The sequence below is a fragment of the Paracoccus sp. S-4012 genome, assembly GCF_009674885.1.
Taxonomy (GTDB): domain Bacteria; phylum Pseudomonadota; class Alphaproteobacteria; order Rhodobacterales; family Rhodobacteraceae; genus Paracoccus.
The window spans coordinates 1-41,837 of record NZ_WKKA01000021.1 but is presented as its reverse complement, the minus strand read 5'-3'; the positions used below and the strand labels follow the sequence as shown (position 1 = coordinate 41,837).

Annotated in this window: 35 protein-coding genes and 2 pseudogenes; 16 read left to right on the top strand and 21 right to left on the bottom strand. The window is 68.3% G+C overall.

What is annotated here, in order from left to right:
- Positions 1 to 208 precede the first annotated feature (208 nt).
- The 13 genes and pseudogenes from GI374_RS17105 to GI374_RS17045 form a co-directional block, all read right to left on the bottom strand.
- Complete coding sequence (locus GI374_RS17105; RefSeq protein ID WP_154338251.1) at positions 209 to 2,239, bottom strand: DEAD/DEAH box helicase; 2,031 nt, start codon at positions 2,237 to 2,239, stop codon at positions 209 to 211.
- 258 nt (positions 2,240 to 2,497) lie between these two features.
- Complete coding sequence (locus tag GI374_RS17100; protein WP_229583468.1) at positions 2,498 to 3,271, bottom strand: ABC transporter ATP-binding protein; 774 nt, start codon at positions 3,269 to 3,271, stop codon at positions 2,498 to 2,500.
- The gene (locus tag GI374_RS17095) at positions 3,268 to 4,107 is read right to left on the bottom strand and encodes an ABC transporter ATP-binding protein (protein WP_154338249.1); all 840 of its coding nucleotides are present in this window, start codon (positions 4,105 to 4,107) and stop codon (positions 3,268 to 3,270) included. Before GI374_RS17095 ends, GI374_RS17100 begins: the two co-directional genes overlap by 4 nt.
- Positions 4,104 to 5,027 (bottom strand): ABC transporter permease, encoded by a 924-nt coding sequence (locus GI374_RS17090; protein WP_154338248.1) that lies wholly within the window; start codon positions 5,025 to 5,027, stop codon positions 4,104 to 4,106. Before GI374_RS17090 ends, GI374_RS17095 begins: the two co-directional genes overlap by 4 nt.
- Positions 5,024 to 6,028 carry an ABC transporter permease gene (locus GI374_RS17085; protein ID WP_370515438.1) on the bottom strand — a complete coding sequence of 335 codons (1,005 nt, stop codon included), beginning with the start codon at positions 6,026 to 6,028 and terminating at the stop codon, positions 5,024 to 5,026. The genes GI374_RS17090 and GI374_RS17085 overlap by 4 nt, the downstream gene beginning before the upstream one ends.
- 93 nt (positions 6,029 to 6,121) lie before the next feature.
- Complete coding sequence (locus tag GI374_RS17080) at positions 6,122 to 7,729, bottom strand: ABC transporter substrate-binding protein (protein ID WP_370515437.1); 1,608 nt, start codon at positions 7,727 to 7,729, stop codon at positions 6,122 to 6,124.
- Positions 7,730 to 7,799: 70 nt separating this feature from the next.
- Complete coding sequence (locus GI374_RS17075) at positions 7,800 to 8,570, bottom strand: SMP-30/gluconolactonase/LRE family protein (protein WP_370515436.1); 771 nt, start codon at positions 8,568 to 8,570, stop codon at positions 7,800 to 7,802.
- 44 nt (positions 8,571 to 8,614) lie between these two features.
- Positions 8,615 to 9,550 (bottom strand): annotated as a pseudogene (locus GI374_RS17070) (3-keto-5-aminohexanoate cleavage protein).
- A 679-nt stretch (positions 9,551 to 10,229) separates the two neighbouring features.
- Positions 10,230 to 11,498, bottom strand: coding sequence for a TRAP transporter large permease (locus GI374_RS17065; protein WP_154338246.1), 1,269 nt, complete (start codon positions 11,496 to 11,498; stop codon positions 10,230 to 10,232).
- Positions 11,495 to 12,016, bottom strand: a complete 522-nt coding sequence (locus tag GI374_RS17060) for a TRAP transporter small permease (RefSeq protein WP_154338245.1) — start codon at positions 12,014 to 12,016, stop codon at positions 11,495 to 11,497. The genes GI374_RS17065 and GI374_RS17060 overlap by 4 nt, the downstream gene beginning before the upstream one ends.
- Entirely contained in the window at positions 12,013 to 12,972 is a 960-nt protein-coding gene (locus tag GI374_RS17055; RefSeq protein WP_154338244.1) for a TRAP transporter substrate-binding protein, read from the bottom strand. Before GI374_RS17055 ends, GI374_RS17060 begins: the two co-directional genes overlap by 4 nt.
- Before the next feature lie 11 nt (positions 12,973 to 12,983).
- Complete coding sequence (locus tag GI374_RS17050) at positions 12,984 to 13,847, bottom strand: sugar phosphate isomerase/epimerase (protein WP_154338243.1); 864 nt, start codon at positions 13,845 to 13,847, stop codon at positions 12,984 to 12,986.
- A 1-nt stretch (position 13,848) separates the two neighbouring features.
- Positions 13,849 to 14,682 carry a phosphogluconate dehydrogenase C-terminal domain-containing protein gene (locus tag GI374_RS17045; RefSeq protein ID WP_154338242.1) on the bottom strand — a complete coding sequence of 278 codons (834 nt, stop codon included), beginning with the start codon at positions 14,680 to 14,682 and terminating at the stop codon, positions 13,849 to 13,851.
- Between the two features lie 123 nt (positions 14,683 to 14,805).
- On the opposite strand from GI374_RS17045, the gene GI374_RS17040 reads away from it, so the two are divergent.
- From GI374_RS17040 to GI374_RS17005, 8 genes are all read left to right on the top strand, one after another.
- Entirely contained in the window at positions 14,806 to 16,458 is a 1,653-nt protein-coding gene (locus tag GI374_RS17040; protein WP_154338241.1) for a hypothetical protein, read from the top strand.
- Positions 16,455 to 17,483: a Gfo/Idh/MocA family protein gene (locus GI374_RS17035; protein WP_154338240.1), complete on the top strand. Its 1,029-nt coding sequence runs from the start codon at positions 16,455 to 16,457 to the stop codon at positions 17,481 to 17,483. The genes GI374_RS17040 and GI374_RS17035 overlap by 4 nt, the downstream gene beginning before the upstream one ends.
- Complete coding sequence (locus GI374_RS17030; protein ID WP_154338239.1) at positions 17,480 to 18,727, top strand: ribulose-bisphosphate carboxylase large subunit family protein; 1,248 nt, start codon at positions 17,480 to 17,482, stop codon at positions 18,725 to 18,727. Before GI374_RS17035 ends, GI374_RS17030 begins: the two co-directional genes overlap by 4 nt.
- Positions 18,724 to 20,133: a four-carbon acid sugar kinase family protein gene (locus GI374_RS17025; protein ID WP_154338238.1), complete on the top strand. Its 1,410-nt coding sequence runs from the start codon at positions 18,724 to 18,726 to the stop codon at positions 20,131 to 20,133. The genes GI374_RS17030 and GI374_RS17025 overlap by 4 nt, the downstream gene beginning before the upstream one ends.
- Complete coding sequence (locus GI374_RS17020) at positions 20,121 to 21,116, top strand: sugar ABC transporter substrate-binding protein (protein WP_154338237.1); 996 nt, start codon at positions 20,121 to 20,123, stop codon at positions 21,114 to 21,116. The genes GI374_RS17025 and GI374_RS17020 overlap by 13 nt, the downstream gene beginning before the upstream one ends.
- A gap of 80 nt (positions 21,117 to 21,196) precedes the next feature.
- Complete coding sequence (locus GI374_RS17015; RefSeq protein WP_154338236.1) at positions 21,197 to 22,339, top strand: ABC transporter permease; 1,143 nt, start codon at positions 21,197 to 21,199, stop codon at positions 22,337 to 22,339.
- Positions 22,336 to 23,844 carry a sugar ABC transporter ATP-binding protein gene (locus GI374_RS17010; RefSeq protein WP_154338235.1) on the top strand — a complete coding sequence of 503 codons (1,509 nt, stop codon included), beginning with the start codon at positions 22,336 to 22,338 and terminating at the stop codon, positions 23,842 to 23,844. Before GI374_RS17015 ends, GI374_RS17010 begins: the two co-directional genes overlap by 4 nt.
- A gap of 5 nt (positions 23,845 to 23,849) precedes the next feature.
- Entirely contained in the window at positions 23,850 to 24,818 is a 969-nt protein-coding gene (locus tag GI374_RS17005) for an ABC transporter permease (protein ID WP_229583466.1), read from the top strand.
- Here GI374_RS17005 and GI374_RS17000 read toward each other — a convergent pair.
- Genes GI374_RS17000 through GI374_RS16990 form a run of 3 tightly spaced genes read right to left on the bottom strand, consistent with a single transcriptional unit; the run spans position 24,815 to position 29,167 of the window.
- Positions 24,815 to 25,750, bottom strand: a complete 936-nt coding sequence (locus GI374_RS17000) for an ABC transporter permease (protein WP_154338233.1) — start codon at positions 25,748 to 25,750, stop codon at positions 24,815 to 24,817. The genes GI374_RS17005 and GI374_RS17000 overlap by 4 nt on opposite strands.
- Complete coding sequence (locus tag GI374_RS16995) at positions 25,743 to 28,187, bottom strand: ATP-binding cassette domain-containing protein (RefSeq protein WP_370515435.1); 2,445 nt, start codon at positions 28,185 to 28,187, stop codon at positions 25,743 to 25,745. Before GI374_RS16995 ends, GI374_RS17000 begins: the two co-directional genes overlap by 8 nt.
- The gene (locus GI374_RS16990) at positions 28,184 to 29,167 is read right to left on the bottom strand and encodes an ABC transporter substrate-binding protein (RefSeq protein ID WP_229583464.1); all 984 of its coding nucleotides are present in this window, start codon (positions 29,165 to 29,167) and stop codon (positions 28,184 to 28,186) included. Before GI374_RS16990 ends, GI374_RS16995 begins: the two co-directional genes overlap by 4 nt.
- 147 nt (positions 29,168 to 29,314) lie before the next feature.
- Between GI374_RS16990 and GI374_RS16985 the strand changes: the two genes are divergently transcribed.
- On the top strand, positions 29,315 to 30,139 hold the full coding sequence (locus GI374_RS16985) for a phosphogluconate dehydrogenase C-terminal domain-containing protein (protein ID WP_154338230.1): 825 nt from the start codon (positions 29,315 to 29,317) through the stop codon (positions 30,137 to 30,139).
- Position 30,140: 1 nt separating this feature from the next.
- The gene (gene xylB, locus GI374_RS16980) at positions 30,141 to 31,586 is read left to right on the top strand and encodes a xylulokinase (RefSeq protein WP_154338229.1); all 1,446 of its coding nucleotides are present in this window, start codon (positions 30,141 to 30,143) and stop codon (positions 31,584 to 31,586) included.
- On the opposite strand, the gene nanR is transcribed toward xylB, so the two are convergent.
- The 3 genes from nanR to GI374_RS19910 all read right to left on the bottom strand — a co-directional run bounded on the left by nanR (position 31,562) and on the right by GI374_RS19910 (position 34,337).
- Entirely contained in the window at positions 31,562 to 32,446 is an 885-nt protein-coding gene (gene nanR / locus GI374_RS16975) for a transcriptional regulator NanR (RefSeq protein ID WP_229583462.1), read from the bottom strand. The genes xylB and nanR overlap by 25 nt on opposite strands.
- Before the next feature lie 768 nt (positions 32,447 to 33,214).
- Positions 33,215 to 33,972, bottom strand: a protein-coding gene (locus GI374_RS16970) for an IS5 family transposase (RefSeq protein WP_154338228.1) whose coding sequence is annotated in 2 segments (ribosomal slippage) — positions 33,215 to 33,636 and positions 33,636 to 33,972 — 759 coding nt in all. Because the reading frame shifts where the segments join, the coding sequence is not laid out codon by codon here.
- 107 nt (positions 33,973 to 34,079) lie between these two features.
- Positions 34,080 to 34,337 carry a hypothetical protein gene (locus GI374_RS19910; RefSeq protein WP_154338227.1) on the bottom strand — a complete coding sequence of 86 codons (258 nt, stop codon included), beginning with the start codon at positions 34,335 to 34,337 and terminating at the stop codon, positions 34,080 to 34,082.
- 229 nt (positions 34,338 to 34,566) lie between these two features.
- Between GI374_RS19910 and GI374_RS16960 the strand changes: the two are divergent.
- The 3 genes and pseudogenes from GI374_RS16960 to GI374_RS16955 form a co-directional block, all read left to right on the top strand.
- A pseudogene (locus GI374_RS16960) lies at positions 34,567 to 35,360 on the top strand (IS66 family transposase); the annotation flags it as partial.
- Positions 35,343 to 35,501, top strand: a complete 159-nt coding sequence (locus GI374_RS19905) for a transposase domain-containing protein (protein ID WP_370515439.1) — start codon at positions 35,343 to 35,345, stop codon at positions 35,499 to 35,501. The pseudogene GI374_RS16960 and the gene GI374_RS19905, both read left to right, overlap by 18 nt.
- A 937-nt stretch (positions 35,502 to 36,438) precedes the next feature.
- The gene (locus GI374_RS16955; RefSeq protein WP_154338226.1) at positions 36,439 to 37,740 is read left to right on the top strand and encodes a sodium:proton antiporter; all 1,302 of its coding nucleotides are present in this window, start codon (positions 36,439 to 36,441) and stop codon (positions 37,738 to 37,740) included.
- 169 nt (positions 37,741 to 37,909) lie between these two features.
- Here the strand turns inward: GI374_RS16955 and GI374_RS19440 are convergent, their stop codons facing one another.
- Positions 37,910 to 38,179 carry a hypothetical protein gene (locus GI374_RS19440; RefSeq protein ID WP_154338225.1) on the bottom strand — a complete coding sequence of 90 codons (270 nt, stop codon included), beginning with the start codon at positions 38,177 to 38,179 and terminating at the stop codon, positions 37,910 to 37,912.
- Positions 38,180 to 38,604: 425 nt separating this feature from the next.
- On the opposite strand from GI374_RS19440, the gene GI374_RS16945 reads away from it, so the two are divergent.
- The 3 genes from GI374_RS16945 to GI374_RS16935 are packed head-to-tail and all read left to right on the top strand — an operon-like array spanning position 38,605 to position 40,549.
- Positions 38,605 to 38,976, top strand: coding sequence for a hypothetical protein (locus GI374_RS16945; protein WP_154338224.1), 372 nt, complete (start codon positions 38,605 to 38,607; stop codon positions 38,974 to 38,976).
- On the top strand, positions 38,976 to 39,884 hold the full coding sequence (locus GI374_RS16940) for a DUF6734 family protein (protein WP_154338223.1): 909 nt from the start codon (positions 38,976 to 38,978) through the stop codon (positions 39,882 to 39,884). Before GI374_RS16945 ends, GI374_RS16940 begins: the two co-directional genes overlap by 1 nt.
- Positions 39,885 to 39,898: 14 nt before the next feature.
- Positions 39,899 to 40,549, top strand: a complete 651-nt coding sequence (locus tag GI374_RS16935; protein ID WP_154338222.1) for a hypothetical protein — start codon at positions 39,899 to 39,901, stop codon at positions 40,547 to 40,549.
- Between the two features lie 497 nt (positions 40,550 to 41,046).
- Here the strand turns inward: GI374_RS16935 and GI374_RS16930 are convergent.
- The coding region (locus tag GI374_RS16930; RefSeq protein ID WP_154338221.1) for an ATP-binding cassette domain-containing protein at positions 41,047 to 41,837 on the bottom strand (791 nt) is incomplete at its 5' end.

Here is a 41,837-nt window from a genome sequence, read left to right as displayed (position 1 = left end):
TGATGGTCGAGGCCTTCGCCCAGATCGACAAGGAGGAGATCGACCCCATCCTCAGCATCACGGCCAAGGCCGCCTGATCATGATCTCAGGCCATCTCACGATTTACACCACGTTGACGGACGTGACCCCGCGATGGCCTCCGGGGCCGTCGGAGCGTTTGAGGCGGGCAGGCCCAACGAGAACATTTCCTTCTCAAAGGTTTGGCGGGTTACCTACGCCTCCCGGGGCTGCCTGCGCTGCCTGGAGCCTTCGACTTGAACCTTGCGCGATCAGCCTTCGGAACGGCGCTGCCCGGTGCCTTTCCAGCAGTGTTCCCAGCTTGGAGCGCACGTGGCTTTCGAGGGAGGGGCTCGGCATCTTGTACTCGGGGGGGTGCGCCGGATGATCTCCTTGCAGCCTTCGCTTCTTTGCCGCCAGCCTCAGTTGTGAGCGCGAGGGCCCGCCTTTCAGGCGAGTGCTGCGCGACAGATTTCGCCGGCTTCTCCCCGGCGAGATGCACATCGGACCCACCGCGCCTGGAAGGCGCTCTTGTATCCAGCGGATTCCAACGGGACTGCGGCGATGCACCAGGATATGCCTCGGGTCGAGGGGGTTTTGCCGCACCCCGGATCGCGCGCGGACGCTCGGCCGGAGATGTGCCGCGTTCGGGGCGGTCAACGGACGGCTCGTCCGGCAGGCGTCGCATGGTCAGACCCGGTTCGAGTTCGATCTGCCCGCCGAAGCGCGGGGCCTGCGCCGCCGCGATCTGCACGAAGGTTTCGTCCTGGCGCACCCGGATCAAGCCGATGGCGTCGCGGGTGATGCCGCCCCCCTCGCAGATCTTCGGCAGCAGCCAGCGCGCCTCGGCCCGTCCGGTATGGCCGACCGACAGCGCGAACCAGACCGCGTCGCCGAATTCGCCGCGCGGGCGCGGCGCTGGCGGCGCACCCGGGGCCGGCGTCTCCGCAAGCTCCTCGGGCACTGGCCGCCCCTCGCGCCAGAGGCGCACGAAGGCCGAGGCGACGACTTCCGCGCCGAAGCGTTCCAGCAGCAGCGCGGCGGTGTCCACCTCGTCGCCCGGCTCGGCGGTGAGGACCGGATGCTCCAGCACCCGCGCATCATCGCGCGCGCGCACATCGTCGGCCGAGGGCGCCTTGCCCCATTCTGCCTCGACCTTCGCGCCTTGCAGCAGCCGCTGCGCCTTCTTGTAGTCGGCCGAGGTGACGACCAGCGCCGACACTCCCTTTGCCCCCGCCCGCCCTGTGCGGCCCGAGCGATGCAGGAGCGTTTCGGCGTTCGTCGGCAGATCGGCGTGGATCACCAGTTCCAACCCGGGCAGGTCGATGCCCCGCGCGGCAACATCCGTGGCAATGCAGACGCGTGCCCGGCCGTCGCGCAGCGCCTGCAGCGCATGGGTGCGCTCCTGCTGGCTCAGTTCGCCCGACAGTGCCACGGCCTTGAAGCCGCGATTGCCCATCCGGGCGAGCAGGTGGTTCACGTTGGCCCGCGTCTTGCAGAAGACGATGGCCGTCGGCGCCTCGTGAAAGCGCAGCAGGTTGAAGATCGCGTTCTCGCGGTCGCGCGCCGCCACGCTGAACGCGCGATAGGCGATGTCGCCGTGCTGGCGCGCCTCGCCCTGCGCGACGATTCGGAGCGCGTCCTTCTGGAACTCGGTCGCCAGCTTCGAGATGGCGGGCGGCACGGTGGCCGAGAACATCAGCGTGCGGCGGTCCGCGGGTGCAGACTGCAGGATGAACTCCAGATCCTCGCGGAAGCCAAGGTCGAGCATCTCGTCGGCCTCGTCCAGCACGCAGGCGCGCAAGGCCGACAGATCGAGGCTGCCGCGTTCCAGGTGGTCGCGCAACCGACCGGGGGTACCCACGACGATCTGTGCGCCCCGCGCCAGCGCCCGGCGTTCGGTGCGATAGTCCATGCCGCCCACGCAGGTCGCGATCTGCGCGCCCGCATCGGCATAAAGCCAGCCAAGCTCGCGCGCGACCTGCAGCGCCAACTCGCGGGTCGGCGCAATCGCCAGCGCTAGGGGCAGCCCGGTATCCAACAGCCGGTCGCCATCGAGGATGTCCCCGGCCGTCGCCAGCCCGAAGGCCACCGTCTTGCCCGAGCCGGTCTGGGCCGACACCAGGATGTCTCGCCCCGCCGCCTCGGGGGCCAGCACTGCCTGCTGAACAGAGGTGAGGCTGTCATAGCCCTTGGCAGCCAGGGCCGCGGCCAGCGGCGCGGCGAATTCGAGATCGGTCATTTATACTTACCAGGAGAGGATGCCGCGCATCCGATGAGCGGCACCATGCCTTCGCGGTGGGACCCCATGCCCCGCCACGCCGGAATCTTCGGGCCGAAGGACGCGCGCTTACCTGCGAGGCGGGCACGAGTCAATGGAAGCCTCAGACTTCGGACTGGGGAGGCTTCACGGTCGGCGCGCTGTCTCGAACAGCGGGCAAGCAAAATCGATCCGGAATCGCCCATCCGGGACGTGGCAACCGAACACCAGTGCGTCGCCCTACACCGCCGCCGGCCGGACGAAGCCCGCGCTCGCCTTCATCAGCGTGCGGGTATAATCGCTCGACACGTCGCCCGACGCGAGCGCGCCCTTGCCCAGCTCCTCGACTGCGCGGCCGCCCTGCATGACGAGCAGCCGGTCGCACATGTGATCGATCACCGCCAGATCGTGGCTGACGAACAGATAGGTCAGAGCCCGCTCGCGCCTGAGTCGCGACAGAAGGTTCAGAATCTCGGCCTGAATCGAGGCGTCGAGCGCGCTGGTCGGCTCGTCCAGCAAAACGACGGTCGGTTCCAAGATCAGTGCGCGGGCAATCGCGACTCGCTGACGTTGGCCGCCCGACAACTGATGCGGCAGGCGGAAGCGGAAGGCGGGGTCCAGCCCGACATCGGACAATGCCTGCGTGACGCGGTGGTCCGTCCGGGGGAAACGGTGGATCGCGAGCGGCTCGGACAGGATGCGATCGATCGTGTGGCGGGGGTGCAGCGAGCCATAGGGATCCTGAAAGACCATCTGCACCTGCCGGGTGAAAGCCTTGCTGCGGCGCCTTTCCAGCGGCTGCCCGTCCAGCAGGACGCGCCCGCCGGCGATCGGGGCAAGTCCGCAGATCGCGCGCAGCACAGTGGACTTGCCCGATCCGGATTCACCGACCAGCCCACAGGACGCGCCGGGCTCGACCCGGCACGACACCGAATCGACGGCGAGGACCCGCCGCGCTCCCTCGCCGAAGACGACCGACAGGTTTTCCACCTCGATGCGGGGCGGCGCGCTCAAGCGTGGCTCCATGCGTCCTGGCGCTGCAGGGTGGGCAGGTCGCCCTGCCCGCCACCGATCCGGGGCAGGCAGTTGAGCAGGCCCTGCGTGTAGGGGTGCTGCGCCTCGGCCAGCTGCTGCGCTTCGATCTCCTCGACGATGCGGCCGCGATACATCACCAGCACACGATCGCAGAAGGTGGATACCAGCCGCAGGTCGTGGCTGATGAAGATCAGCCCCATGCCGCGCCGGCGCACCAGGTCGTCGAGGATGCGCAGCACTTCGAGCTGCACGGTCACGTCCAGCGCGCTGGTCGGCTCGTCCGCGATCAGCAGTTCGGGTTCCGTCACCGTCATCATGGCGATCATCACCCGCTGGCCCATGCCGCCAGACAGTTCGTGCGGATAGGCGGCGAGCACGCGTTCGGGGTCGCGGATCTGCACCTCGGTCAGCATGTCGAGCGAGCGGCGGCGGATTTCATCACGGGGGGGGCGGCCGTGGACGCGCAGCGCCTCGGCGATCTGGCGGCCCACGGTCATCACCGGGTTCAGCGAATAGCGGGGGTCCTGCATCACCATCGAGATGCGGCGGCCGCGGACCCTGCGCATCTGCCGTTCGGGCAGATTGCGCAGATCGGTGCCGTCGAAGGTCAGGCGGCTCGCCTCGACCCGGCCGGGCGGGCGAATGAGGCTCAGGATGGCACGGCCGGTCATCGACTTGCCCGACCCGGATTCGCCCACGATGCCGACCCGCTCGCGCCCGACATCGAAGGAAATGGCGCGCACCGCATGGAACGGGCCGCGGCGGGTGTCGAAGGTCACGGAAAGGTCGCGGACGGACAGCAGCGGCTCGGTCATTTGGTGGCCGCCCTCGGGTCCAGCACGTCGCGCAATGCGTCGCCCAGCAGGTTGAAGCCGAGGCTGACGGTCAGAATCGCGATGCCGGGGATGGTGGCGACCCACCAGTGCGACAGCAGGTATTGCCGCCCGGTCGAGATCATCGCCCCCCATTCGGCCTGCGGCGGCTGCGCGCCGAGGCCGAGAAATCCCAGGCCTGCCGCCGTCAGGATGATGCCCGCCATGTCCAGCGTGACCCGCACGATCACGGAGGACAGGCACATCGGCATGACATGCCCGGTGATGATCCGGAACGTCCCCGCCCCCTGAAGGCGTGCGGCGGCGATGTAGTCGGACCCGCGCACCGTCAGCGTCTCGGCCCGGGCGACGCGCGCATAGGCGGGCCAGGCCGTCAGCGCGATGGCGAGGACCGCGTTGAAGATGCCGGGGCCGAGCGCCGCCACAAAGGCCATCGCCAGGATCAGCCGGGGGAAGGCCAAGAAGATGTCGGTGATCCGCATGAGGATCCGGTCGGTCCAGCCGCCGAGCGTGCCCGCCACGGTGCCGACAATCAGCCCGAACACCGGCGCCGTCACGGCCACCAGCGCGACGATGTAAAGCGTGACGCGCGCGCCATAAACGATGCGCGAGAAGACGTCGCGGCCCAGTTCGTCGGTGCCGAGCAGGTGCCCCTCCCATCCCGGCGGGTTCAGGCGACCGGGAAGATTCTGGGCATTCGGCGGATGCGTCGCAATCCAGGGCGCAAACACCGCCATCAGCACCAGCAGCACGATGATCCCCAGGCCGATCATTGCCAGCCAGTTCGACGACAGCGTCTGCCAGGCGTTCCAGAACGCAATGCTGCGAGCCTGGAAGCGCGAGCGGGGCGTGTCGGTGGCGAACCACTCGCGGATCGTTGGCGGGGTCTGGACGCCGCTCATCGCGCCCTCGGATCGACAAGAGTGTACAGGATGTCGGACAGCAGGTTCATGACGATGAACATGGCCCCGATCACCAGCGTGCCGCCAAGGACGGCGTTGAAGTCGGCCGCGAACAGCGCCTGGGTGATGTAAAGGCCGAGGCCCGGCCATGCGAACACGGTTTCGGTCAGCACCGATCCCTCCAGCAGCCCGGCATAGGAGAGAGCGATCACCGTGATCAGCGGCACCATCGCGTTTCCCAGCGCATGGACCCAGACCACCCGCCATTCCGGAACGCCCTTCACGCGGGCGGCGATCACGTATTCCTGCCCTAACTGTTCCAGCATGAAGGACCGCGTCATCCGCGAGATATAGGCCATCGAGAAATAGCCCAGCACCCCGGCCGGCAGCACCACATGGGCAAGCGCGTTGCGGAACACGTCCCACGCATCCGACAGGGCGCTGTCGATGATGACCGATCCGGTCACGCGCGTGACCTCAAGCTCGTAGATGAACTGCTCGGTCACGTCGAGCCTCCCGGGCCCTGCGGTCCAGCCCAGCTGGCCATAGAAGATCAGCAGTGCCACCAGCCCAAGCCAGAACACCGGCATCGAATAGCCCAGAAGCCCCACCACCCGGATGACGTGGTCGGGCCATCGTCCCTGGTTGACCGCGCCGATGACGCCCGCCGGGATCCCCAGCATCACGCCGATGATCGTGGCGATCGTCGCCAGTTCAAGCGTTGCGGGAAAGGTGCGGCGGATATCCTCGACGACAGGACGTGAGGTCAGGTTCGAGTGGCCGAGATCGCCCGTCACCACGTCGCCCACATAGTCGACGAACTGCACCGCCAGCGGCCGGTCGAGCCCCATCGCCTCGCGCGCGGCCTCGTACTGGGCCTGCGTTGCCCGGTCGCCCACGACGGCCAGCACCGGGTCCAGCGGCACGACCCGGGCGATGAGGAACGTCACCAGCAGCAGGCCGAACAGCGTGACGACGAGCGAGAAGGCGAAGCCTCCCACTCGTTTCACAACGTGGGGGAGGCCGGACGAACCGAAGCGCGCGCGACCGGAGCCGCGCGGGTCTTCGATGTCGGCGGGGGTCATCGCCCGCGTTTACTGCGGCGTCTTCGTCACCGGCCAGTAGAAGGCCGAGGCGACGGCGCCGCCAGCCGTGAAGCCCTCGACGTTCGGCTGCATCGCCGTCTGCTCGATCCGCTGGAAAAGGATGATGAAGGGCGAGGATTGCTGGCTGATGCGCTGCATTTCCTCATACATGCCGCGACGGGTCGCCTCGTCCTGTTCGACCACGGCGGCCTCGACCATCGGCGTCGTCTCGGTCGCCGGATAGGCGTTGCGCCAAGCGAGATTGCCGGTCAGCTGCGCCTCGTCCGAGTTGTCGGGGTTCAGGGCGAAGACCGAGGCGTTGGTGTGCGGGTCGGGATAGTCCGGGCCCCAGGTTTGCAGCGTCAGTTCGTGGTTGCGGGCGCGATAGATCGACAGCGCCTCGGCCCCCGTGACGGAACGGATCGACATGGTGATGCCCACCTGCGCCAGCGTGCCCTGCATCGCCTGGCTGATGTCGATGCGTTCCTGTTCGTTGCGGATCAGCATCTCGATCTCGAACCCATCAGGATAACCCGCCTCCGTCAGCAGTGTCCGTGCCCGGTCAAGGTCCAGCGAGAACGGTTCGTCCTCGATGGCGCCCAGGAATCCGGCGGGCAGGAACGATTGGTGCACGACGTTCGTGCCGTTCACGATCGTGTCGGCCATGCCCTGATAGTCGATCGCGTATTTCAGCGCCTCGACCACCTGCGGATTGGCGAGGATCTCGTTCTTCTGGTTGGCCGAGACGTAGTAAAGCTGGCCGCGCAGGTTGTCCTCGATCTTGACGCCCTCGTTGTCGCGGATGGCCGCGACGTCGGTCGGGGTCATGTTCCGCGCCATGTCCACGTCGCCGGCTTCCAGCAGCAGGCGCTGGGTCGCCGGCTCCAGCACGTGCCGGATGAAGACCCGCTGCATGACGAGGTCACCCGCGCGATGCCAGTTGGGGTTTGCCTCGAGGATCACCGACTCGTTCGGGGACCACGAGCGCAGCGCATAGGGGCCGGAGCCGGCCGAGTTGCGGCTGAGCCAGGCGTTGCCGAAATCCTCGCCCTCGGCGTTGGCGGCAACCGTTTCCATGTCCACGATCGAGCCTGCCTCGGCGGTCAGCGCGTTATAGAGGAAGGTCGCCGCGAAGGGGCGGTCGGTCTCAATCACCAGCGTGCGGTCGTCGGTGGCGCGAACCTTCTGATCGACGTTTTCCGGTGTCAGGCCGAACTGGCCGATCACGAAGGAAGGGGTCTGGTTCAGTTTCACCACCCGCTGCAGCGAGAAGGCGGCGTCCTGCGCCCGCACGGGGTTGCCGGATGCGAACTGCCTGCCCTCGGTCATGGTGAAGGTGAAGGTCATCCCATCTTCGGACACGGACCATTCCGACGCGAGGCCGGGGATCGGCGTCAGCGTCTCGGGGTCGAGTTCGACCAGCGTCTCGTAGATGTTGTTGATCTGATCCTGCCCCGAGAACTCGAAGCTCTGCGCCGGGTCGAGCGAGATCATGTCGTCGATCGACGTGGCGATCACCAGCGTGTCGGGCGGCGTTTCGGCCAGTGCAAGGGGGGTCGCCAGAACGCTGCCCAGCAGCACCGTGCTGGCCAGAAGGTGGGTGCGGACATGGAACACGGGTCAAACCTCTCGTGCGGACGGGCGAAAATCGGGGTTGCGCGGATAGCAATTGTGCCTTCACGCTATGTCAGGTTTCTGTTTGTGGCAAACGGCTTGTGCGTTCCCCGCGTGAGCGGCGGGCTTGCCGATGGCGCATTGGGACGAGTGATGGATGTCCCGAGCGCGGGGGGTGTTTCTTGCAGGATTCAGCAGGCGAAACGCAGCGAGCGGCAGTTATCCCACAGATCTCGCGCGCCTCGACCTTCGCGTTTTCGCCGATCCGCAGGCGGGTGATCCGCCGGCCGCTGGTCTCCACAACGTAGAGCCAGCGCTCCTCGGCGTCGAAGCGGATTTCGTTCGTGAAGGCGAAGCTGTCGGCGACGATCCGGGCGCCGCGCTCATCCAGGACGGCAACGTAGCCGTCGGCGACGTTCTGGCTGATCGCGGACATCCAGTTGCGGATCCGTGTCGAGACGGTGATCCAGATGCGGCCGCGGCGATCGCGCAGGACGAAGTTCACCTTGCCGACCGGCTGCCCGTTGATCCGGTCAAGCAGGACCTCGGTGCGGGAGCCGTCGTGGGACATCCGCTCGAGCCGGTCTGTGCCGAAATTCGAGATCAGGAAGCTACCGTCACGGTCGAAGGCGAGGCCATTCGGCAATGTTGTCGTGGGCGTGAAGCGATCGGTTTCGTCCTCGGCCGCCGCGAAGCTGTCGTCCTGCACCTGCGCGATCAGGCTCTGGCTGCCATCGGCGCCGATGCGCATCACGCCGCCGCGCGCGTCGGCCGACCAGAGTGTGCCGTCGCGCTCGGCCAGGATGCACTCGGGGCGTTGCAGGGCGCGTCCGACGTGGCGCACGCTGGCGGGATCGACCTAGAAGCCGTCAATCGCGTTGCGCGCCATCAGAACCCCATTTGATCGCCGCCCTTCAGGGCCAGGATCTCGCGCGCGTCGGCGGGGGTGGCGATTTCCAGCCCGAGCTCCTCTAGGATGCGGCGGATCTTGCTCTCCTGCTCGGCGTTGGAGCGCGCGAGCTTGCCGGCGCCGATATAGAGGCTGTCCTCCAGCCCGACTCGGACGTTGCCGCCCATCATCGCGGCTTGGGTAATCAGCGGCATCTGGTGGCGGCCCGCACCGAGGACCGACCAGCGATAGGCATCGCCGAACAGCTTGTCGGCGGTTTGCTTCATGAACATCAGGTTCTCGGGCGCCGCGCCAATACCGCCCAGGATGCCGAAGATCATCTGGATGAAGAACGGCGGCTTCAGCAGGCCGCGATCCACGAAGTGGGCGACGTTGTAGAGGTGGCCGACGTCATAGCACTCATGCTCGAACCGCGTGCCATGCGCCTCGCCCAGGTTCCTGAGGATGTATTCGATATCCCGGAACGTGTTGCGGAAGATGAAGTCGTCGGTGCCTTCGAGATAAGGCTTTTCAGTCGTGCTTCCAATGGCGGTCCTTCCACGCCATCGGGAAGATGCCGAAGTTCATCGAGCCCATGTTCAGCGAGGCCATCTCAGGCTTCGCCGCAATCGCACCTTCGAGCCGCTGCTCCATCGTCATGGTCAGTCCACTGCGGTGGTGATGTTCACCACGGCGTCGGTTGATTGCTTGATCCGAGGCAGTAACTGCCCGAACACCTCCGCAGATGGCGAGGGCCGGCCGTCGTTCGGATCGCGGGCATGCAGGTGCAGGATCGCGGCGCCGGCTCCGGCGGCCTCGATCGCGGATAGCGCGATCTCGTCGGGCGTGATCGGCAGCGCGTCTGACATGGAGGGCGTGTGGATGCCGCCCGTCACGACGCAGGTGATGATGACCTTGTTGGGTTTGGTCGCCATGAAGTGGCGTCCCTTAATCCTCGATGATGGCGACGGCGCGGGTGAAGCCGGCCGAGCCGGCCTCGATCTTGAACGGGAAGCACGACCTGCCGGATGCCGCGGAGCTTCGTCTCCGAGGGTCAGTCCATCCGGTGTTCGATGAGCCGGCCTGGGTGCCGAGGCGGCATAGTGAGCGCGATCAGTGATGCAAAGAGTCGGCAAAGTATGCCGACCTGGACCATGAAAGGCGGAGTACAGGCAGCGCGCGCCAATCCGAAAAACCAAATCGTCTGAGATAGTGAGTGGCGGAGAGGGTGGGAAACGCCGATCATTGGAATACCGGCCACATTTCAATCAGTTAGGACTGCTTCATCGTAAGTTTTGTAGCGCAGGTTGCAGCGCGAACTGTAACAGAGACGCCACCTCGCGACGATACCACCCTGCGCGCATCTTGACCAGCTGCAGCGCCCACGAAAAGGGCAAGGGCGGGCCCTACTCTGACCGGTTGCTGAATTAGTCGGCGTGCTGGGGGTAGTAGAACTTCGGACATTCCGGGATCGTCTGGGAGCGTCACATCGACTCGACGGGGCTCTGCGAACGGCGGATCATCTCTTCGCAGTCGTCTTCGCGGCTACCCGATGCTGCGCTTCACGCGGGATGCCCGCTCGAAGACCCTGCCGTCCGCTATCACGCCAATCTCTCACATATCCCGCGTCAACCATAGGGCGATGTCGGGCCACAGGATCACCGCCACCACCAGCAGCGTCAGCGCGGCCACGTAGGGCAACACCGCCCGCGCCGCGGCGATGAGGTTCACCCGTGCGATACCGCAGGTAACAAAGAGGCTCGCCCCCACCGGTGGCGTGATGAGGCCGACAGCGAGGCCCATCACCGTAACGATCCCGAAATGCACCGGGTCGATCCCGACCTGCCGCGTCATCGGCCAGAACACCGGCACCAGGATGATGATGGCGGCACCAAGGTCGAGGATCATCCCCGCCACTAGGTAGACCGCGAGGATCAGCAGCAGCAGCACCGTGGGATTGCCGGTCAGTTCGAGGATCAGCCGGGCGGCCTCCTGCGGCACCTGTTCGCGCGTGATGATCAACCCATAAAGGGTCGCGGCCGAGATCAGCAGCAAAACGACGCCGTTTGTGACGGCGGTGTCGAGCATGATCCGCGGCAGGTCGCGCCAGCGGATGCTGCGGTAGACGACCATGCCGACCAGCAGCGCGTAGGCGACCGCGAGAACCGACGCCTCGGTCGGCGTAGCGATGCCGAAGCGGATCGAACCGATGATGACCACGGGCATGAAGAGGCCCCAGAGGCTGGCGACGAAGGCCCGCCAGACCGCCCCCGGCGTGGGCCGTGGCCCGCGCGGATAGCCGGCGCGCATCGCCATCCACCAGGTCACTAAGATCATCACCGCCGCCATCAGCAGCCCCGGAATCAGCCCGGCGATGAAGAGCCGCCCGACCGAGGTGCCGGTCACCACCCCGTAGATGATGAGCGGCACCGAGGGCGGGATCAGCACCGAGATGAGCGAGCCCGCCGCCACCACCGCGGCGGAATAGGCGCCGCCATAGCCCTTGGCCTGCATCTCGGGGATCATCACGCCCCCGATCGAGGAGGCCTCGGCTACGGCCGACCCAGTCATGCCGCCCATGATGGTGCCGGCGCCGATGCTGGCGTGGGCAAGCCCGCCCCGCATCCATCCCAGCAGCGCATAGGCGAGATTCATGATGTCGCGGGCGATGCCGCTGCGTGACATCAGCTGCCCAGCCAGCAGGAAGAACGGGATCGCCAGCAGGATGAAGCTGTCCATCGCCGCCGTCATCCGCTGCCCCACGAGGGTGGGCGGGATGCCGCCCCATGTCAGCGCCGCGAGGGAGGCGATCATCAGCGCAAAGCTGACCGGGACGTTGATAATCAGAAGGACGACGAAGCTTCCCAGCAGGATCGCTGTCAATGGGCGTCCTCCGGGTCCTGTGACGGCGGTGTCCGGCCGGTGATCCAGCCCAGCAGCACGTCGAGGGCGATCATCAGCGCCATTGCGCTGTAGCCCGCGTAGATCCAGCCCATGGGCACTCTGAGGATCGCCGATGGCTGATGGGCGGCAATGCCGATGAGTCGCGCATTGGTCCATAGGGTGTAGAGGCAGAGCGCCAGCACCAAAGCCTCGACCATGCGCGCCGAGAAGGTCTTCAGCCGCGCCGAAGGAACATGGTCCACGGCGCCGAGCGCGATATGGGCGCGATACCGCCAGGCGAGCCAGGCCGAAAGATAGGACACCCAGATGAAGGCGAAACGCGAGAATTCCTCGGTCCAACTCAATGGGTTGTCGAAGACGTAACGGGCGACGACCTGAATGAGGCTCGCGATGGTCATCGCCGCGAGCCCCGCGATCAGCACGGCCATGACGCCGCGCTCGAGCCATGCCCAGGCGCGGGCCAGGCCCTCGCGGCCGGTCCACGCCTGCGCGCTCACTCGCCGATCGCCTTGATCTGCTCGATCATGTCCTGATCAAGTTCGGACTGCGAGGCGGCGATGTCGCGCACGGCCTCACGGAACGGTGCGGTATCGACCTCGATCACCTCCATGCCGTTCTCCTTCAGCTTCTCCAGGTTTTCGGCTTCCAGTCGCGTGGCCTCGCTGCGCTGGAAAGCGGTCGCCTCGGTCAAGGCGTCGGTTACGATCGTCTGCTGCTCGGGGGTCAGGCTATCCCATTTCGACTGGCTCATCAGCACGACATGGGGGCCGAAGACATGCCCGGTCAGCATCAGGTAGTCCTGCACCTCCCAGAGCGAGTTGACGTAGGTGATGGTGATCGGGTTCTCCTGCGCGTCGATCACGCCCTGGCCAAGGCTGGTGAAGACCTCGCCCCAGGCCATCGGGATCGGCGCCGCGCCGAGCTTCTCGAAGGCGGCGATATGGACCGGGTTCTGCATGGTCCTGAGCTTCAGGCCGTCCAGATCCTCGACGGCGCGGATCGGCTCGTTCGCGGTCAGGTGCCGCCAGCCGTTCTCCCACCAGCCGAGACCCTTGATCCCGGTGCCGTCGAACTCGGCCAGCAGCGCGGTGCCGATCTCGCCGTCGAGGACGGTCTCGACATGTTTCGAATCGCGGAACAGGAACGGCAGGTCCACGACGCCGATCCCGGGTGCGAAGGACAGCAGTGGTCCGGTCGAAATCACGGCCATGTCCACGGTGCCGAGCTGCAGCCCCTCGGCCAGCTCACGCTCCTCGCCGAGCTGGCGGTCGGGATAGGCCTCGACCGTGACCTCGCCGTTCGTTGCCTCGGCGACGCTGTCGGCGAAACGCATCAGGGCGAGATGGGTGGGATGCTCGGACGTGGTGCCGTGACCGGCCTTGATGACGACCTCGGCCGCGACGGGCTGGGCGCCGACGGCGATCAGCGCGACGAGTGACAGGGTTCTGAACATGGGATCCTCCTCTAACTCGGTTCAGCGAGCGATGCGGCGCATGCCGCAGCCCAGTGGGCGCGCGAGGCGGCCAGCCCCGCACGGATCGTTTCAAGCGGCGCCGGGTCGGGCGCGCGGACCGGGTCGCCGCGGCCGGGTCGGCGCAGCCGCAGCGGCAGTTCGAGGCCGCAGGGCGGGGCAGGGCGCGCGGCGAGGGCGCGGGCGACGGCGGTCCAGTCGATCAGCCCCTCGCCCAGAGGGCAGAAGCGCCAGGCGCCGGCGCCGTCATCGGCGATGTCCTTGAGGTGCAGGTGCACCACATGCCGCAGGGCATGGGGCAGGTCGTCGTCCGGCCGGGTGCCGCCGCCGGAATAGGTGAAAACGTTGCCGGCGTCATAATTCAGCCCGACGCCGGGATGGTTGATACGCGCCATCAGCGCCGCCCCCACTCGCCCGTTGCCGATCAGGTCGCCCGTGCCATGGCCGGGATTCTCGAGCGCGAGCGTCACCCCCGCCGCTTCGAGTTCGGGCAGCGCGCCCTCAATCACGCGGAGAATCGCACACTCGTCGGCGGCGGGCCCCGCATTGGTGATAAGGATCGCCGCGCCCAGCCCGGCGGTGAAACCGATGCGGCGAGCGAGCATCGCGGGCGCATCGGGATGCGACAGGTCGAAATGCGCCGACACCGCCGGGGCCGTCAGCCCATGCGCCGCAAGGCGCCGGCGCAGCGCGGCCGCGTCCTCGACCCCGAGGTCGCGCTCGTCGAAATCCACATAGCCGCGGATGAAGGCCGGCTCCACCCCCGTCATCCCCAGCGCCGCCAGCACCTCGAGCGCGACGTCCAGCGGGTGGCCGTCAAAGGCAACCGTTGATACCGAGAGCGCGGGGCCGTCCACCTCAGCCGCGCACGATCAGCTCGGACGCTTCCCTGACCTTCGCCGGCGTCAGCGCCTCCCGCCAGTCGTCGCGGACGACCACCGACTTGGCAAAGCGCATCAGCCGCAGCGCCGCATCCGAGGGGACCTTGGGCGAAAAGCCGAACCACATGGCGATCTCGACATTCAGGTGCCCGATCAGGAAGTCGAGCGCCGCCTGCCGGTCGATGCCGTATTTCTCGGCGCATTCGTCCACCGCCTCGACCATCGTGTCGACGAAGGGCATGGCGACCATCTCCGACAGCCCCGGCTCGAGGATGGCCAGCTGCTCCAGCGTGACGCGATGGGTGCAGATGATCGGCCCCCACATCGCCTCGCAGATGGCGGCGCCGCGGGCATAGTCCTCCTCCGGCCCCTGCATCAGCGCGCAGACGATCGCCTGCGGGGCTACCCCGCCGTGATAGTCGTGCCGCTCCTCCGGCGTCTTGACATCGCTGAAGAGCGGCGGATGGCAGGGGTGGCCGACGAAATAGGTGATGTCGGCGCGCTCGGGCAGGACGCCGGCATAGGGGGCGGCCGCGTCGAGGATCAGGATCATGGTGCCGGGCGCGACCTGCGGCACGATCTCCGACGCGACCTTGCCGATGATCTGGTCAGGCAGCGCGAGGACGATGACCTCGGCCTCGTGCAGCGCCTGCGCCTGCTCCCGGACCTCAATATCGGCTTCTGCCAGCCGCGTCCGCCCGGCCGCGCCGATCTCGACCGCACGCACGTCGTAACCCGCGTCCCGCAGCTTGCGCGTGATACGAAGCCCCATCTTCCCCCCGGCACCGAGCACTGCGATCCGCACCGCCATCTGAAGCCTCCGCTGTTGACTGATCATACCAGTATTCCGGTTGGGTGAGTTCTGTGTCAACAAAACAAAATCGTTGCCCAACCCTGCACTGGTATAGTCAGCTTGCGACCGGGAGGAGGCACGATGGAAGTCACGCTGGAGCAGGGGCAGGTCGCGGCGCGGATCGATGACGGGGCAGTCACGCGGCTGGCAGCGCATGGCGTCGAGGTCCTGCGCGGCCTCGCCTGCATCCTGCGTGACGCGGACTGGGGCACCTATGCGGCCGAGGATGTGCAGGACGAGGTGGGGGCGACAGGCTTCATCCGGCGCTGCCGGTATGCGGGCGGCGCGGTGGAAGGGGAGGTCCGTTTCACCGTCACGGCCGGCGGCCTCGACGCCGAAGCGCGGCTGATCTGCCACGCCCCGCTCGACGTCAACCGCGCAGGTTTCGTGGTGCTGCACCCGCTCTCGGGGGTCGAGGGGGCGCCGCTGACTGTGCGCCATCCGGACGGCAGCACCGAGGAGACCCGCTTCCCCCAGGAAATCGCCCCGGCCCAGCCGGTCCGCGACATCGCCGGCCTTGCGCACGAGGTTCACGGCGTTCCAGTCGAGATCAGCTTCAAGGGTGAGGTCTTTGAGATGGAAGACCAGCGGAACTGGACCGATGCGTCGTTCAAGACCTACTGCCGCCCGCTGTCGCTGCCGCGGCCGTTCATGCTGCGTCCGGGCGAGGTGATCCGGCAGCGAGTGCGCGTCGCCGTTGGCGCGCGCCGTGCCGCCGGGCAGACCGGGGCAGGCGCCGCCGCGGTGCCGGCTCGCTTCCCCGCCATCGCGCTCGCCGCCGAGCCGGCCTGGGGTCCGGCGCCGGACGCAGGGACGCTCGCGGGCAGCGGCGCGCGGATGTTGCAGGCGCGGGTTGGAGTGGGCGAGTGGGACGACTGGCTCGCTGCCGCGGCGTGGGCCGCTGATGCGGCGGGCCTCGGCCTCGCCGTCGAACTGGTGGGCGATCCGGGCGACGCGCCGCGGCTCGCGGCGGTGCTGGCGACGTCAGGGGTCCGCCCTCGGCGCGTCTCCGGCATCGCCCCCGCCTGGCTCGCGAGCCGCCAGCCCGAGGAGCCTTGCCCGCCCGGCCCCGGCCCCGCCGACTTCGCCCGCGCCCTGCGCGCTGCCTTCCCCGACGCCACGGCCGCCACCGGCCTCTACACCTGCTTCACCGAACTCAACCGCTCGCGCCCCGACCCCTCGCATGGCGACGTCGTCAGCCACGGCACCGCCGCCATCGTCCACGACGCGAGCGATGCCGCGGTTTTGCAGACGGCCGAGGCGCTGCCCGCCGTCTTCGCGTCGTCGCGCCGGATCGCCGGGGACCGGCCGCTCGCGCTGAACCTCTGCGCCATCGGCATGCGGAGCAATCCCTACGGCGCGGCGCTGCGGCCGAACCCGCAAGGGCAGCGTTTGACCATGACCGACCGCGACCCGCGGCAGGGCACCGACTTCGCCGCCGCCTTTGCCGTCGCCGCCTATGCCGCGGCCGCGCAGGCCGGGGCCGAGGAGATCGCCCTCGCCGCGCCCTCCGGCCCCTTCGCGGCGCAAGGTCCGCTTGCCGATGCCATCCGCGCGCTCGCCGCTGTCGCGGCCGGAACCCCCCGCGCGCTGCCCGTGACTGCCCCCGACATCACCGGCATCGCCAGCGACCGCGGCGCGGTCCTCGCGAACACCGGCGAGGCTCCCACCACCGTCGCCGGCCGCAGCCTGCCGCCCGGCCAGTGGCTCGTCCTCGACGAGGCCTTCGCATGACCCACCGCGGTTGCCTCATCGGCTGCGGCTTCTTCGCGCGGAACCACATGCACGCCTGGACCGACTTGCCCGGCGCGCGGATCACCGCCGTCTGCGACACCGACCGCGCCCGCGCCGAGGCCTTCGCCCGCGACTTCGGCGTCGCTAGCATCTACACCGACGCCGCCGAGATGCTCGCTGCCGAGCGCCCCGACTTCTGCGACATCGCGACCACGCCGCCCTCGCATCGCGCCCTTGTGGAACTAGCGGCGCCCCACGCGCGCCTGCTGATTTGCCAGAAGCCTATCGCCGACACGCTCGAGGACGCCCGCGCCATGGTCGCGGCCTGCGAGGCGGCGGGCGCGGCCCTCGTCATTCACGAGAACTTCCGCTGGCAGGCGCCGCTCGTCCGAATGAAGGCGGTGATCGAGCAGGGCGGCATCGGCACCCCGCGCCACGGCCGCTTCGAGTTCCGGCACAAATGGGACGTCTATGCCGGCCAGCCCTACCTCGCCGAATTTCCGCGCCTCGCCATCATGGACGTGGGCGTTCATGTCTTCGACCTCGCGCGGCATTTCATGGGCGAGGCGGCGGCGATCACCTGCGAGACGCAGCGCCGCAACCCGCGTGTCGCGGGCGAGGATGCCTTCACCGTGCTGACCCGCCACGCCACCGGCGACGTGTCGGTCTGCGACGTGTCCTTCCATTCGCGCTACGACCCCGAGCCCTTCCCGCAGGTCTGGGCGCGGGTCGAGGGCGACGAGGGCACGATCGAACTGCTGCCCGGCCATCGCCTGGTCATCCACGGCGAGGCGGGGCGGGTGGAGGAGGACGGGGAGCCACCCGTGCCTGCGTGGGGCGAGCGACCCTGGCATGTCGTTCAGGACAGCGTTCGCAGGTTTCAGGCGCATGTCATCGACGTGCTCGACGGCCGAACCATGCCGCAGCCCTCGGGTGCGGACAACGTCAGGACCCTCGCGCTCTGCCTCGCGGCCTATGAGTCGGCCGAGACGGGGCGGCGGGTCACACTGGAGGCGCAGACATGACGCAGCGAATCGAGGCCGACTACCTGATCGAGACCCCGCGCGACCCCGCGCGCGCCGCTGAAGACATCGCGGGCGAGCAGTCCTCGGGCACCTTCGTCGCCGTGCCGGGCGAGGACGCGCCCGGCGTCATCGCCGCCCGCGCGCGGGTCGAGCGGCTGGAGCTGCTGGACCAATCCGACACGCCCGCGCTGCCCGGTGCGCGCGGGCCGGGGCCGTTCCGGCGGGCGGCGGTGACGATCAGCTGGCCGCTCGACACCATCGGGCCGTCGCTGCCGAACCTCGTGGCGACCGTCGCGGGCAACCTGTTCGAACTCGCCGCGCTCTCGGGCATCCGGCTTCTCGATCTGCGCCTGCCCCCGGCCTTCGGCCACCGCTACCCCGGACCGCGCTTTGGAGTCGCCGGCACCCGCCGGCTGTCGGGCGTCGCCACGGGGCCGCTGATCGGCACCATCATCAAGCCGAGCGTGGGCCTCAGCCCCGAGGAGACCGCGGCGCTGACACGGCGGCTCTGCGAGGCGGGGATCGACTTCATCAAGGACGACGAGCTGCAATCGGACGGCCCGGCCTGCCCGTTCGAGGCCCGCGCCCGCGCTGTGCTGGTCGAGATCGACCGCCACCGCCAGCGGACCGGGCGCAACGTCCTATTCGCGCTCAACATCACCGGCGAGATCGACGAGATGCGCCGGCGTCACGACTTCGTCGTGGAGCTTGGCGGCAACTGCGCGATGGCGAGCGTCAACTCGGTCGGGCTGGCGGGGATGGTTGAACTCGGCCGCCATTCGCTGCTGCCGATCCACGCGCATCGCAACGGCTGGGGTGCGATGACCCGCGCGCCGATGCTGGGGTGGTCCTTCCCGGCCTGGTCGAAGCTCTGGCGGCTCGCCGGGGCCGATCACCTGCATGTCAACGGCATCCGCAACAAGTTCACGGAAGACGACGAGAGCGTCGTCGCTTCGGCCCGCTCGCTGCTGACGCCGCTCTGGACCGAGCGGCCCTGCGTGACGATGCCGGTGTTCTCTTCCGGGCAGACGGTATTCGAGGCTCATGACACCTATGCCGCGATCGGCACGGATGACCTGATCCATGCGGCGGGCGGCGGCATCCTCGCGCATCCGCAGGGGCCGAAGGCCGGGGTGGAGGCGATGCGCGCGGCATGGACGGCGGCGGCCGCGGGCGAGCCGCTAGACGAGGCGGCGGCGGCATTCCCGCCTCTGGCGGCAGCAGTGGAGGCTTACGCGCGATGAGCCTGCCCAACGGCCCGCTGGTCGCCTGGTATGGCGACGACTTCACCGGCGCGGCGGCCGTCGCCGAGGTGCTGGAGTTTGCGGGCCTGCCATCGATGGTCTTCCTGAGCGCGCCCGATCCCGCCGTGCTGGCGCGCTTCGGCGTGGGCTTGCGCGGCATCGGCATCGCCGGGGACGCGCGGGCGCGCTCGCCCGAGTGGATGGACCGCGAACTTCCGGAGGTGTTCCGCTGGCTGGCGGAGACGGGCGCGCCGGTGCGGCACTACAAAGTCTGCTCGACGCTCGATTCCTCGCCCCAGACCGGTTCGATCGGCCGGGCTATGGAGCTGGGACTGGCGGCACTTGGCGACCGCGCTGGCGCACTCCCGGTGCTGATCGGGGCGCCGGGCATGGGCCGCTGGGTTGCCTTCGGCCAGCTTTTCGCGCGGGCGGGCGACGGTATCCACCGGCTCGACCGGCACCCGGTGATGGCGCGCCATCCGGTGACGCCGATGGACGAGGCAGACATTGCGCGGCACTTGGCGCGGCAGACGGAGCTGCCGACGGCGAACCTCATGCTGTCTAATCTGGTGAGTGAAAGCGCGGTGCGAGCATCCTGGCGGTCAGCGGAAGCGGGTGCCCGCGCCCTTGTCCTCGACTCCGTGGACGAGGCGCAGATGGCGCTGCTCGGCCGCATCCTCTGGGACGATGCCCCCCGCATCCCGTTCGTCGTCGGTAGTCAAGGAGTCGAAATGGCCCTTGTCGCCCATTGGCGCGAGGCCGGGCTGTTGCCGCCACCGCTCGCGCCGCGCGGCCTCGGCCGGGCCGAGCGGTTCGCGGTGGTCTCCGGCTCGGTCTCGCCCACGACGGCCGAGCAGATCGCGGCGGCGGAGGCAGCGGGGTTCGTGACCATTCCGCTCGACACCCCGGCCATCGCCGCAGGGAACGGGGACTTGAGCAACGCCGTCGAACAAGCCCTCACCGCTCTTGCCTCCGGCCGCTCGCCGATTGTCCACAGCGCTCTCGGTCCAACCGACCCACGGGTTGCCACGGTAAGCACGCCCGACGCGGGCGACCGCATCGGCGCCGCCCTCGCGCATGTCCTCGGCGCCCTCATCGACCGCGGCGGCGTCACCCGTGCCATCATCGCGGGCGGCGACACCTCGGGCCGCGTGGCGCAGGCCCTCGGCGTCGCGGCGCTGCGGCCGCTCGCCCATGTAGCGCCCGGCGCCTCGGTCATGCGCGCCTTCTCCTCGGCGCCGGTCCGCGACGGGCTGGAGCTCGTCCTCAAGGGCGGCCAGATGGGTCCGCCCGACCTTTTCGCGCGCGTGCGGGACGGCCACGCGCCGGAAGCCGACAAGACGCGGGATCACCGCGCGACCACCAGCCGACCAACCTCAACGGGAGTAACGCTATGCAGACCCTGACCCTCGCTGCGGCGCTCGCCGCCGGCACCGTGCTGAGCGCGGGCGCCGCCTCGGCCGCCAATATCTGCTTCGCCTTCCAGGACCTCGAGACCGAGTTCTGGGTCGCTGGCCACCAGGCCATTACCACCGCCCTGCAGGAGGGCGGCCACACGGTGATCGAGCGCAACGCCAACGAGGACGCGAACCGCCAACTCGAGCAGGTCCGCGACTGCATTGCGCAGGGCGTGGACGGCATCATCATTATCCCGCAGGACGGCGAGAGCGCGGCCACGATCGTGAACGAGGCGCAGAATGCCGATGTGCCGATTGCCGTCTTCAACCGCCCGCCCTCGGACCTCTCGAAGGGCATCATCGTCGTCGCCGACAACGCCACCATCGCCGAGCAGGCGGTGGACTTCGCGCTGACGAAGGCGATCGAGCGGGCGGGTGGCGAGCCGGTGCAGCCGCTGATCCTCGTGGGCGACCTCGGCGATCCGAACGCGGTCGGCCGCCGCGCCGGCTTCAACGCCGCGGTCGAGAAGCACGGCGACGCGGTCGCCACGCCGATCGAGGTAGCCTCGAACTGGGATGCGGCCACGGCGCTCTCGAACCTCGAGGCGGCGGTGACGGCGAATCCGAACATCGACATGCTCTTCACCTCGTCGGACTTCCTCTTCCCGACGATCCGCTCAGTCCTCGAGCCGAGGGGCATGTGGAAGGCGGCGGGCGAGGAGGGGCATGTGGTGATGGCCGGCCTCGACGGTGACGCGACCGCCTGCAGCCTGATCAAGGAGGGGTATGTGGACGCGACCGGCGTGCAGGACCTCTATTTCGAGGCCGACGCCGCGCTCGAGGCGCTGCTTGCCGCGATGGAGGCGGGCGAGGCGCAGCCGAACCAGGTGATCGAAGATCCGGGCTTCGCGCTCACCACCGACAACATCGGCGAGCGCGAGATGGACATGTGGGGCTGCGTGCTGCTGGCCGAGGGCTTCCTGAACAAGTGACCGATCGGGGCGGCCGCCGCGCGCCGCCGCCCCATCCCCTTCCGGCCGATGAGGTGCGCTCTTTTCATGACGTTTCCGGCATGACCGCCATCGACGCCCCCGCGCCGGTCCCGGCCCGGCAGCGCCGCGGCTTCCTCGCCCGGCTGCTCGGGTCCGAGTATTTCGTCCTGTGGCTGACCGTGGGCTACTTCCTCGTCCTGCTGCCGTTCCTTCCGACGCTCGGGACGCCGGCGAACCTCGTTAACTTGCTGTCGAACATGTGGCCGCTGCTGGTCGTCGCCATCGGCCAGACCTTCGTCATGGCGGTCGCGGGCATCGACCTGTCGCAGGGCGCGGTCATGGCGCTAACCTCGACGCTTGCGGCGGCGTTGCTGGCCACCGGCGCGGACCCGGCGGTGCTGGCCAAGGCGCCAATCTGGGGCGTCCTGCTGTCCGAACGCGGCGGGCTGCTGGACGGGCGCGGCGGTGTGGGCCTCGCGCTCGGGCTGGGCCTAGCCGTGCTGGCGGCGGTCGCGGTCGGCCTCATGAACGGCATCGCCGTCGCGCGCTTCCGCATGCCACCCTTTATGGTCACGCTAGTCGCCATGATGATCGCCGGGGCCTTCGCCATCTGGCTCACCCAGTCCGAGAACATCCGCAACCTGCCCGAGCAGTTCATTGCGCTCGGCAAGGGCGACATCGTCTCGGTCTATTTCGGCGCCCGGACCGAGTCGCAGCTGCCGCGCCGCGAGGTCTATCCGCTCGTCACCTACCCGGCGATCGTTGCGATCATCGTTGCCGTCCTCGCCCACTGGCTGCTAGAGCGCACCGTCTTTGGCCGCCAGGTGATCGCGGTCGGGGCCAACCGGCGCGCGGCCGAGATCTCGGGTGTCCCGGTGGTCCGGGTGCTGATCCTTGCCTTCGCGCTCTCGGCCCTTTTTGCGGCGATCGGCGGGCTCCTCTATGCCGCCCGGTTGGAGGCGGGGCGGCCGACGCTTGGCAGCGGAACGTTTCTGCTCGACGTGATCGGGGCCACAGTGATCGGCGGCACTTCGCTTTTCGGCGGCAAGGCGCGGGTGATCTGGACCGTGTTCGGGGTCGCCTTCTTCGTGCTGCTGTCGAACTCGCTCAACCTGATGAACCTGTCGTCCTTCCATGTGGACATGGTGAAGGGCGCGGTGATCCTCGGCGCGGCGCTCCTTGACGTGGCCCGCACGCGCCTGACGCGACAGGCGCTGCCATGAGCGCGCTGCTGACACTGGAGGGCCTCGGCAAGGACTGGTTCGGCGTGCCGGCGGTCGAGGGACTGACGCTTTCGATCGCGCCCGGCGAGGTGCTGGGCCTGATCGGCGAGAACGGGGCGGGCAAGTCGACGCTGATGAACATGATCGGCGGCGTCGTGCCGCCGACCCGCGGGCGGATGCTGTGGGAGGGGCAGCCCTATGCCCCGGCAAGCGCCGCCGATGCCACCGCCGAGGGCGTCGCCTTCATCCACCAGGAGCTGAACCTCTTCGGCAACCTCTCGATCGCCGAGAACATCCTGATCGACGGCTTCCCGCGCCGCATGGGCCTGATCGACCGCCGCGCGATGGCCCGCGCGACCGAGGCGCTGATGGCGCGGCTCGATCTCGACCTCTCGCCCGACCGCCCGGTCGGCACTCTCGTCGCGGGCGAGAAGCAGCTGGTCGAGATCGCCAAGGCGCTCCACCGCCGCGCGCGCCTCATCATCTTCGACGAGCCGACCACCTCGCTCACCACCCGCGAGATCGAGCGGCTGTTTTCGCTGATCGACCGCCTGCGGGCCGAGGGGACGGCGATGATCTACATCTCGCACATCCTCGGCGACGTGGTGCGGGTGGCGGACCGCGTGGCGGTGCTGCGCGACGGCAGCCTCGTCGGTGAGGGGCCGGTGGACGACTTCCCGGTGCCGCGGATGATCCACAGCATGATCGGCCGCGAGCTGGCCGACGTCTTCCCGCCCCGCCGCATCGCGCCACCCGACGCACCGCCGGTGCTGGAAGTCGAGGGCCTCTCCGCCCCCGGCGTGATCGAGGACGTGAGCCTCACCGTCCGCGAGGGCGAGGTCGTGGGCCTCTTCGGCCTCATGGGCGCGGGCCGCAGCGAGTTGGCCCGCATCCTCTTCGGCCTCGACCCGGCCGAGCGAGGGCGGGTGCGCCTCGGCGGCCAGGCGCTCCACGGCGGCCCGCGCGAGCGGATCGCGGCGGGGATGGGCTTCGTGACCGAGAACCGGCGCGAGGAGGGTCTGATGATGGACGCCTCGGTCCGCGACAACCTTGCCCTCGCGGCCTTGGGCCAGTTCGCCGCCGGGCCGCTCGGCCTGGTCGACCGCGAGAAGGTTGGGGCGGCGGCGCAGGCGATGCAGCAGGACCTGCGGATCAAGGCCGCCGACCTCGCTCGCCAGCCGGTGCGGTCGCTCTCGGGCGGGAACCAGCAGAAGGTCGTCTTGGGCAAGTGGCTTCTCAGCCGCCCGCACCTGCTGATCCTCGACGAGCCGACCCGCGGCGTCGACGTGGGCGCGCGGGCCGAGATCTATGCCATCGTCAACCGTCTGGCCGAGGAGGGCTGCGGCGTGCTGATGATCTCCTCGGAACTCGACGAGCTGAAGGGCATGTGCGACCGCATCGCCGTGATGCGCGGCGGCGAGATCACCGGAGAGCGATCGCGCGCCGGTGGCTACCGCGACGCCGACCTCGTGGCGCTGGCTTTCGGCGAGCAGGCCGCGGCATGACGTGGATGACGCCCCTCGACTTCGCGGTCCGCTACACGGCGGTCCTGATCCTCGCGCTCATCGTGGTGATCTTCGGCATCGTGGCGCCTGCTTTCCTGGCCCCCGGCAGCCTCATGTCCACGCTGAAGGCGGCCTCCTTCATCGGCATCGCCGCGGTTGGCATGGTGTTCGTGCTGCTGACCGCAGGGATCGATCTCTCGGTCGGGTCGGCCATGTATCTCGCGCCTGTGATCGCCGGCATCGCCATGCAGCGCCTCGGGATCGACGTCGCCCCGGCGCTTCTTCTCTGCCTGCTCGTCGGGGCGGCGATCGGGCTGGTCAACGCCATCCTGATCGTGCGCCTCAGGATCGTGCCCTTCATCGCGACGCTCGCCATGCTGTTCCTGGTCCGGGGCTTGGGCATCTGGTCCACCGGCTCGCGACAGATCGACTTCCCAGCGTCGATGCGCGCCTTCGGCCAGTCGGCGCTGTTCGGTATCCCAATGCCGGTGATCGCCTTCGCCATCGTCGCAGCGGCCGCTCACATCGTGCTCGCCCACACCGCCTTCGGCCGCCACATCTACGCCTTCGGCAACGACGCCGAGGCCGCGCGCAAGGCCGGGCTGCCGGTCAGACGGATGCAGGCGGCCGTCTATGTCATCTGCTCGACCTGCGCGGCCCTCGCCGGATTCGTGCTGATCTCGCAGATCGGCCGCATCGACGCGGGCTTCGGCGAGGGGCGCGAGTTCGACGTCATCACCGCCGCGGTGCTCGGCGGCGCCAGCCTCTTCGGCGGCATCGGCAGCGCCGTGAGCGCGGTCCTCGGCGCGGTCACGGTGCAGGCGGTGAAGGCGGGGCTCGTCTATGCCGGGGTGAACCTCTATTTGCAGCCGATCGTGCAGGGGGCGATCATCTTCCTTGCCGTGTTCCTCGACGGGCTGCGGGCGATCCGGATGGAGAAGCAGGCGCGGCGCTCGATCCGGCCGCTGGCTTAGGCCCGCGCACGGCTGCCGGCGAGCGACAGGATCAGGATGATGATGACGCCCTGAAGGATGTCCTGCACGCCCTTCGGCAGTCCCGCGATCTGCATGGTGGTGACGATCATGATGAGCAGCAGCGCGCCGAGGAGCGTGCCTGCCGCCGAGGCGCTGCCGCCCGCGATCAGCGTGCCGCCGAGGACCACGGCGCCGACCGATTGCAGCAGGTAAGGCGTCCCCATCTCCAGGAACGCGCCGCCCGCATAGCCCGCGATCAGCCCACCGGCAAAGGCGGAGAGCATCGAGCAGAGGACGAAGGCAAGCGCGATCGTGGCGCCGACCGGAACGCCTGCGAGGCGCGCGGCGCCTTCGCTCTGGCCCGTGGCTAGGAGCTTGCGGCCCCAGGCGAGGCGGGCGAGCACGAGGCCCAGGATGGCGGCTGCAATGGCCGCGATCAGGAAGGACGAGGGGACGCCGAACACCCGCGCCGTGGCAAGCATCTGGAACAGGCCGCCGGTCCGCATGGCGGTGATGCGTCCGTTCAGTAGCAGCGCCCCGGTGGCGAGGATGTAGCCGGAGGCGAGCGTGGCGATCATGGCAGGGATGCGGAGCGAAAGGACCAGCACGGCGTTCACCGCCCCGACGACCGCGCCCGCCGCAAGGATAGCCAGCAGCGCCGCGCCCGAGCCCGCGCCAGACTGCAGGACAAGCACCGACAGATAGGCCGAGAGCGCGATCACGCCGGGGATCGACAGGTCGATGTTGCCGCCGCCGCTCGTGATGACCAGCATCTGGCCGAGGGCGGGCAGCGCGAGGAACCCGGCCGTGGCCGCCACGCCCGAGAGGCTGGCAAGACTCAGCCGCTCGGTCAGCAGCGCGAGGGCAAGCCAGAGCAGGAGGATGCCGAGTGCGGGCCAGATCCAGCGGTTGTGGGCGGTGAAGTCACGCATGGCGGCCACCTCCGAAACTCAGCGATTGCAGCGCGAGGATGGCGATCAGCAGCGCGCCCTGGACCGCCGCGTTGTAGTCGGTGCTGACGCCGAGCGTGGCGAGGAAGGCGCCGATCAGCGACAGCGTGACCGCCCCCGCGACCACGCCCCAGGGCGCGATCACGCCGCCGAGGAGGCGGCAGCCGCCGATCACCACCGCGGCGATGGAGAGAAGCGTCAGCGCTCGGCCGGCGTTGATGTCGCTCGCGCCGCTCATGGCGGTAAGCATCAGCCCCGCGAGGCTGGCGAAGCCTCCGACCAGCAGGTAGCGCAGCACGGTGTAGCGGATCGTTGACCAGCCCGCGCGCTCGAGCGCGAGGGGCGAGGCGCCGAAGCCGCGCAGGACGGTCCCGGCGGGCGAGGCGTTGATCATGGCGGCGGCAATGCCGGCGAGCAGGATGACGATGACCGGCGCCGGGATTCCGAAAGCCGAGGGCAGCAGAACCGGCGCGAGCCAGTCCGGCGCGCTGCCGCCCGGCCTCGGCTGCAGCGTCTGGCCCATGCCGAGCCAGATGAAGGAGGCTCCCAGCGTGACCACGATCGACGGGATCGCGCGGGCGCGGATCAGCAGGCCCATGAGCGCGTAGAGGGCCAGGATGCCGAGAAGCGCGCCGACGCCGAGCCAGGGGGTGGCGACCAGTAGCGTGGCGGAGACCACGTTAACGAGCCCGGCGGCCGGGCCGATGCCGAGATCGATCTCGCTGCCGCCGACCGCGAACATTTGCCCGAGCGCGACGAGGACCAGCGGCACGGCGGGGCCGAGCAGCAGCTGCGCCCCGAGCGCGCTCGCCACCATCGGGTTGCGCCAGGTCATCGCGGCGACGATCAGCGCGAGGCAGAGGAAGGGCAGGGCGGTAAGCAGCCGCCGCATCCCCGCGCCGCTGCCGCGGGGCGCGAGGATCTCGGTCCCGGCGGTTCCAGAGAAGGAGGCGGCGATCAGCGCCTCGTCGGTGATCGCGCCGCGTTCCAGCTGGCGCACGGCACGGCCGTGCGAGAAGACCAGCACCCGGTCGCATTCCGCGAACTCGCCGTCTTCGGTCGAGTGCCAGAGGATCAGCTTGCCGCGGCCCGCAAGCTCGCGGGCAAGGCGGTAGAATTCGCGCTTCGCGGCGATGTCGACGCCGCGCGTGGGATCGTCGAGCAGCAGCGCGTCGAAGTCGTCCACGATCGCGCGCGCCATCAGCGCCTTCTGCTGGTTGCCGCCGGAGAGGTCGAGGATGCCATGATCCAGCCGCGCCGGGTCGAGGGCGAGGCCGCGGGCGGCTTCGGTCGCCGCGCGTCGATCCGGTCCCGGCCGAGTCGCGGCCCAGCCGGGGCGCCGGGCGGTGCGGCCGACGGTGATGTTTTCGAGCACCGTCCAGAGCGGGAAGTTGCCCTCCACCGGCCGGTCGCCAGAAACGAAGCGCAGCCGCGGCCCCCCCCGGGGCGCGGTAAAGAGCCGCCGCAGCGCGGCCTTCTGACCGGAGCCTTCAAGGCCCGCGAAGCCCACGATCTCGCCGCGGCGCAATTCGGGGTCGACGTTCGAGCCGGGGGCAATCGTGGCCCGGTCGAGGGTCAGGACCGGTGCACCCGCCGCAGGCCGCGCCTCCGCAGCCTCGGCTGCGGCTTCCGCGCTCAGCCCGCCCATCATCTCGACCAGATGCCCGACCGTCAGCCCGCGGTTCGGCCGGTCCTCCGTGATCCTCCCGTTCCGCATGACGAGGACGCGGTCGGCCACGTCGATCACCTCGGCCAGCTTGTGGCTGATGAACACGACTGCCACCCCGCGCCCGGCGATCGCACGGATATGCGCCCGCAACTGCGCGCTGCGCTCGGCGCCTAGCGACGAGGTCGGCTCGTCGAGGATGGCAAGGCGTAGGCCGGGGTCGGAGAGCACGCGGGCGATCTCGACCATTTGCCGCCCGCTGATCGGCAGCGCGCCAGCGCGGGTATCCGGGACGATTTCGGTGCCGGGGAAGATGGCCCCGAGCGCCTCGGCCGCCAGCTCCCGGTAAGGCCGCGTCCAGCCCGGACGAAACCGTCCCGCGTTGGGTCGCTCGATATAGAAGTTCTCGGCGATGCTCAGGTTGGGGCAGAGCGAAAGCTCCTGCCAGGCGATCCGGGTGCCCGCGGCATTGGCGGCGCGGGGGCCGAAGGCGTCCCAGTCCACCGGGCGGCCGTCGATCAGCATCTGCCCCGTGTCGGGGCGCGTCACGCCCGCAAGAATCCGCATCAGCGTGCTCTTGCCCGCACCATTCGCGCCGACGAGGCCGATGATCTCGCCGGCGCGGATCGTCAGCGACACGTCGCTCGCCGCGCGCGTGGTGCCGTAGGTCTTGCTGACCCCTTCGAGCGCGAGGAGCGGTGCGGCCGTGGTGGCGCCGCGTCCCGCGGCCGGGTCCGCGGCGCCGTCTGTCACTGGGCCGCGCCCACCAGGTTCTCCTGCACCCAGGCCTCGTCATAGGACGGGCTGATAATGAATCCCGGCTGCAGCCCTTCGGCCATCTCGGCCAGGTTCGCCTCGTCCACGACTGCCACCGGCATCGTCATCTCCATCGGCGGCTCGGCGCCCTTCACGAGCGCATAGGCGAGCCAGAAAGCCGCGCCGCCGATGCCCGGCGTGGTGTTCATCGAGGTCGTCCTGTAGCCGTCCTCGGCCCGGTCGGCCCACCACAGCACGAAATCGCTGCTGCCACCGCCTTCGATTACGGGGGGGCTTGCGGTATAGTCGCCGCCCGCCTGCTCGAAGGCTTGGGCGATGCCGTAGTCGTCGCTGCCGCCTTGCGCGAGGACCGCGTCCACATGGGGCAAGCTGGGCAGAATGTTGGCGATCGCCGATTGCGCCACCGAGGCCGTCGCTTCGCCGAAGACCTCTCCCACCACAGTGACGTCCGGGTGCTGATCGAGCACCGCCTTCTGCGCCGCATACATCAGGTTGTCGGGCCCGGAGCCGGAGACGCCGCGCACGACCAGAACGTTGCCCTCGTCGCCGATCAGTTCCAGCGTCTTCTCGGCCTGTTCGGTCTTGTAGTCGGTAAAGTCGAAGCTGAGCTTCCAGGCACAGTCAGCGGTGGCAAGCGAGTCGAACACCACGACCTTGATGCCCTGGGCGCAGGCCTGCTCCATCACGCCGTTGAGCGCCGTTTCCGACGCCGCGTTGATTGCGATGGCGTCGACGCCGCGCAGGATCAGTTCGCCCAGTTGGCTTTGCTGCTGGTTCACGCTGCCGTCTCCGTTCAGCACGACATAGTCGGCGATCTTGCCGTCGGCCTTGGCCTGTTCGGCAGCTTCGGTGAAAGCGTCCACCATCTGCCGCCGCCACGTGTTTCCGTAGAAGGAGTTTGAGAGCGCGATCACCGGATTTTCGGGATCGGCGAAGGCGGGCGCGGCGGTCAGCATCGCCGCCCACGCTGCGGCGAGCGCAGCGGCGGCCGTCAAACGGCGGCCGAAAACGGTTGTCATTCCTACATCCTCCCCAGATATGCGCCCTCGACAGTATCTCATCATACCAGCTACGCAAGGAGCATGAACGGAGGAGGGACTGCCATGAAGATCGCTCTGATCGGCGCCGGGGGAAAGATGGGGGTGCGGCTCGGGCGCAACCTCGTGGGCAGCGGCCATGACATCCGCTTCGTCGAGATCAGCGAGGCAAGGCGAGCCCGCGTCCGCGACGAGATCGGGGCCGAGGTGACGGCGGAGGACGAGGCGCTCGCCGGCGCCGAGGTGGTGATCCTCGCGGTGCCCGACACGCATATCGGCAAGGTCGCAGAAGGGATCGTGCCGCGCCTCGACCCGGGCACCATCGTGATGATCCTCGACGCCGCGGCGCCCTATGCCGGGCACCTGCCGCAGCGGGCCGATATCACCTATTTCATCACCCATCCCTGCCACCCGCCGATCTTCAACGACGAGACCAGCGAGGCGGGGCGCGACGATCGCTTCGGCGGGATCGCCGCGCGGCAGTCGATCGTGAACGCGCTGATGCAGGGCCCGGAGGCGGACTATGCCCGCGGCGAGGAGGTCGCGCGGCTGATATGGGCGCCGATCCTGCGCTCGCACCGGCTGACCATGCAACAGATTGCGCTACTGGAGCCGGCCCTGGCCGAGACGCTGGCCGCCTCGCTGCTGGCGGCGATGAAGCAGGGGCTGGACGAGGTCGTCGCCCGCGGCGTGCCGCAGGAGGCCGCGCGCGACTTCCTGCTGGGGCATCTCAATATCCTCGGCGCCGTGACCTTCGGGCATGTCCAGGGCGTGTTCTCGGATGCCTGCAACAAGGCGATCGAGAACGGCCTGCCGCGGCTGATGCGCGACGACTGGAAGGGCATCTTCGACGAGGCGGAACTGGCGGAAAGCATCCGGCGGATCACCTGAGATGTATTTGGGGCTCGACCTCGGCACCTCGGGCGTCAAGGCGCTGCTGATGGAGGGGGATGCGGTCGTGGCGACGGCGACCGCGCCGCTGTCGGTCTCGCGGCCGCGGCCCGGTTGGTCCGAGCAGGCACCGGAGGACTGGCGGGCCGCGGCTGTCGCGGCGGTGGCGGGGCTGGGGCGCGACCTTTCGGGGGTGCGCGGCATCGGGCTATCGGGGCAGATGCACGGCGCGGTCTGCCTCGATGCGGGCCAGCGGGTGCTCCGTCCCGCGATCCTTTGGGACGATGGCCGCGCCGAGGCCGAGGCCCGCGCCCTCGACGCCGACCCGCGCTTCCGCGCGATCACCGGCAACATCGTGTTTACGGGTTTCACCGCGCCGAAGCTGGTGTGGATGGCGCGTTACGAGCCGGAGTTACGCGCCCGCGTGGCGCGGGTGCTGCTGCCCAAGGACTGGTTGCGGCTCTGGCTGATCGGCGAAGCGGTCAGCGAGCCTTCCGATGCCGCCGGCACCGCTTGGCTCGACCTCGCGACGCGCGACTGGTCGGATGAGTTGCTGGCGACGACCGGTCTCGACCGCGCGACGATGCCGCGACTGGTGGAGGGGACGGAGGTGTCCGGCACCTTGCGCGCGCAGGCGGCTGTCGAGCTCGGCCTGCCGCCCAGTATTCCGGTTGCCGGCGGCGCCGGCGACAATGCTGCAACCGCGGTGGGCGTCGGCCTGACGCAGCCAGGCCGCTCGCTGCTGTCACTCGGGACGTCGGGCGTGATCTTTTCCGTCACCTCGATGCCCATGCCCGCACCGGAAACCGCGGTTCACAGCTTCGCCCATGCTATCCCCGACCGCTGGCATCACATGGGCGTGACCCTTGCCGCCGGGGCCTCGCTGGCCTGGCTCGCCGATCTGACCGGGGCGCCACCCGAGGCGCTGCTGGCGGAACTGGGCGAGGGCACGGAGCCGGGCGAGGTCGCTTTCTACCCCTATCTCTCCGGCGAGCGGACGCCGTGGAATGCGCCTGCGCTGCGCGGGCGCCTTGACCGCCTCTCGGCCGCCCACAGCCGGGCCGACCTGAGCCGTGCAGTCCTGGAAGGCGTGGGTTTCTCGCTAGCCGACGCGGTCGCGGCGATGGAGCGGGCGGGCAGCCGTGTCGAGGCGCCGCTGGCCCTTGGCGGCGGGGCAAAATCGGATGTCTGGCTGGGGATCCTGGCGAACATCCTCGGCCGTCCGGTGGAGCGACCACGTGAGGCCGCCCATGCCGCGGCATCGGGTGCGGCGCGGCTGGGCCGGCTGGCAGCCGAGAGGGGGGACCCGGCCAGCCTGCCACAGCCCGAAGTCGAGCGGCGCTTCGAGCCGGACCCGGCGAAGGCCGAAGCGTGGCGCACGGCAAGGGCGCGCTGGCGCAGCAGCAGCCCGGCCTACGCGCCTCAGGACGAGGCGGGCGCGCGATAAAGCGAGTTCGCCCGTTGCAGGTGGTCCGTCATCGCGTGCGCCGCGCGGCCGCTATCGCCAGAGGCGATCGCCTCGATGATGGCCTCGTGCTCGGCCACGGTCAGGCGTTCGAGGCCCGGGGCATGCACCATGTCGCGGTGAAACATCGCCATCCAGTCAAAGACCGCACCACAGAGCGAGGTCAGCAGCCCGTTGCCCGAAATGGCCGCGATTGCGCGGTGGAAGGCGCTGTCAAGTTCCCGGAAGGCGTCCGCGTTGGCTTGCGCCGCCCGCTGCTGATCGACGATGGCGCGAAGCCCGGTCAGTTGCGCGTCTGATCGGAGCTCGGCCGCGATTCGGACGAGGGCCACCTCCATCAGCACCCGCGCCTCCTTCAACTCGGTCAGCACCTTCGGGTCATGCGTCATCACATGGCGCATGGTCTCGATCATCTGTCCGTGCAGGTGGTCGAGCCGCGGCGCTGCGACCCGGGGCCTCTCGCCGTGCCGAACCTCGATGAGGCCCATCGCCTGCAGCGCCTGCAGCGCCTCGCGGATTGCCGGCCGGCCGACGCCATACTGCTCCATCAACTCGCGTTCGGACGGAAACGGGTCGCCCGGGCGGAAACGGCCGGAGTTCACCGCCTCAAGCAACCGCTCACGGATTTCGTCCGAGAGCTTACGCCGGCGAATGCGGTTGGGAGGACTGAGGGGCGGGGGGGTCGTGCTCATCGGGCGAGATGTGGCCCACGCCGCGCCGGGGTTCAAGCCGGAGGCTATCTCTTCTCTTCTCTTCGAGGATGTTTCTCTGCTCAGCTCCCTGAGATCTCCTTGGGGATTCATCGCTCCGGTCGTCGATCCGGTAGTGGTTCCGGCTGCCATTTAGGCACCTTGCAGGCTTCGAATTGATCAACGGCTATGTTGGGGCAACCTCTCCTGGTCGAGGCGAAAGTCAAAGCTAGCGACCTTTTCTATGATTGTCTGAGCGCGAAGCTGAGCGATCATTTAGGGGCGCCGATCGACGCTGGGGGCGATGCCGGAGTCCGGAGGACGCTTCAGAACTGAACGGCGTCAACGGCGCTTTCTATGATATGGTGGTGAAGATAACCTCAGCAAGATCGATGCTGGCCTGAATAGCGATCGACCGAATGCGACGCGGGGCACGAAGGACGAGGACCAGAAGTGGACGTCGGCTGCAGAATGTTGGCGCCACCGATGGAGGCGTTGCTTGCCTGTGCCGTCCGAGTTTCGAGCATCCGTGGTGACCGACACCGCCAAGGTTAAGTGATGCGCTGAAAAACCAGAAATCACGTCTGGATTGGGGCATCTCAGGCCAAGTCACTCCCGGTCACGGGAAAGGAGTCTGATAACAAGATCTTCCCCGAATTGCGGTTGGGTCCTCTAGGGCGTCGATGCCCCATTATAGAGGCACCCGGGGGAAACTATGAAAGCAAGATGCCTCATCACCGAGAGAATTGCCCCATTCGAGCACGGCCGGAGCCTTGGCATGGGACAACGGACGCGCTACGATCCGACCAATTCTTCCTTCTCGGGCGTCGCTATCTCGAATACGGACGTCCTGTCCGCGGGGAGGTTGCGGCGCCAGAAGGCACCTCCTTTGACGCGCGCGGGATCTTCTAGGCTCAGGACTCATAGCCAAAACATGACGATGGCTGCGAGGGCGCAGGCCGACAGGAATAGGTCGGGGCATCTGTCGTAGCGGGTGGCGATCCTGCGCCAGTCCTTGAGCCGGGCGAAGGCATTCTCGATCCGGTGGCGCTGCCGGTAGAGGCTTGGGTCGTGCGGGATCGGCACCTTGCGACATTTCCGGGATGGAATGCAGGGCTGAATGTGGCGCTCGGTCAAGGCCTTGCGGAACCAGTTGGCATCGTAGCCGCGGTCCGCCAAGAGGGTCCTCGCCGTCGGCAATGAGCGCAGCAGCACCCGGGCGCCGATGTAATCCGATGTCTGGCCGGAGGTCAGGACCATGTCGATGGGCCGCCCCCTGCCGTCGGTCAAGGTATGCAGCTTGGAGTTCAGCCCGCCCTTGCTGCGCCCGATGAGCCGTCCGCACCCCCTTTTTTGCCCCGCAGGCTTGAGGCGGTCCGGTGCGCCTTCAAATGGGTCGCATCAATCATCAGCGTGTCGCGCTCGCGCCCCTCGGCGGCAAGTTCGGTCAGGATCCGGGCCAAGACACCCAGCCGGCTCCGCCGGACCCATCTGTTGTAGAGCGTCTTTGCCGGGCCATAGGCAGCCGGCGCGTCCCGCCAGCGCAAGCCATTGCGATTGATGAAAATGACGCCGCTCAGCACCCTCCTGTCATCAACCCGTGGCCGGCCGCGGGAGCGCGGGAAGAACGGCTCAAGGCGCTCCATCTGCGCTTCGCTCAGCCAGAAAAGATCACTCATGCGGCACCTCCTCAGCGCCCGAAGTGAATCAAGCCGCGGCTGGCCCGGCAAGCAATTTAATAGGTCCTGAACCTAGGACTTCGACGTAGTCGAATGAGCCCTCCTTCTTACAGCTGGTCGGTCGACTTAAGCGCCATGGCTGGGCGGGACCTGCGGGAGGTCAGCCATTCCTGCTGCTTGCCGGGCGCGGCATGAGCTGCGCGACCCGCCTCCATTCCCAACTGCTCGAATAGACCGAGCACGCCATCCGCGTCCCGAGCGTCCCCGAGCACCAGATCGAGAACGCGATTGCCTGCCTCGCCGAAGAGGCGAAGGTGGTGGCCGAGGGCGCGGGCGCCGCCGGCATTGCGGCGCTGCTGGCCCACCCCGAGCTCTTCCGCGGCCAGCGCGTCGGCGTCCCGATCTGCGGCGCCAACATCGACAACCGGGTCCTCGCCTCGGTCCTCCAGCGCGTGATGTTCCGCGACGGGCGCCTGATGCGCCTCGCGCTCGACATCCCCGACCGCCCCGGCGTGCTCGCCGACATCGCCGGCCGGATCGGCGCGGCACCTGCCATTCTATCGCCAGGCCGAGATCTACAGGCGGCAGGGGATCGTGCTCGACCGGGCGACGCTCGGCAACTGGGTCGGCAGGGCCTGCTTCCACCTCCGGCCGATCGTCCAGCACATGTGCGAGCATCTGAAGGGCGCGGATCGGATCTTCATGGACGAGACCCGGGCACCGGTGCTGGACCCGGGAGGACGACGAAGACCGGCTGGTTCTGGGCCATCGTGGCGGATGACCGCGGGCATGGCGGGACCGGACCACCGATCGTGATGTTCCGCTACGCGCCCGGCCGCGGCGGTGTGCACGCGGTCCGCTTCCTCGACGGCTATCGCGGCAGGTTCCTGCAATGCGACGGCTATCAGGCCTACGAGGCTCCGGCGGGCCCGGCTCGACCGGAGGGGCCGTGGCAGCTCGTGCACTGCTGGACGCATGTCCGCCGGCGCTTCGTGAAGCGGCTGGAGGCCGACGCCTCCCCGATCGCCGAACGGGCCCTGAGCCAGATCGCCCAGCTCTACGCCATCGAGGCGACGGTCCGCGGCCGCGCACCGGAGATCCGGCTGGCTGCCCGCGCCGAACTGGCGGCCCCGATCGCCGCCGCCTTCCGGCCCTGGCTCGAGGCGCAGCTCGCGCGCATCCCGCGCTCGTCGAGGCTCGCCGAGGACATCCGATACACGCTCGGCATCTGGCCAGGGCTGACGCGCTTCCTCGAGGACGGACGGCTCGAGCTCGACACCAATCCGGTCGAGAACCAGATCCGCCCGATCGCGCTGACACCGAAGAACGCCCTCTTCGCGGGCCACGAGGTGGGGGCCGAGAACTGGGCAATGCTCGCCTCCGTGATCGCCACCTGCAAGATGAGTCACGCGAACCCGATCGACTACATCGCGCGGACCCTGCGGGCGATCCTCGATGGCCATCCAAGGAGCCTGATCGAGGGCCTCATGCCCTGGAGCTTCGATCAGAGGTCAAGCCTCGCCGCGTAGGGCATCGGGAAGGCGCTTACCCTCTATAGCGTCATCCGCCAGCAATAAGGTTGAGTGGAAACATGAGCGCACTGAGCCTGGTCAGTTTCTCAGGGAGCGTAGGCCACCTGCCCGCGGTGCCACCGAGCGGATGATCTTCGACTACGGCGGCTGGTTCGACCGTAATGCGGCCGTCGGCTGCAATGCTCGCCGCGCTTGCTTGCACGGTGTGACCTCGTCGCCGCGTCAATCGGCCCAAAGCAGTCGTTCTTGCCTGGTCGCATGCTGCGTAACAGCTTCCGCAAACCGACCATTCACATCTGGCACCGCAAGCCTCGAAGGAACACCGCGGAAGCGGGAAGGGTTGGGACAGCAGTGGATTTCCTCCACACTCACTGCCTGAGGGTGGATGCAGATGGCACAGGACCGGGACGATCGGGAACGCTGGGGTCGCGGCCCCTATGGGCACGGGACGACCACTCGCCCCGGGACTGCTCCCGCGACTGGTCGGACTGGGCGGGTGACGAACTCCGTTCCAGGTTCGGCGATGACGGTGCCGAGCGGCGGCGGCACATGAATGAAGCTCGCGGCTATGGCATGATGGGGTTCAGCAACGCGATGGTCGTTACGGCGACGAGTGGGGCGGTTATGGGGACCGCCCTGCGGGTCCATCAGGCCATGACCCGTATTGATCGGGCCGCAGTGATTATGGCCGGTGAGGGAGAAGGCCCTGGTCACGGCGGCAATTATGGTGTCCCTGGCCTCGCCGGCAGCAGCACCGGCAGATCAGGCGTCTAGAGAGCATTGTCACAGGCCGCCGCCCTGAACTCACGACGGCAGCCGCTGATAGCCGATCGTGGCGCACGCATGGCGATCAGCACTGATCGAGAGGCACAGGATCGCTGCATCCCGGCAAGCCTGCTGTCGCCACGACTGAACCTTAACCCGTGTTGATGCCATGATCCCGCCGCTTCAGCCCGACCCATATATCCTCCTTCTGACGGGCGCCGGCTTCCTGATTGCTCTGGTGGCATGGCTGCCCCTGGCGCTGCGGCGGTTACCCTTGTCCCTGCCCATCGTCTGCATCGGCCTGGGGGCGGCGCTCTTCTCGCTGCCAGGGGCCAGGCTGGAGCCTTCGCCGCTGGCCTATCCCGAGATCACCGAAAGGTTCAGCGAGTTCGTCGTCATCATCGCGCTGATGGGAGCCGGGCTGAAGCTCGACCGGGTCTTCGGGCTGCACCGCTGGGAGGTGACCTGGCGGCTGATCCTCGTCACCCTTCCCTTCAGCATCGGCGCCATCACCCTCCTTGCGGGAACATGGATGGGCTTTGCATGGCCGGTGGCGCTGCTTCTGGGCGCGGCGCTGGCGCCGACCGATCCGGTTCTGGCCTCGGACGTGCAGGTCGGCCCGCCGAAGACGGGCGAGGAAGACGAGGTGCGTTTCGGCCTGACCTCGGAGGCGGGCATGAACGATGGCGCCGCCTTCCCCTTTGTCCACCTGGCCATCGCCTTGGCTCTCGCGGGCGCGACGGGAGAGCCCTGGGCGATGAAATGGCTGAGCTACAACGTGCTGTGGGAGATCGGCGCCGGCGTCGCGGGAGGTTACCTGATCGGCCGCGCCTTCGGCTGGCTCACCTTCCGCATTCCGGCCGAGACGAAGCTGGCCCAGACCGGCGACGGGCTGATCGCGCTCTCCGCCACCTTCGTGTCCTACGGGCTGACCGAGATTATCCACTCCTATGGTTTCCTGTCGGTCTTCGTCACCGCGCTGACCTTCCGCGCGGCCCACAGAAGCCACGACTTCCACCGCGAGATGCACGACGTCACCGAACAGGTCGAGCGCCTCGCGATGATGGTGCTTCTGCTGCTGTTCGGAGGTGCCGTTGCCAAGGGTCTGCTGGCGGGGCTGCCTTGGGCAGACGTCGCCGCGGCGCTGGTCATCCTGCTGGTCATCCGTCCGGTGACGGGGCTGATCGGCCTTGCCGGGCTCAGGGCCTCATGGAGCGAGAAGCTGACGATCGCCTTCTTCGGGATCCGGGGTGTGGGATCGATCTACTACCTGGCCTACGGGTTGAACCACATGGAGGTCAAAGGCGCCGAGCGCCTCTGGGCCATCGTCGGCCTCGTGGTCCTGATCTCCATCCTCATGCACGGGCTGACCGTCACCCCCGTCATGCGCCTGCTCGACCGCCGGCACGGCCGCGATCCCGATGCGGATGCCGTGCCACCACCCGGGTTGCATGGTCCGGGGGCAGGGTGAGCCCAGGCCGGATCACCGCGCGCCGCAGGGTCACAGCCGAACGAGAGCACGGCCACGGCAGACGCCGCCGAGCCGGCCTCAGTTCGTGAAGGCGTTGATCAGTTCGATGCCCGCAAGGACGACCTTCCCGGTGTCACCATAGACCCGATAGGCCAGCACGATAATAGCGTCAGTCATTGCGGATCTCGAGATTCAGCCGCCGCGGGTCAGGGATAGCCACATAGTCGCCGACCCGCCGGCACCGGCCTATGTCGTCGGCCGCGCCCATCCGGCGCTCGACCGCCTGATTGCCGGGTTCGAGGCTGAGGTCAGCCGCCACGCCGGGTTGTCTCTGGCGGTCTGACCGCGCGTTGAATCCAATGAAGATCGCGCCGATCGGCCCTTTGCAGACGTTCGCGCTCGGCCGCACACCGCGTGACAAACTTTCACCAGTCGCCACCTCATGCCTTGCCCGGCGGAAGTTCCTCGCAATGGTGGGGTGATCCCTGGACTGGACCACTCCGTTGGGCAGTCCATCAGTGCTATCCTGCGGCAACTGAGTTATGCTAGTATTCGCTCAAGGTCGCTGCAGCCGAATATTTTTCGAGGAAGTTCGAGCAATGCGCGTGGCTCACCCTGTCCTCATGTCTTTTTGGAATCCGAGACGACCCCTGAAGAGGCCGGCGGATCGGTTTGCGTCCTTCTGTTGCTTGCCGGCAAGCCCAAGCTCAAGTCTGTTCCGAGACCAGTCCACAGAAGGCGTCTGCGCTGCTACGGGGGAGCAAGACATGAGCCGGATTCCTGAAGCCTGGAACAGTGGCATGATCCGACAGGTGGAGGATCTCTGTCGCGAGATGACGGAACGGGAGGAGGCTGGAGACCCTGATGCAGAGGCGTGGTCTGACGACCTTCTGGGAGAACGACATCGTCATCTGGCGGGCAGATGGTGAGTTCCAGGGAAAGCGCAAGTTCATCAGGGAGCTGAAGAATGGCGCTGGGCGCGGGCGTGTCACAGAGCGTCCGGTAACCATTCTGTTCGAAACGCAGGTGGCGGTCGCCAGGGTCATCGGGCCCCGGCGCTTCCGCAACCTGCGGGTCTTCCGACAATCGTCAGGTCCGAGACGCGGAAAGGCGGGATGGATCCTGGAAATGTGGAACAATACCGAGATCCACGCTGCCGCCGGTTCCGGTATCGCTATCCCGAGACCGGGCAGCGGGCCACCGGGCGCCCGCGGCATCGGCTCGCACCTGATCTGATGCGGGCGGTCTGGTCCTTCTGGTCGCGGCCGCATTCCCTGTTTTACCACCGATTCTGGCACAGCGAGCGGGCGCATCTGCTGTGCTGGGCGCTTTCGGTGGCCCGGGCTGCGGCCCATTTCCAGGAAACCTGCCTTGTCACCGACAGCGTGGGGGCCCGGCTGCTGGTGGACGAGCTGGGCCTGCCCTTCACGACGGTCAGCGACGATCTGGAGCTGCTGAACCAAACCGGCGCCGATCCGAAATGGTGGGTGCTCGGCAAGTTCGCGGCCTATGCAGCTCAGCGAGAGCCTTTTCTGCACCTAGATGCGGACGTGATTCTGTGGAAGCCGCTGCCGGCGCGCCTGGCGGGCGCCGCGGTGATCGCGCAGAACCCGGAACATTTCGACCTTACAGACCAGACGCTCTATCGCGCCGATCAGTTTATCCGCGGCATTGCCCACTGCGGGGGTTGGCTCCCGGATGAGTGGCAGTCCTATGCCGCGCGGCGGCGCACGAACGCATTGTGCTGCGGCATCCTGGGCGGGACGGACATCGACTTCCTCCATCGCTATGCGCGGCGCGCAACCAGGATCATCCTGCACCCGCGCAATGCCCCGGCATGGGAGCGGATCGGCATCCGTGACAACATTCTGGTCGAGCAGTATTTCCTTGCGGCCTGCCTGGAGGCGGAGGCGAACCGCGGGGGCCCGGACGCGGCCAGCAGGGTCGGCTATCTCTTTCCATCCTCCACGCAGGCATTTGCCCCTCGCGCGGCCGAAAAGGTGGGATATACGCATCTCATCGGGGATGCGAAGGCCGACCCCGAGATCGCCGCTCGTCTGGAGGGGCGCGTCCGGGCCGAGCATCCCGCGCTTTACGAGCGCTGCATGCGCCTGTGTGGGGAGAGACCTTCGAACCCAGCCTGAGCATGGAGGCAAGAATGACGAGCACGCGACGAGCTCCGGATGCAGACCAGCAGGCAGCCTTCAAGTCGGTGCAGAGCCAGGGCAAGCTGTGCCTCGATCACCTCCGGGTCATGGCCGCCCCCGGGGGGCGCATCGCCGCGCGGGCGCAATCCGGGGATCCCCTATGGAGCCGGGTGGCGGCCACCGGCTACAATCAGGTGTGCCGGGACCGCAGGACGCCTGCAGGCAGCACGGATGATGCCTACCTGTCGACGATCCGGGGCAGCGACGATCTGAAACTTGTCTGCGACACGCGCTGGGTGCTGGGCGAAGCCGTGGACGTGCTCCGCAAACGGCTCGACCGACTGGACACGATTGCCGAGCCCTACGACGATTTCGAGGACTGCATCCGCAAGTCCATCACGGAGACGGACCGTTCGCCAGCCGAGTTGACAACGAGCATCGAGCAGGCACTTGCGCTCGGCACAAGGGCAGTCGCTTGGGAGTTGAGGCGCCCGGAGGCCGGCACACGGGTCGAGCGGTGGAAGCGCAAGTTGCAAGACAATCCGCTCGTGGCCGCGATCATGATCCTCGGCATCGCGATTCCGGGTATCGCGGCCGTCTACAATGCCCTTCCCGCGTGGTTCAAGGAATGGTTGGGACTGGCAAGAAGCCGCGGCCCCTAGGACCTCGACTCTGTGTCGTTGCCAGGGAACGTCGGTCCCACCAGCGCTTTCATTTAGAATACCAATGCTGCCCTTCGCTACGGACGTCTTGTTCGCGGGGACCTTGCGGCGCCATAACGCACCCCGGTAGTGGTCTGCGTCTCTTCCTAGGACTTCATGATGATCGGGGACGTTCGCTCCGTCGCGCTTGGGCATCCATTCTGCGTCATGGCTCCGCGGGACCTGCGGGAGGCCAGCCATCCCTCCAAAGAGGTGTGCACGTGAACCTAGGTCGACGCAATCACGAGGCCCGAACTAGTTGTTTCGGAAATGGCCGCGGTGCCGAGCTTCCCGGGGTCTCGGCGTCAATCTTGGCTTCTATCTCGGCCGGAGCATTCCTGGCTCTTGGGCGCCATGATGGCTTGCTCGGCGGCCGACGTGAACTGCTGCCATGAGCGCGCAGGCGATCACGCCGCCCCAATGAACATGCGCGGGCTCGCGCCTTGCGCTTCAGACTCCTATCCTGCTGCTGCCGCGTTCGCCGGCACGCGCTGCCCGCTCGCATCGTAGCCGTGCAGCCGCGTCGCGGGCAGCCCCAGGCGCAACCCTGGGTCTGCCGGCAGCGACACCGCCCCAGGAGTTCGAACCACTAGGCCCCTCCCAGATCCGGCGGCCGTCAGGTGCAGCAGTGTCTCGGATCCGGTCTGCTCGACCGCATTCACCCGGGCGTCGAGCGCGAGGTCACCTGGGGCGGCCTCGGTCGTGATGTCCTCGGCGCGGATGCCGATCACGGCGGTGTCCGGCGGAAACGCGGACAGGTCGGCGCCATGGGCGGCGAGGTCCTCGACCGGGATCAGATTCATGCCCGGCGCGCCCATGAAACTCGCGACGAAGAGGGTCGCGGGACGCGCATAGACCTCCATCGGCGCGCCGACCTGCTCGATCCGGCCGCCGTTCATTACCACCAGCCGGTCGGCCATGGTCATCGCCTCGAGCTGGTCGTGGGTGACATAGATCGCGGTGGTGGCGAAGCGGCGCTGCAGGCGGCGGATCTCGACCCGCATATGGCCGCGGAGCTTCGCGTCGAGGTTCGAGAGCGGCTCGTCGAAGAGGAACGCCTGCGGCTTCCTGACGATGGCGCGGCCCATCGCCACCCGCTGCCGCTGGCCGCCCGAGAGGGCCTGCGGCTTGCGGTCGAGGAAGGGCTCGATCTCCAGCACCCGCGCCGCTTCGATCACGCGGGCGTCGATCTCGGCCCGCGGCGTCTTGCGGTTCCTGAGTCCGTATTCGAGGTTCCCGCGCACCGTCA

Excerpts from the sequence above, each read along its gene's own strand:
- GI374_RS17105 (WP_154338251.1), bottom strand. The coding sequence starts at position 2,239 with ATGACCGATCTCGAATTCGCCGCGCCGCTGGCCGCGGCCCTGGCTGCC.
- GI374_RS17095 (WP_154338249.1), bottom strand. The coding sequence starts at position 4,107 with ATGACCGAGCCGCTGCTGTCCGTCCGCGACCTTTCCGTGACCTTCGAC.
- GI374_RS17090 (WP_154338248.1), bottom strand. The coding sequence starts at position 5,027 with ATGAGCGGCGTCCAGACCCCGCCAACGATCCGCGAGTGGTTCGCCACC.
- GI374_RS17055 (WP_154338244.1), bottom strand. The coding sequence starts at position 12,972 with ATGTTCAGAACCCTGTCACTCGTCGCGCTGATCGCCGTCGGCGCCCAG.
- GI374_RS17045 (WP_154338242.1), bottom strand. The coding sequence starts at position 14,682 with ATGGCGGTGCGGATCGCAGTGCTCGGTGCCGGGGGGAAGATGGGGCTT.
- GI374_RS17040 (WP_154338241.1), top strand. The coding sequence starts at position 14,806 with ATGGAAGTCACGCTGGAGCAGGGGCAGGTCGCGGCGCGGATCGATGAC.
- GI374_RS17035 (WP_154338240.1), top strand. The coding sequence starts at position 16,455 with ATGACCCACCGCGGTTGCCTCATCGGCTGCGGCTTCTTCGCGCGGAAC.
- GI374_RS17030 (WP_154338239.1), top strand. The coding sequence starts at position 17,480 with ATGACGCAGCGAATCGAGGCCGACTACCTGATCGAGACCCCGCGCGAC.
- GI374_RS17025 (WP_154338238.1), top strand. The coding sequence starts at position 18,724 with ATGAGCCTGCCCAACGGCCCGCTGGTCGCCTGGTATGGCGACGACTTC.
- GI374_RS17020 (WP_154338237.1), top strand. The coding sequence starts at position 20,121 with ATGCAGACCCTGACCCTCGCTGCGGCGCTCGCCGCCGGCACCGTGCTG.
- GI374_RS17015 (WP_154338236.1), top strand. The coding sequence starts at position 21,197 with ATGACCGCCATCGACGCCCCCGCGCCGGTCCCGGCCCGGCAGCGCCGC.
- GI374_RS17010 (WP_154338235.1), top strand. The coding sequence starts at position 22,336 with ATGAGCGCGCTGCTGACACTGGAGGGCCTCGGCAAGGACTGGTTCGGC.
- GI374_RS17005 (WP_229583466.1), top strand. The coding sequence starts at position 23,850 with ATGACGCCCCTCGACTTCGCGGTCCGCTACACGGCGGTCCTGATCCTC.
- GI374_RS17000 (WP_154338233.1), bottom strand. The coding sequence starts at position 25,750 with ATGCGTGACTTCACCGCCCACAACCGCTGGATCTGGCCCGCACTCGGC.
- GI374_RS16990 (WP_229583464.1), bottom strand. The coding sequence starts at position 29,167 with ATGCTGACCGCCGCGCCCGCCTTCGCCGATCCCGAAAATCCGGTGATC.
- GI374_RS16985 (WP_154338230.1), top strand. The coding sequence starts at position 29,315 with ATGAAGATCGCTCTGATCGGCGCCGGGGGAAAGATGGGGGTGCGGCTC.
- xylB (WP_154338229.1), top strand. The coding sequence starts at position 30,141 with ATGTATTTGGGGCTCGACCTCGGCACCTCGGGCGTCAAGGCGCTGCTG.
- nanR (WP_229583462.1), bottom strand. The coding sequence starts at position 32,446 with ATGGCAGCCGGAACCACTACCGGATCGACGACCGGAGCGATGAATCCC.
- GI374_RS19905 (WP_370515439.1), top strand. The coding sequence starts at position 35,343 with ATGCTCGCCTCCGTGATCGCCACCTGCAAGATGAGTCACGCGAACCCG.
- GI374_RS16955 (WP_154338226.1), top strand. The coding sequence starts at position 36,439 with ATGATCCCGCCGCTTCAGCCCGACCCATATATCCTCCTTCTGACGGGC.
- GI374_RS16945 (WP_154338224.1), top strand. The coding sequence starts at position 38,605 with ATGCAGAGGCGTGGTCTGACGACCTTCTGGGAGAACGACATCGTCATC.
- GI374_RS16940 (WP_154338223.1), top strand. The coding sequence starts at position 38,976 with ATGCGGGCGGTCTGGTCCTTCTGGTCGCGGCCGCATTCCCTGTTTTAC.
- GI374_RS16935 (WP_154338222.1), top strand. The coding sequence starts at position 39,899 with ATGACGAGCACGCGACGAGCTCCGGATGCAGACCAGCAGGCAGCCTTC.